The sequence below is a fragment of the Chryseobacterium sp. 7 genome, from assembly GCF_003663845.1.
In the GTDB taxonomy this organism is placed as follows: domain Bacteria; phylum Bacteroidota; class Bacteroidia; order Flavobacteriales; family Weeksellaceae; genus Chryseobacterium.
In genome coordinates, this window is sequence record NZ_RCCA01000001.1 from 3690972 (window position 1) to 3748642 (window position 57671).

At 35.8% G+C, this 57671-nt stretch carries 50 protein-coding genes and 1 tRNA gene (2 of these 51 cut by a window edge); 34 read left to right on the top strand and 17 right to left on the bottom strand.

Translation table 11 applies throughout. The annotated features are described in order from the left end of the window. Nucleotides 1–325 carry the 5' portion of an LLM class flavin-dependent oxidoreductase gene (locus CLU97_RS16935; protein WP_121488975.1) on the bottom strand. 692 nt of this gene lie to the left of the window's left edge, so only the first 325 of its 1017 coding nucleotides appear in the window; it begins with the start codon at nucleotides 323–325; its stop codon lies beyond the left edge, outside the window. A 230-nt stretch (nucleotides 326–555) separates the two neighbouring features. Here CLU97_RS16935 and CLU97_RS16940 point away from each other — a divergent pair, with 230 nt between their 5' ends. The 3 genes from CLU97_RS16940 (at nucleotide 556) to CLU97_RS16950 (ending at nucleotide 2465) form a co-directional block, all read left to right on the top strand. Further along, nucleotides 556–1011: a hypothetical protein gene (locus CLU97_RS16940; protein WP_183084600.1), complete on the top strand. Its 456-nt coding sequence runs from the start codon at nucleotides 556–558 to the stop codon at nucleotides 1009–1011. After that, nucleotides 1012–1449 carry a hypothetical protein gene (locus tag CLU97_RS16945; RefSeq protein ID WP_121488976.1) on the top strand — a complete coding sequence of 146 codons (438 nt, stop codon included), beginning with the start codon at nucleotides 1012–1014 and terminating at the stop codon, nucleotides 1447–1449. A 167-nt stretch (nucleotides 1450–1616) separates the two neighbouring features. Then, a complete protein-coding gene (locus tag CLU97_RS16950) occupies nucleotides 1617–2465 on the top strand; it encodes a M12 family metallopeptidase (protein ID WP_121488977.1) in 849 nt (282 codons plus the stop codon). Between the two features lie 40 nt (nucleotides 2466–2505). Here the strand turns inward: CLU97_RS16950 and CLU97_RS16955 are convergent, their stop codons facing one another. Continuing rightward, nucleotides 2506–4632: a helix-turn-helix domain-containing protein gene (locus tag CLU97_RS16955; RefSeq protein ID WP_121488978.1), complete on the bottom strand. Its 2127-nt coding sequence runs from the start codon at nucleotides 4630–4632 to the stop codon at nucleotides 2506–2508. A gap of 82 nt (nucleotides 4633–4714) precedes the next feature. On the opposite strand from CLU97_RS16955, the gene CLU97_RS16960 reads away from it, so the two are divergent. Continuing rightward, nucleotides 4715–5167, top strand: coding sequence for a hypothetical protein (locus tag CLU97_RS16960; protein ID WP_121488979.1), 453 nt, complete (start codon nucleotides 4715–4717; stop codon nucleotides 5165–5167). 131 nt (nucleotides 5168–5298) lie between these two features. Here CLU97_RS16960 and CLU97_RS16965 read toward each other — a convergent pair whose 3' ends face one another. Beyond that, nucleotides 5299–5835: a gamma carbonic anhydrase family protein gene (locus CLU97_RS16965; protein ID WP_121488980.1), complete on the bottom strand. Its 537-nt coding sequence runs from the start codon at nucleotides 5833–5835 to the stop codon at nucleotides 5299–5301. A gap of 164 nt (nucleotides 5836–5999) precedes the next feature. Here CLU97_RS16965 and CLU97_RS16970 point away from each other — a divergent pair, with 164 nt between their 5' ends. Genes CLU97_RS16970 through hemH form a run of 3 tightly spaced genes read left to right on the top strand, consistent with a single transcriptional unit; the run spans nucleotide 6000 to nucleotide 8460 of the window. Beyond that, complete coding sequence (locus CLU97_RS16970; RefSeq protein WP_121488981.1) at nucleotides 6000–6878, top strand: NifU family protein; 879 nt, start codon at nucleotides 6000–6002, stop codon at nucleotides 6876–6878. Between the two features lie 10 nt (nucleotides 6879–6888). Then, entirely contained in the window at nucleotides 6889–7416 is a 528-nt protein-coding gene (locus CLU97_RS16975) for an NADPH-dependent FMN reductase (RefSeq protein ID WP_121488982.1), read from the top strand. Nucleotides 7417–7431: 15 nt separating this feature from the next. After that, a complete protein-coding gene (gene hemH, locus CLU97_RS16980; protein WP_121488983.1) occupies nucleotides 7432–8460 on the top strand; it encodes a ferrochelatase in 1029 nt (342 codons plus the stop codon). A gap of 79 nt (nucleotides 8461–8539) precedes the next feature. On the opposite strand, the gene CLU97_RS16985 is transcribed toward hemH, so the two are convergent. Both CLU97_RS16985 and CLU97_RS16990 read right to left on the bottom strand, forming a co-directional pair. Then, nucleotides 8540–10498, bottom strand: a complete 1959-nt coding sequence (locus tag CLU97_RS16985; protein ID WP_121488984.1) for a M4 family metallopeptidase — start codon at nucleotides 10496–10498, stop codon at nucleotides 8540–8542. 371 nt (nucleotides 10499–10869) lie between these two features. After that, complete coding sequence (locus CLU97_RS16990; RefSeq protein WP_121488985.1) at nucleotides 10870–12087, bottom strand: type IX secretion system plug protein domain-containing protein; 1218 nt, start codon at nucleotides 12085–12087, stop codon at nucleotides 10870–10872. Nucleotides 12088–12156: 69 nt separating this feature from the next. Between CLU97_RS16990 and CLU97_RS16995 the strand changes: the two genes are divergently transcribed. Then, nucleotides 12157–12795: an MBL fold metallo-hydrolase gene (locus CLU97_RS16995; RefSeq protein WP_121488986.1), complete on the top strand. Its 639-nt coding sequence runs from the start codon at nucleotides 12157–12159 to the stop codon at nucleotides 12793–12795. Between the two features lie 221 nt (nucleotides 12796–13016). Here CLU97_RS16995 and CLU97_RS17000 read toward each other — a convergent pair whose 3' ends face one another. The 3 genes from CLU97_RS17000 to CLU97_RS17010 are packed head-to-tail and all read right to left on the bottom strand — an operon-like array spanning nucleotide 13017 to nucleotide 18198. Then, nucleotides 13017–15461 (bottom strand): TonB-dependent receptor, encoded by a 2445-nt coding sequence (locus tag CLU97_RS17000; protein ID WP_121489777.1) that lies wholly within the window; start codon nucleotides 15459–15461, stop codon nucleotides 13017–13019. Nucleotides 15462–15484: 23 nt separating this feature from the next. Then, nucleotides 15485–16966, bottom strand: a complete 1482-nt coding sequence (locus CLU97_RS17005; RefSeq protein ID WP_121488987.1) for a trehalase family glycosidase — start codon at nucleotides 16964–16966, stop codon at nucleotides 15485–15487. A 2-nt stretch (nucleotides 16967–16968) separates the two neighbouring features. Further along, a complete protein-coding gene (locus tag CLU97_RS17010; protein WP_121488988.1) occupies nucleotides 16969–18198 on the bottom strand; it encodes an MFS transporter in 1230 nt (409 codons plus the stop codon). A gap of 123 nt (nucleotides 18199–18321) precedes the next feature. Between CLU97_RS17010 and CLU97_RS17015 the strand changes: the two genes are divergently transcribed. Then, nucleotides 18322–19227 (top strand): AraC family transcriptional regulator, encoded by a 906-nt coding sequence (locus CLU97_RS17015; protein ID WP_121488989.1) that lies wholly within the window; start codon nucleotides 18322–18324, stop codon nucleotides 19225–19227. Nucleotides 19228–19328: 101 nt separating this feature from the next. On the opposite strand, the gene CLU97_RS17020 is transcribed toward CLU97_RS17015, so the two are convergent. Then, on the bottom strand, nucleotides 19329–19883 hold the full coding sequence (locus CLU97_RS17020) for a thioredoxin family protein (protein ID WP_034694944.1): 555 nt from the start codon (nucleotides 19881–19883) through the stop codon (nucleotides 19329–19331). Between the two features lie 311 nt (nucleotides 19884–20194). Here CLU97_RS17020 and CLU97_RS17025 point away from each other — a divergent pair, with 311 nt between their 5' ends. From CLU97_RS17025 to CLU97_RS17040, 4 genes are all read left to right on the top strand, one after another. Further along, nucleotides 20195–20791: a TetR/AcrR family transcriptional regulator gene (locus tag CLU97_RS17025; RefSeq protein ID WP_089689792.1), complete on the top strand. Its 597-nt coding sequence runs from the start codon at nucleotides 20195–20197 to the stop codon at nucleotides 20789–20791. 364 nt (nucleotides 20792–21155) lie between these two features. After that, nucleotides 21156–22316: an efflux RND transporter periplasmic adaptor subunit gene (locus CLU97_RS17030; RefSeq protein ID WP_121488990.1), complete on the top strand. Its 1161-nt coding sequence runs from the start codon at nucleotides 21156–21158 to the stop codon at nucleotides 22314–22316. 40 nt (nucleotides 22317–22356) lie between these two features. Beyond that, nucleotides 22357–25539, top strand: a complete 3183-nt coding sequence (locus CLU97_RS17035) for an efflux RND transporter permease subunit (protein WP_121488991.1) — start codon at nucleotides 22357–22359, stop codon at nucleotides 25537–25539. Between the two features lie 169 nt (nucleotides 25540–25708). Continuing rightward, on the top strand, nucleotides 25709–27121 hold the full coding sequence (locus tag CLU97_RS17040; protein WP_121488992.1) for an efflux transporter outer membrane subunit: 1413 nt from the start codon (nucleotides 25709–25711) through the stop codon (nucleotides 27119–27121). Nucleotides 27122–27349: 228 nt separating this feature from the next. Here CLU97_RS17040 and miaA read toward each other — a convergent pair whose 3' ends face one another. Then, complete coding sequence (miaA, locus tag CLU97_RS17045; protein ID WP_121488993.1) at nucleotides 27350–28270, bottom strand: tRNA (adenosine(37)-N6)-dimethylallyltransferase MiaA; 921 nt, start codon at nucleotides 28268–28270, stop codon at nucleotides 27350–27352. A 301-nt stretch (nucleotides 28271–28571) separates the two neighbouring features. On the opposite strand from miaA, the gene CLU97_RS17050 reads away from it, so the two are divergent. From CLU97_RS17050 to nadA, 3 genes are all read left to right on the top strand, one after another. Beyond that, nucleotides 28572–29429 (top strand): YicC/YloC family endoribonuclease, encoded by an 858-nt coding sequence (locus CLU97_RS17050; RefSeq protein WP_121488994.1) that lies wholly within the window; start codon nucleotides 28572–28574, stop codon nucleotides 29427–29429. A gap of 67 nt (nucleotides 29430–29496) precedes the next feature. Next, a complete protein-coding gene (gene gmk / locus CLU97_RS17055) occupies nucleotides 29497–30060 on the top strand; it encodes a guanylate kinase (protein ID WP_121489778.1) in 564 nt (187 codons plus the stop codon). Between the two features lie 107 nt (nucleotides 30061–30167). Next, the gene (nadA, locus tag CLU97_RS17060) at nucleotides 30168–31187 is read left to right on the top strand and encodes a quinolinate synthase NadA (RefSeq protein WP_034694934.1); all 1020 of its coding nucleotides are present in this window, start codon (nucleotides 30168–30170) and stop codon (nucleotides 31185–31187) included. Between the two features lie 52 nt (nucleotides 31188–31239). Here the strand turns inward: nadA and CLU97_RS17065 are convergent, their stop codons facing one another. The 4 genes from CLU97_RS17065 to CLU97_RS17080 form a co-directional block, all read right to left on the bottom strand. Continuing rightward, nucleotides 31240–32463 carry an IS4 family transposase gene (locus tag CLU97_RS17065; RefSeq protein ID WP_121486493.1) on the bottom strand — a complete coding sequence of 408 codons (1224 nt, stop codon included), beginning with the start codon at nucleotides 32461–32463 and terminating at the stop codon, nucleotides 31240–31242. Between the two features lie 194 nt (nucleotides 32464–32657). Further along, the gene (locus tag CLU97_RS17070; RefSeq protein WP_121488995.1) at nucleotides 32658–32861 is read right to left on the bottom strand and encodes a bacteriocin-like protein; all 204 of its coding nucleotides are present in this window, start codon (nucleotides 32859–32861) and stop codon (nucleotides 32658–32660) included. A gap of 36 nt (nucleotides 32862–32897) precedes the next feature. Further along, complete coding sequence (locus CLU97_RS17075; RefSeq protein WP_147436506.1) at nucleotides 32898–33095, bottom strand: hypothetical protein; 198 nt, start codon at nucleotides 33093–33095, stop codon at nucleotides 32898–32900. Nucleotides 33096–33347: 252 nt separating this feature from the next. Next, on the bottom strand, nucleotides 33348–33542 hold the full coding sequence (locus CLU97_RS17080) for a bacteriocin-like protein (RefSeq protein ID WP_121488997.1): 195 nt from the start codon (nucleotides 33540–33542) through the stop codon (nucleotides 33348–33350). 334 nt (nucleotides 33543–33876) lie between these two features. Here CLU97_RS17080 and thrA point away from each other — a divergent pair, with 334 nt between their 5' ends. The 9 genes from thrA to CLU97_RS17125 all read left to right on the top strand — a co-directional run bounded on the left by thrA (nucleotide 33877) and on the right by CLU97_RS17125 (nucleotide 43153). Further along, on the top strand, nucleotides 33877–36324 hold the full coding sequence (gene thrA, locus CLU97_RS17085; RefSeq protein ID WP_121488998.1) for a bifunctional aspartate kinase/homoserine dehydrogenase I: 2448 nt from the start codon (nucleotides 33877–33879) through the stop codon (nucleotides 36322–36324). Nucleotides 36325–36334: 10 nt separating this feature from the next. Then, nucleotides 36335–37264 (top strand): homoserine kinase, encoded by a 930-nt coding sequence (locus CLU97_RS17090; protein ID WP_121488999.1) that lies wholly within the window; start codon nucleotides 36335–36337, stop codon nucleotides 37262–37264. A gap of 15 nt (nucleotides 37265–37279) precedes the next feature. After that, nucleotides 37280–38584, top strand: coding sequence for a threonine synthase (gene thrC, locus CLU97_RS17095; RefSeq protein ID WP_121489000.1), 1305 nt, complete (start codon nucleotides 37280–37282; stop codon nucleotides 38582–38584). Between the two features lie 4 nt (nucleotides 38585–38588). Next, nucleotides 38589–38957: a dihydroneopterin aldolase gene (gene folB, locus CLU97_RS17100; RefSeq protein ID WP_121489001.1), complete on the top strand. Its 369-nt coding sequence runs from the start codon at nucleotides 38589–38591 to the stop codon at nucleotides 38955–38957. A gap of 35 nt (nucleotides 38958–38992) precedes the next feature. Beyond that, entirely contained in the window at nucleotides 38993–40357 is a 1365-nt protein-coding gene (locus CLU97_RS17105; protein ID WP_121489002.1) for a DUF4403 family protein, read from the top strand. Nucleotides 40358–40397: 40 nt separating this feature from the next. After that, the gene (locus CLU97_RS17110) at nucleotides 40398–40895 is read left to right on the top strand and encodes an RDD family protein (RefSeq protein WP_121489003.1); all 498 of its coding nucleotides are present in this window, start codon (nucleotides 40398–40400) and stop codon (nucleotides 40893–40895) included. Between the two features lie 58 nt (nucleotides 40896–40953). After that, a tRNA-Cys gene (locus CLU97_RS17115) sits at nucleotides 40954–41024 on the top strand. A gap of 110 nt (nucleotides 41025–41134) precedes the next feature. Beyond that, the gene (locus tag CLU97_RS17120; RefSeq protein ID WP_121489004.1) at nucleotides 41135–41404 is read left to right on the top strand and encodes a hypothetical protein; all 270 of its coding nucleotides are present in this window, start codon (nucleotides 41135–41137) and stop codon (nucleotides 41402–41404) included. A 915-nt stretch (nucleotides 41405–42319) separates the two neighbouring features. Beyond that, the gene (locus CLU97_RS17125; RefSeq protein ID WP_121489005.1) at nucleotides 42320–43153 is read left to right on the top strand and encodes a glycosyltransferase family 2 protein; all 834 of its coding nucleotides are present in this window, start codon (nucleotides 42320–42322) and stop codon (nucleotides 43151–43153) included. Between the two features lie 466 nt (nucleotides 43154–43619). On the opposite strand, the gene CLU97_RS17135 is transcribed toward CLU97_RS17125, so the two are convergent. Further along, nucleotides 43620–44060 carry a hypothetical protein gene (locus tag CLU97_RS17135; RefSeq protein ID WP_121489007.1) on the bottom strand — a complete coding sequence of 147 codons (441 nt, stop codon included), beginning with the start codon at nucleotides 44058–44060 and terminating at the stop codon, nucleotides 43620–43622. Nucleotides 44061–44304: 244 nt separating this feature from the next. On the opposite strand from CLU97_RS17135, the gene CLU97_RS17140 reads away from it, so the two are divergent. From CLU97_RS17140 to CLU97_RS17175, 8 genes are all read left to right on the top strand, one after another. Continuing rightward, nucleotides 44305–44859 (top strand): YMGG-like glycine zipper-containing protein, encoded by a 555-nt coding sequence (locus CLU97_RS17140; RefSeq protein WP_121489008.1) that lies wholly within the window; start codon nucleotides 44305–44307, stop codon nucleotides 44857–44859. 119 nt (nucleotides 44860–44978) lie between these two features. Then, nucleotides 44979–46550 (top strand): LIC_10190 family membrane protein, encoded by a 1572-nt coding sequence (locus CLU97_RS17145; RefSeq protein WP_228437766.1) that lies wholly within the window; start codon nucleotides 44979–44981, stop codon nucleotides 46548–46550. A gap of 50 nt (nucleotides 46551–46600) precedes the next feature. Then, complete coding sequence (aroC, locus tag CLU97_RS17150; RefSeq protein WP_121489009.1) at nucleotides 46601–47671, top strand: chorismate synthase; 1071 nt, start codon at nucleotides 46601–46603, stop codon at nucleotides 47669–47671. A 17-nt stretch (nucleotides 47672–47688) separates the two neighbouring features. Further along, nucleotides 47689–48252, top strand: coding sequence for a thioredoxin family protein (locus CLU97_RS17155; RefSeq protein WP_121489010.1), 564 nt, complete (start codon nucleotides 47689–47691; stop codon nucleotides 48250–48252). A 9-nt stretch (nucleotides 48253–48261) separates the two neighbouring features. Beyond that, entirely contained in the window at nucleotides 48262–48801 is a 540-nt protein-coding gene (locus CLU97_RS17160; protein WP_121489011.1) for a TlpA family protein disulfide reductase, read from the top strand. Between the two features lie 83 nt (nucleotides 48802–48884). Continuing rightward, on the top strand, nucleotides 48885–49226 hold the full coding sequence (locus CLU97_RS17165; RefSeq protein WP_121489012.1) for a YkvA family protein: 342 nt from the start codon (nucleotides 48885–48887) through the stop codon (nucleotides 49224–49226). A gap of 121 nt (nucleotides 49227–49347) precedes the next feature. Beyond that, complete coding sequence (gene pyrF / locus CLU97_RS17170) at nucleotides 49348–50727, top strand: orotidine-5'-phosphate decarboxylase (RefSeq protein WP_121489013.1); 1380 nt, start codon at nucleotides 49348–49350, stop codon at nucleotides 50725–50727. Between the two features lie 54 nt (nucleotides 50728–50781). After that, a complete protein-coding gene (locus CLU97_RS17175; protein WP_228437768.1) occupies nucleotides 50782–53604 on the top strand; it encodes an aminopeptidase in 2823 nt (940 codons plus the stop codon). Between the two features lie 61 nt (nucleotides 53605–53665). Here the strand turns inward: CLU97_RS17175 and CLU97_RS17180 are convergent, their stop codons facing one another. Beyond that, entirely contained in the window at nucleotides 53666–54478 is an 813-nt protein-coding gene (locus tag CLU97_RS17180) for a T9SS type A sorting domain-containing protein (protein WP_228437770.1), read from the bottom strand. A 158-nt stretch (nucleotides 54479–54636) separates the two neighbouring features. Continuing rightward, a complete protein-coding gene (locus tag CLU97_RS17185; protein ID WP_121489015.1) occupies nucleotides 54637–55545 on the bottom strand; it encodes a T9SS type A sorting domain-containing protein in 909 nt (302 codons plus the stop codon). 152 nt (nucleotides 55546–55697) lie between these two features. Between CLU97_RS17185 and CLU97_RS17190 the strand changes: the two genes are divergently transcribed. Then, nucleotides 55698–57671 carry the 5' portion of a hypothetical protein gene (locus CLU97_RS17190; protein WP_121489016.1) on the top strand. The gene runs 1254 nt beyond the window's last position, so only the first 1974 of its 3228 coding nucleotides appear in the window; the start codon lies at nucleotides 55698–55700; its stop codon lies beyond the right edge, outside the window.

A 57671-nucleotide genomic window follows, 5' to 3' on the forward strand; every position in this document is an offset into this window, starting at 1 on the left:
CTAATCCAAGATCAATTCTTCCCGGGAAAAGAGATTCTAAAGTTCCGAACTGTTCTGCAATAACCAGAGAGCTGTGGTTGGGAAGCATAATTCCTCCTGAACCTACTCTGATTTTTTTTGTTCCATTGGCGATGAAACCAATTAAAACAGAAGTTGCTGAGCTTGCAATACTCTCCATATTATGGTGTTCCGCCAGCCAGAATCTTTTATAGTCTAAATTTTCAGCATGATTAGCTAATGATAAGCTGTCCTGAAAAGTATCATGAATGCTTTTACCTTGCTTTACCGGTGCAAGATCTAAAACAGAAATTTCAAAATTTTTCATATTGAGATCGTTAATTTTTCCAAAAGTGATAGCGTATCACCTCTGGCAATTTCATAATTCTAAATCGGTTCTTAAAACCAAACAAATTTAAAACATAAAAATTGCATTAGTTACTTTTTGTAATTAATAAAAACAATTGATCAGTTCAGGGAAAAACTATTGGAATAAAATTTTTGTTTACTTGATTTTACTTATAAGATTTTGGGTAAATTGCAGTTTCATTCAAGAACATGAAAACAAAAATAATGTATATCGAAAACAAATCCTTCGGCCATCACGGTTCCGCATGGATTGGTTTTGTAGAATTTTCAAAATCCGGGCAAACGATTTATTTTGACGATAAGGCACTTAAAAAGCTAAAAAAACCAGGAATCAATGCAAATCATTTTGATATAGAAACAGGAGAAGAATACTGGGTATCCGGTATTAAGAAAAATGGTCATAACAGGCATCAATTTGGTGGTGGAAAAATTATGATTGATAGAAATTCAATAGATGAATATTTGAAACTGGTAGACTTTAACAATCTTGATGAAAAGTATTTTGAAATTGTTGAATTTTCCAGAACAGATAAAAATAGACTTAAGGAAATAGAAAATACCGAAACTGAATTCAGAGACAGAAGTTATCGGGCTACTTTCTATGACAATAATAAAAGAAAATTAATTTTCGATATTAAAATTTAAATGAAAAATATTTATCTACTTCTTTTCTCATTCTTTTTAATGAGCTGCTCTTTCAATCAATCCTATAAAGACAGAGAATCTGACAAAATAGATGGTGAAAAAATTCCAATAAAATTTTATTGGGAATTACGTTATGGCAAAAACCCTGATGATATTTATAAGTTGTTTGGCGACAAATTTTTTGAGGTAACCGATAAAGAAAAACTTGTGAAACTTATTAATACAGTCAATGAGATTGGGCCTGTTGAAGAATACAATCTTGCAAAATGGGAAACAATGATAGTGAAGGGAAGCAATGCCCGAAGTCAATATTTCTTTATGTACAATGTAAAAAGAAGTACTAAGAAAACAGAAGAATCTTTTACTTTAGAAAAGAATAAAGAAGGAGATATAAAAATAGTAGGTTACAGAGTTAATCAGGATTTATTAAACGAATAAAAAGAAAAAGGGTTTTGAATATTTTCAGAACTCTTTTTTATTTTACATGTTTTTGTTTAAGTGGTTTTTAAAACAAACAATACGAATAAATATATTTCAATGTAAATAATTCAATAAAAAGAGAAATATTTATTATATTCGTATACCAAATCTTTAAAAACTTTAATATGAACAAAAAATCAAACAGTCTGTTCTATCGGCAGATCCTGACAGGAAGAACTGTCTTTATGAGTTTTCTTATCGCTGCAACATTATTTTCATGTAGTAAAAACAATGAAGAAATTAGCTCTGAAGCACAAACCAATGCCTTCAATGCAGACAATCTTAAGAAAGGGAAATTAGGAGGTCAGGACATTATCTATGAAAGAAAAAATGGAATGAACTTTTTCGAGGGAGATATGGTTCTTTCTGACAAGCAATTATCCGAAGGTAATGAAGTCAATAAAGGTGGTGCAAGCTATTCAAGATGGCCAAGCGGTAAAATTTATTATACCATTGCCAGTAATATGGGTTCTATCAACGTTAATAAAATCAATTCCGCTATCAGCGAGTATAACAGCAAAACCAATACTCAATGGATCTACCGTACTAATCAGTCTAATTATGTAGAATTTATTTTCGGAAGTTCATCCGGATCGGATGGCTGGGCTCATATCGGGTATCAGGGCGGAAAACAAACTGTTTCTTTGGACCAGTATATTTCTGTAGGCTCGGTAATTCATGAAATGGGACATACCGTGGGACTTTACCATGAACACACCCGTAAAGACAGAGATCAATATGTAAAAATTCTGTGGAACAATATCCAAAGCGGGCAGTCTTATAATTTTAATATCTATAGTTCCGGAACAGATATAGGGCCATTCAATATCAATTCGGTGATGATGTATTGGCCGACATCTTATTCTAAAAACGGACAACCAACAATTACAAGAGCTGACAACAGCAGTTTCACGTATAACAGAACCGGATTTACAACCGGAGATATCAATACTATTAATGCTATGTATCCTTAATTTAAAGAACTTTTGTGACAATCAAAAAAGGGAAGAATTCTTATGAATTCCTCCCTTTTTTATAATTATAATGGTTAATTAAAATCCTGATTTCGTTAAATTCAAAATGATTTGGCAGCGCATTCTTCCACTCGGTCAATGTTTCGTGTGGATTTTTATAGAACTCTTCTTCAAAAGCCTTGATCTTATCTGAAGTAATAACTCTGGCAATATCCAGCAATCCCTGTTCGGCAAATTTGGCAAGATGACCAATCACTGTTTCTTTCACCAACCCTCTTTCTAAGGCAATTTCTCCAATAGTTTTTCCCTGCTCAAATAATTGGAAGGTTAGAACCTGTGACGGGACTTTAGCAATTTTCAGATTGATTTCCTTATCATTCTTTTCTTCTAAAAGTTTCGTTTCAAGAAGATGAATGTCTCTCAGGCTGTTCAGGTACTCTTCAATATCTTCCAGCCAGCTTTTAAATTCTTCGTTATATTGTTTTAAGCCTTTCGCTCCTTTTATTTCGGCATAAAAATCTTTCAAAGGATCGAAAATTTTATTTCTGATTTCTGTAAAAAAGAAATTAACCGCTCCTTTTGATTTGCTTTCAATCTCCGTCCATTCTTCTTTCTGTTCAATAAAATTATTAACCTTCTGAAAAATGACACGTTCCAGTTTTTCAAATATTTTTCCAAGATTTACGGCTTCATGCTTCAGTTGAAGATAAAGCTGCTTGGTTTTAACATGGTCAATATTCTTCGTTACAATAGAAAGGTTGTTCCACTCCTCTACTTCTTTTAAAAACCATGTACAATCCAGGGTACGAAGTACTTTTCTGATACTGTAATCATATTTTTCCTGATTCAGAATCGCTTCAACGTGGTCATTAGCAATGGTGTCCGTATGGAAATGCAGAATCCTGTTATCTTTGAAAATAACTTCAGGAGTAATTTTTGATTTTAAAACAATTCCTTCCAACGTTCTGCAACGGGATAAAGCCACATATACCTGACCGGCAGTAAAACTTTTTCCGGCATCAATAATCACTTTATCAAACGTTAATCCCTGGCTTTTATGAATAGTAACTGCCCAGGCCAGTTTGATCGGAAACTGTTCAAAACTTCCCAACACTTCTTCTTTAATATTCTTATCAGTATCAAGGAAATATTTCTTCTGTTCCCAGGTTTCTCTTTTTACAACAATTTCCCTCTCGCTTTCGTCCAGTATCACACGGATTTCATTTTCGTCCAATCCGATGATCTCGCCCAGCTTTCCGTTGAAATATTTCTTTTCCCCGGAAATATCATTTCGGATAAACATGATCTGAGCTCCGATTTTCAATTCTAAAAACTGTTCATTTGGAAACTGATTTTCTTTAAAATCTCCTACAAGCTTAGCTTCATATGTTTGAGGATCTACTTTGATTTCTGCCAGTTTTTCCTGATTGATCTCATCCGCCATTTTATTGTGAGAGCACAGGTATACGTAAGATTCTTTCCCCATATCAAAATCAGGATCATACCTTTCATTGAGATGATTAAAATCTATATTGGCTACATCTCCGTCACGGATCGCATTCAGAATTTCCAAAAACGCCTCATCAGATTGTCTGTAGACTTTTGTAAGCTCAATAGTAACAATGGGAACTTCTTTAATAGCATGACTGTCAAAAAAGAAAGGTGAATTGTAGTACATTTTCAGAATATGCTCATCCCTCACTACCGGAGGAAGCTGAAACAAATCCCCGATGAACAGCATCTGAACTCCCCCGAACCTCTGATTATTCCTTCTGATAAAGCGTAAAGAAAAATCCATCATATCCAGAACATCCGCTCTCAGCATCGAAACCTCATCAATGATAATGATCTCTACTTCCCGCAGAAGCTTCAGTTTGTCTTTACGGTATTTGAAATGGGGCATCAGATCGGCAATATTATTAGCCAAACTGGTATCTATCCTTTCTGTAGTAGGGAGAAAGGTTCTCAGCGGCAAACCAAACATTGAGTGGATGGTTACCCCTCCTGCATTAATCGCGGCAATTCCCGTAGGTGCTATTACGATATGCTTTTTCTTTGTCCGTCTTACAAAATCATTAAGAAATGTCGTTTTTCCTGTTCCCGCTTTTCCGGTTAAAAAAACGCTTCTGTTCGTATATTCTATTAAGTCAAAAAAATGATTGTTCATCGTTGTCAAAAATACGGAAATGAATTTGAATTTCTTACCTTGGCATAAGTTTTGAAAAATTAATAAAAAGAAAAACTTTATTGTGAAAAAATTATTCTTTCATGTCCCGGTAATAGTATTATCTACTACGTTAACTTTAGTTTCCTGTAATACATCGAAGAATGCTAATACGAATCTTCCTGTTGATATCGCCAACAGACCTGTTGACGAAGACAGTCAAAAATACGAACAGGCACAGCTGGACGGGCTGAAAGCCTCTATCCAATCTGAAGTATCGGGAGAAAAATGTACAGATGTCAGTGAATGGGCATTTGCTCCTATGGGGGAAAAACCTTGCGGAGGACCTCAACAATATATTGCTTATCCAAAGAAAATAGAAACCGCTTTCTTACAGAGAGTGAATGATTATACGGATAAAGTAAGGGCTTTTAATGAAAAATATAATATTGTGTCCGACTGCGTCCCGATTACACCACCTGCATCTCTAAAATGTATCCACGGAAAGGTAAGGCTGATAACGCCGGATCCTAACTAACAATAAAGCAAAGGTTCTATATCAAATCGAAAAAAGCTCTGTCTACGGACGGAGCTTTTATATTTATTTTGACAGGTCAATAGTGAATTTTGCTTCGCAGCGAATTGATTATTCACTATTCACTTGACAGCCTAAAATTGATGATCTTTCACATTCTCTTTATACCATGATGAGTATTTCACATAGTTGTCTGCAATTCTGTTCACTTCTCCTTCCAATAACTGTGCATTGATGTCTTTGATCTTTCTTGCAGGAACTCCACCCCACACTTCTCCGGATTTGATATGAGTACCCTGCGTAACTACAGAACCCGCTCCTACAATAGAATTTTCTTCTACTAAACAATCATCCATCACAATAGCGCCCATCCCTATCAGGACATTATCTTTAATAGTACATCCGTGTACAATGGCATTATGCCCGATAGACACATTATTTCCAATATTCAGTGGATGCTTCTTGTAAGTACAATGCAGCATTGCATTATCCTGAACATTGACCTTATCTCCCATTTTAATGTAATGTACATCTCCTCTGATGACTGCATTATACCAAACGCTGCAGTCTTTTCCCATGGTAACATCTCCAATAATGGTAGCCGTTTCTGCTAAAAAGGTGTTTTCTCCAATTTGTGGTGCTTTTCCTAAGAGTTCTTTTATAAGTGCCATAAGTATTAATTTGAAAATTTGAAAAATATGCCGGTTTGAAAATTAAAATATACTATCTTTTTATGTATATAAGTTCTAAATTACAGTGATAGCAAAAATCTAACTCTCAATTTTCAGCTTCTGACTTCTAATGCGTATTTTTGTATCTCAAATTTAACGAAAAAATGCGTACCGTACTTATAGAACCTACCGAAAACCCGAAAGTAATGAAATTTGTTACAGATTACAATCTCATTCCGGGGTCTTTAGAGTTGGACAGAAATTCAGATATATCAGAAATTCCTTTAGCTCAGGAACTTTTCAATTATCCGTTTGTGGAGAGAATTTTCATTACAGCTAATTTTGTGGCTGTAGCAAAACAGGATACCATAGAATGGGAACATGTAGCTGAAAGTCTGAAAAATGTAATTGAGGACGAATTATTGGCTAACCCAAGAATTTATCTTCAGAAGAAAAAAGAAATGTATCAGATCTATGCTGAAATGACTCCGAATCCTAATGTAATGAAATTTGTTTCGAGTAAATTACTTATGGATGGATTTGTGGAAGTAAAATCAAGAGATACTGCTGATGGAGTTCCTTTGGCGGAGGCTATCTTTAAAGAATTTGATTTTGCAACGGAGGTTTTCATTTCTGATAATTTTGTGGCAGTTACAAGAAATAATTCTGTAGAGTGGCACCAGGTAATGATGGCTGTTCGCGGTCTTATTGCTGAATATCTTCAAAACGGAGGCGAAATTGCCAATGTAGAGCCTCAAAAGCATGAAAACCCTGTTGAAAAGATTATCAACAGAGATTATACGGAAGATGAGCAGAAAATTTCTGACATTTTAAATGAATACGTAGCTCCTGCAGTAGAAAATGATGGTGGGAAGATTTCTTTAATGGAATATGATCAGGAGAATAAAACAGCAAAAATGCTTTTACAGGGAGCTTGCTCAGGCTGTCCAAGCTCTACGGCTACTTTGAAAAACGGAATTGAAAATATTTTAAAGCAATTCGTTCCTGATTTAGTAGAAAGAGTAGAAGCTGTAAACGGATAATATAGCTGAGATGCCTTACGGAAAGAAAATTGTAGTGATCATTGGAAGTGCATCGGAAAATTCCGGCAACCTGAGACTAATGGAACAGGTCATTGAAAGTATGGACAATGTAGATTTCCAGGTATACAAAGATCTTTCTGTTCTTCCTCATTTTGATACTGCATTAACGGATGAAAATACTCCTTTAGAGGTCTTGAAGCTGAGAGAAGCTATTGAAAATTCATCCGGAGTTATATTTTCTACTCCCGAATATATTTTCAGCATCCCGGGCAGATTAAAAAATATGCTGGAATGGTGTGTTTCTACTACAATCTTTTCTGAAAAACCTGTAGCTGTGATTACGGCTTCAGCCAGTGGAGAAAAAGGCCATGAAGAGTTGTTATTGATTTTAAAAACTCTGGGTGTGACAGCAGATGATAAACATCAGGCATTAATAAAGGGAATAAAAGGCAAATTTGACAGCAATGGCTTACTGGAAAGTAATACCTTTGCTAAAGTATCAAAATTAGTAACAGATTTTACAACTTCTGTTTCATAATTAAAATTTAGAATATTGAATAAGAAAGGAATTTTACTGGTCAACCTCGGATCACCGAGATCAACTGCTGTAAACGACGTAAAGGAATATCTTGATGAATTTTTGATGGATGAGAGGGTGATTGATTACCGTTGGATCTTCCGTGCCCTTCTTGTACAGGGAATTATCCTGAAAACAAGACCTGCAAAATCTGCTGAAGCCTATAAAACGGTTTGGACAGATCAGGGTTCTCCATTAATTGTTATCACGGAACAAATTCAGAAAAAACTTCAGAAAGTAGTAGATGTTCCGGTGGAAATCGGGATGAGGTATGCGCAGCCAAGCATTGAAGCCGGAATTCAAAAGCTCGTAGATCAGGGAGTCACGGAAATTGTGCTTTTCCCTTTATATCCTCAATATGCTATGAGTACTACGGAAACGGTGATTGAAAAAGCCGAAGAAGTAAGAAAAAAGAGGTTCCCAACGATCAAAATCAATTATATTCAGCCTTTTTACCACAGAGATATTTATATCAACTGTCTGGCAGAAAGTATTAAAGAAAAACTTCCGGAAAATTTTGATGCCCTGCAGTTTTCTTATCATGGAGTGCCGGAAAGGCATATTTATAAAACAGATCCTACAAAGACCTGTAATCTTAATGACTGCTGTTCCAGAGAAGATAATCCGAGTCATCAGTTCTGCTACCGTCATCAGTGTTACAAAACAACACAGCTTGTGATTGAAAAGCTAAATTTACCTAAAGAGAAAACTATTGTTTCTTTCCAGTCAAGATTAGGAAAAGACAAATGGATTGAGCCTTATACCGATGAAACCCTTGAAACAATTGGTAAAAAAGGAATAAAAAATCTGGCAATTGTTTGTCCAGCGTTCGTTTCTGACTGTTTGGAAACTCTGGAAGAAATTTCTGTTGAGGGTAAAGAGCAATTCATGCATGGCGGAGGTGAAAACTTCCATTATATTCCATGTCTGAATGACGAAGACCGATGGATTGATGTTGTAAAAATACTTTGTGAAGAAAAACTGAATGATTTCTATCTGGTATAATTCACCTGAATCAAAATAAACAAAAGGCCACAAGAATTCACTTGTGGCCTTTTCGTTGAATATATTAAAGATTTGGTGTCTACTTTTTAATAAGGTTTCCGGCTTTCTGTCCGTTTACCGTTACCACATATACTCCTGGAAGTAAGTTGGAAGGCAATTGGATATTCAGCTTATTGGTACCTTCTGTAATCTCTACTTTTTCAGAAAGCTCTTTCTTACCTGTCAGACTTACCAGCTCTACAATTCCTTTTCCGGCTTTACCTTCGAAGTTTATGTTGAATCTGTCTGTTGCCGGATTCGGGCTGATGGTATAGTTTGAAACATTTGAAGTAGCTGCTACAAGTCCTGCAGGAGAAGTTCCACCTCCTACACCTACGGCATTCCATGCATTCTTAACCTGAGTTACTTCATTGCTGGTTGCTCCATACAAATCAGTCGCTGCCTGAATAGAATAGGTTCTTGTGTTTGCATAAGTGGATGAAGACGTAAGATAAGTAGTCAGTGTTCTGTAAGCAATAGCTCCCGCTTTATCTAATCCGATCCCTGAAACATTATAAGCAAAACCATTGTCATTAGTACCTGTACCTCCTGTTACCAATAAATAATACCAGAAATTCAGTACTCCGGAATTGGTATGCACTCCACAATAGTCATTGGTAGTTTGTCCCGGAACTGCACATCCTGTAGTAGTGGCATCTTTCCAATAAGTACCTTTATAAGTATCCGGTTGGCGGTACGCATTAGGATTAGACATATCTCTGATCACATAGCTAAAATCTTCTCCTAGTGTCCAGCTTGCCTGTGTAGGTCTTGCCCAACGTTCTATAGTGTTCCCGAAAATATCAGAAAAACCTTCGTTCAATGCTCCCGGTTCTCTCTGGTATACGAGGTTAGCTGTTTTAGATGTTAATCCATGGGTAATTTCGTGGCCGCAGACATCTATTGCAGTCAAAGGTTTTCCTCCGTTTGTAGTAGAGCTTCCGTCACCATAAAGCATTCTTGAACCATCCCAATACGCATTGAATACATTGTTTCCATAATGCACATAGGACTTGATGGCAAAGTTATTATTGTCAATACTCTTTCTTCCGTATTTCGAATAATAATAGTCCAGAGTCATTTCCGCACCCCAGTGAGCATCTGTTGCATATTGATCTTTATTTGTATTCACATTGTTCCATACATTATCAGTATCTGTAAAATCTACCGCAGAGGAAAAATTGGTGGTTTTCTTAAGATTATAGGTTTCTACGGCAGTTCCTGCATTTCTTCCTGTTTCTCTCAGTCTGTAGCTTCCGTTATAAGAATCGGTTACTATATTTCTGCTTCCACTGTAAACCGTTGTAGCCGTACCCGGCGCATTTACTTCATGAATAATGGCATCCACACCTAATACTTTTCCACTTTTAGCATCTACAAAAACATATTGTCTGCTTAATGGCTTTTCAGCGTAAATATCAAATTTATAGGCTAATGTTAAATCATTCAATTTTTCATCCGTCGGATCTGAATAATATACCAGTTCGCCTTTAGGAACAAAGCTTGCATTAGGATCATTAGAATCTTTCTTTAAAAAGTCTTCTTCTTCTTTGTTCTCCCATCTGTAGGTTTCTGCTCCTACGAATGATAAAGCATTCTGAAGTGCAATTTTTTCAGAAATATTGGCTTTCTTCTCAGCACTTTTCGGAACATTAAGAACCCATTTTCCTGACTGTCCTACAATTTTTCCTTCTTTTGTCTGTACGGCCATCATCCCGTATTCTACCGGAATACCATTTACAGTCTGTTGAAATCTGTGTGTTTCAAAACCTAAGGCATCCTTTTCAAGTCCCAACTTGAGCCCTTGACCCGTAGTAAGTCTTTCTGTTGCTTCATCAAATAATACAGGACTTCCCTGGAAAGCCGGTGCATTTTTGTCGAATCTTAAAAAGTCTGCGTGTAGCCCGCTTTTACTGGGATTTAATTTAGAAGGTGTGTTTTGTGCAAAAACAAAAGAGCAGGCGGCAACACTTGCCACTAAGATAAATTTCGTTTTCATAATAATATTTGGTTGGTTGATTGTGTTGACGAATTTATAAACTTTTCACAATAAAACAACACAAACAATGATTAAAATTCAATAGATATTATAAATCAATAAACAAAACACAATGATGATTTTAAAACAAAGAAAAATATTTAACTATAATTTTTCAATAAAACAATTTTTATATTAAAATATTTAATTAAAATCAAAATTTTGTGAATTATTATTTTTCACCATGCAGTGCATTATAATCGAAAACTTAATATTAATCTGAAATTTTATAGAATAATATTCTCAATATTGACAAAAAAATTAGGACCATCTTAAAAGAAAGTCCTAATTGTATGTGTATATTTTGATGTAAAACGATATCAAATCATGAATTAGCGTTTATTAGCAACAGGCGTTCTGAACTCACCATAGCCCATTAACCCATCATAGTTTCTTCCGAAAGGTGCATAATAAATAAATGCCTGATAAAGATTTTCCGTTTGCCAGAAATTACCATTCACTTCTCCAAAGTTCAGCCCGTTTCCATCTTTTGTCACCAAAACATAGTTATAAAAACCTTGTTTCAGGAATATTTTAGCAACATACTGTTTAGTAGCAGCATCATACTGCATCTGATTTTCTTTGCTTGGTAAAAAATTATTAAACCCTCCCAAAACATAAATCTCTTTATCTACAGGATCAGATTCCAGATAGAAATGCACCCATGAGTAGTCTGCTTCTCTTTCTGCATCCCTTTCTCTGCCTAAATCATTTCTTCTGTAATACCATGCTCCATTCACATCTGGCTGATATTGATAATTTAAAGGAAACGCCCATACAGGATGAAGATACGTCTGGTTCGCATCATCTTTTATTTCCACAGCACGTACCATATCGGCCGCCATATTCATATTTTTATTATCAAAATAATAAAACTCATTATCTCCCGGAAATACAAGATTCATTTGCTGGAAAACCACCTGATTCCCTAAGAAAGAGCTTGGTTTAAGATTAGAAATAACCATATTCGGGTTGTTATTCTGCATCACATTCATAGTGATAGAATTCACATTGGAAGAAATATCTCCTCCTTTCGGGGAAACATTCACTTCTACCCTTTGGTTGAGGTTCGGCTTTTTGGCATCAGCGAATCTTGAAATATTTAAATCCACAGAAGTAACATCTTCTACCAGATAAAATCTTTTTTTGAAAAGAGGTTTATCTGCAGAGTCTTTATAAACAATCAGTTCATAATTTCCTGAAACTTTAAGCTGGATTTTATCATTCGGGAATACCAGTTTATAGTGGGTATACGCTTGCAAAGTATTGAAAGAATACTGAAACTGGTCCAGCAGTGCATTCATACTTCCGGTAGCAAATTCTGTAAAAAACAGATTATCTTCATTCCAGTTTCTGTCATAATGCTTGAATGTGTATCTGTAGATCTGACTGCCGTTTGTGAGATCATCAAAGCCCAAAACCAACTGTTCCCCTATTCTGATTACCGGAGTTTCGTCATTGGTCTGAGGATTGAACAGCTGAATACTTTGGATATTTTGTCCAAAAACCAGTCCGCCCAAAAAAAGTAAGAGTATTCGCAAAGTTTTCATTACGACGAAGATAACGAAAAATAGCCATTTTCTTAATAATATCGTATTTTTGAATAAAAATATTCAGATATGCTTCAGATTCAAGGTTTCGTATTCAATTTTGCGAGCGAAAATACTTACATCATTTATAACGAAAATAAAAATGCGTGGTTAATTGATCCGGGAAATATGAGCGGACAGGAAACTCAGGCGATCAGCAATTTCATTACAGAAAACGGACTGAAAATTCAGAAAATTCTTTTGACACATGCCCATATTGACCATGTATTCGGACTTCAATGGGCTTTTGATACGTTCAAAGTACCTGTGAATATGCATCAGGAAGATCAGGAAGTGCTGGATATGCTTCAGGCAAGCGGAATCAGATTCGGAATGCAGATAGATCCTGTAAAGGTGGATGTAGAATACATCAAGGAAGGTGATGAGCTGGATCTGGATGGTGAAAAATTTAAAATTTATCACGTTCCGGGACATTCTCCGGGAAGTGTGGTCTATCATAATGACCATCAGAAATTCGTGATTTCTGGAGATGTACTTTTTGAAGGCAGCATCGGAAGAACAGATCTTTACAAAGGAAATTATGATCAGCTGATTGAAGGAATTAAGTCTAAACTTTTCATTTTGGATAATGACACGCAGGTTTTCTCCGGACACGGAAATCCTACAACCATTGGATTTGAAAAACAATATAATCCCTTTTTGAAATAAATAAAATATTTAAAAATATTCATATAAGTAACCATTAAGAAGGATTTAAGCGATAAAGAACAGTTAAGAATTATTCTGATTTTGAAACTTATTTTAATACTTTCAAAGACTTCATTACAAGTCATACTATTTCAAGAAATAAAATGTAAAACAAGTTCAAAAAATATGAACCCACCAGAAAATTCTGGTGGGTTCATTAATAAGAAGAAATAGAGTTTATTTTAGAAATCTAAAGTAATGGATGCTCTTACAGCAGCTCCCATGATAGGTCTTGCCATGATGGTTCCGTCTCCGGTTGGTGAGCCTGCTCTTGGGTCTCCTTCTGTAATACCAATGGTATTAAAGATGTTGGTTCCGTCTACTGCAAAGCGTATTTTTCCTAACTGATAAGAGGTACCTGCCCCGAATTCTGTGAAAGCAGGCAGCGTCTGTACATTTTTCTCATCCTGGAAACGTTTTCCATAGTAATTCATACTTGCATATGCTCTCCAGGCTTTTGTAATATTAACTGCCGGTGAAATATTGAAGAAAAATTTCGGCATTCTTCGTACTACATTTCCTTCAAGAACACTTCCTGCTTCAAGGTTTTTATATTTTGGACTTTGAACGGTTCCGTTGAATGAAACCTCCAAAATATTGTTGAATAAACGGGCATATCCTTCAAATTCAACCCCGTAGTTTTGTGTATTGGCAAATATATTTTCAGATGTTCCGTTAGAGAAGATGTCCGTAAAGGAAAGATTCTTCAATGTAGAATAGAACGGAATCACTGCAATATCAAAAGTACGCGAGTAATATTTATACCCTACTTCCAACTGATTGGTTGTTACTGATTTTAAAGGTTTATCAGGTGCCGGGTTGGAGAAATAGTTATAATAGGCTTCTTCGTTCGGAGATCTGAAACCGTTAGAAAAACGGGCATACACTGCATTTTCTTTGCTGATTTTATAATTAGCCGCTACCGTGAAAGAAACTTTATCAATATTATAATTCCAGTATGTGTATTTGTTTCCTAAAACGCTCATGTTATCATCAGCAGTTGTCGTGTTGAAACCGTGAGTTCCATCCGTTGTTAACCCTGAATTATTTAAGTTGGAAGTGGTTGTATTGGCAAAATTTCCTTTATAATAATCGTGGCTGTAACGAAGACCTCCGTTTACGCTTAAAGCATCTGTAATATTGTAATCTAAGTTTACATAAAGATCATTCAAGCTTCCCTGTGTTTGTGTATCTCTCTGTAAAAATGTCATGTTGGTAACTCCGTTATACGTTTTTGAATATCCATTATCCAAAGGCGTAAGAGAAGTATCTACAAGGTTCAGCAATTCCGGTCTGTCTGTTGCTGTAGCCAGAATATTACTCCAGTTCCAGTATTGATGAGACTTCCAGTTAGATTTATAGAAACCTGCGGTAACATTTCCTTTATCAAATTTATAGTTGAACTGTAAATCATTCACAAAGTTGTTCATCTGCTTGTCAATTGCCCAGAAACCTAATTTTTGAACAAATGCAGGATTTACAATCGCTCCGTTACTTACTAATGAATATTGATAATTAGTCATACCATAATCTCCACCTTCGGACACAGGTTTAGTTGCAAAGTCAGCTGCAGTTTCAGGCAATCCGGCAGGGAAAATCCCTGTATAATTCATATTGATATTAGTATATCTTGTTTTGTTTAAAACACTGAAATTGTTTCCAAGATCATATTTAAACTCCGCACCTAGAACATCTACTTTAGGATGAATACCGTCTTCCAGGTTTCTTTTGAAAAATCCTCCTCCGGCTTGTGGAATATTCAGCTGGCTGATTGCTCTGTAGCTGTATGTTCCATAGTTAGGATCAAAACCTGGGAATTCTTTCAGGTCATTTCCATTTTGAATCAAAGGAATCGGAAGGAAGAATGTATTTCTGTCGTCCAGTTTTTTATAGTATACCTTCACGTACCCTTTATCAAAGACATATTTCAGGTTCATTCTGATCTGGCCTCCGTCATTAGCTTTGAAACCTGTTTTTCTGATTCCGCTGTCTGTTCTGTAGAAACCACCGATGTTGAAGAATAATTTATCCTGAACCAAAGCGCCACCTACATTAAGGTCTGTACGCATCAGTCCATAAGTACTTGTTTCCACTTTTGCCGTTCCTTTGAAATCATTGGATCCTTCTCTGGTAATAAAGTTGATAAGTCCTCCCGGAGAGTTGGTAGCAAAAATGGAACCGGAACCTCCTCTTAAAGCTTCCAGACGGCTTACCGAATTATCTACACGGAAAAAGTTATCTGCATTGGCAAATTGAAGCGCACCATCTTCGAAAACCGGAAGACCGTCTTCCTGTACCTGTACAAATTCATAAGCTCCTGCAGAAGGAATCCCTCTTGCGAAAAGGTTATTTCCTACTTCACCTCCTGAAGTTTCCACGGCAAATCCTGGTACTCTCTGTAATAAAGCAGCGGCACTGATTGGGTTTTGCTTCTGAATTTCTTTAGCACTGAATGTGGAAATTGCAGTACTGGATTCTATTTTTTTCTTAGGGCCGGAATTTCCGGTAATGACAATCTGATCTATAGAAGAAACTTTTGCCGAATCTTTCGGAGTTTCCTGGGCATAAGCATTATTAAAGTATAATGTAGCTGTAGCGGCGATTAAAAAGATCGATTTTTTTTTCATAGCCATATTTTTTATTGTTAGTTTCAGTTTTGTTGTAATTGTAAATACACTCCATTGGTCCAACCGAATCCGTCCTGATTGGGGTATTCCCCGCCGCCTGCTATTGTTTCTGTGTCTAATGCATTGTATTTTTCCATTAGCTTTCCGGTGTTTTTGTAAACTCTTTCTACATTGGAACACCAGTTGTTTTTAATTTTTTCAGCCAGTTCATCAAAGCCGTAGTTTTTCATTGCTTTAAATCCTAACCATTGATAAGGTGCCCACGCATTGGGAAGATCCCATTGCTGCCCTGAGTTTTTAGTTGTCGTGACAAGCCCTCCCTGGTAGAGAAATTTCTCAGCAATGACTTTGGCAACTGCTTCCGCCTGTTTCTGATCTGCAATTCCCAGAAATAAAGGATAAAGAGCAGCAATATGTTCAGACGGTGTGTTTGTGTTTTTTTTAATGTGATAATCTTTGTAATTGCTAGTATTTCCATTCCAGAAATATTTATTGATCATCTGTCTTCGGCTTGCTGCTCTTTCTGAAAAATAATTGTTTTTTTCGCTCAGATTCTGAAGTGCTGAAGATTTAGCCAAAGTCATTTCCAAATGCCACAGAAGGCAGTTCAGATCAACCTGTGCCAAGTTCAGCGTTTCTATTGTCTGTATATTCTGTCCGTCTGCAAACCATCTGCTGGAAAAATCCCAGCCGGATTCGCAGGCACTTCTTATGTTTCTGTAAAATTCGTCTCCTGAAGTGGTCTCATGATCTTCAATATCGATCAGATAACTTTCGGGACGCGGTGCATTTTCTGCATCATAATAACGGTTCAGAATATCTCCGTCTGTAGTCTTAACCACTCTTTTTATACTGGAACCTTTTTCAAGCCATTCCAAACCATTCATCCAGAAAGCATATTCTTTCTCCAGTGTTTCGTGATATTGTGTATAAATTCCTTCGTCATTGGTTGTTTCAAAAAGAAGATCCAGCATTAATGAAAAATAAGGCGGCTGAGATCTGCTTAAGAAATGTGTTCTGCTTGCATTGGGAACAAATCCTACATTCAGGATCAGGTAAGAACAGTTTTCAATAATGTTTTTCATCATTTCTACTCTTCCGGAAACCTGTAATCCAAGCATAATAAAATAACTGTCCCAATAGAAAAATTCATTAAAACGACCTCCCGGAACAATATATGGTTTTGGTAATTTTAAAAGCGTTCCCTTTTCTTCATAGGCTGTACGGGTCAGTTCATCCCATAGCTTTTCAATATGTTCACCTATTGGAAGCTGCTCTTCTCGGTGTACAGAAACTCTTGCTCCTAAAAAATCAAAATGAGCCATCACAAAATCTTTCAGGTTAAAACCTTCGGTATTTTTTGATTGTTCATAATCCTCATTAATCTTTGCAATTGGAAACAGAGGAACTGCATCCGTCATCATTTTCTGATCTTCAAAAATTTCAGATCTCTGTACCGCATCAAACAGACTTTGAATTTCGTTTATGTAAAGCTGATTACTCATTGTTATTTTTTAGGATTAATTTTTAATTTATTCATGAAAACCGCAGAGGTGATCAGCAATGAAAGTGGAATCAGGGAAAGGTAAAATGCCTGCTGCCCACTGAACTCCTGAAACACAAATCCGGTAATGATAGAACCTATAGTTCCTCCGATTGCTGAGAAAACAACGATCAATCCTGACATAGCGCTGTGCAGATATTTCGGGATAGATGCCAGAATTACAGAATTAATGCTCGGATAAATAGGTGCCAGCAAACCTCCCATCAAAGGAAATAGATAGACCACCAAAGGGGCATTCATCCAGTTTGTATTCGTATCAATATGAATATTATGGGTAAGAGGTAAAACCAGCAGTAAGCTGATGGCAAAACCAACTACACAAAAAGAAACTACATAGATCCAGCTAAACTTTTTAGAGAAGAATCCTGATAAAAATCTTCCTAATGCAAAAGCTCCTGCTAAAACGGCTCCTGCTTGGATACTCATGGATGTAGGCACTTTTAAAATTTCTTTATAAAATGTAGGCGTCCATGTTTGAAAGCTTTGTTCCACCAATACAAAAAGGAAAGCACATAATAAAAAGCACAATACTTTTTTATAACTGAAAAGGCTCACACTGTTTCTTAAATCTCCCAGAAGATCCGTTTTCTCACTTTTAGCACCCTGTTCGTTCAGTTTTGAAAAGAACAGGAATAAAAAAGACAAAGTTGAAAGTCCACCCAAAATCCAGTATACATTCAGCCATTCTGTAGATTTCGGATTATGATCATCTATATATAAGCTGAATAAAACATTTCCTGCCAATACTCCAATCATGAAAAATCCTTCCAGAAATCCCATAAAGCTGGAATGTTCCTTATCTGTTTCCGTTACCAGCCCGATAGAAGTAAAAACCGATATTTTGATTAATGCAAATGAAACTCCTACTGTCGCAAATAATAATTTAAAAACCCAGAACTCATTGGTAAACGGCATTACAAAACACATACAGCTTACCAGCAATAAAGCAATCAGCATGGATTTTTTGATTCCTATCTTCGGAAGAAATGAAGCCAGAATGAAAGAACATATGGCAATCGGAAGATCTTTGAAGCCTTCCAAAATGCTGGCCGAAGACTTTGAAATCCCAAAATTCTGCTGTACCTGTAGAATGACTGTTCCTACAGAATTCAGAAGAATTGCGAAGACAAAATAGTTTAAAAATAAAACGGCCTTGATGTTAAGATTTTTCATTCAGGTTATTTCTTGTCGGCTAAGATAGAAGCATTTCTGTTAACGATAATTTAACACAGTAAATCAATATTTGAACCATATTAATATATTTACTATTTTTAGCAATTAAATATGATTAATTAAATGAAAGTTACTTTTGAAAGGGTAATTCCTAATGAAAAGAGTTCATTCCGCACAATTCACAATAACTCCCCTATTTCAGAATTCAAATGGGAATATCATTATCATCCCGAAATTGAACTGGTATGTGTTATTTCCGGGAATGGAACCCGACATGTGGGCTATCATAAAAGCAATTATACAAATGGGGATCTGGTATTAATCGGGTCGAACATTCCTCACTCCGGATTTGGACTGAACTCCATTGATCCGCATGAAGAAATTGTACTTCAGTTCAAAGAAGAAATCCTTCAGTTTCCTCAGCAGGAAGTAGAAGCCAGATCTATTAAAAATCTGTTGGAACTTTCAAAATACGGGATTCATTTTCATCAAAAAGTAAAAAAGGTAATGCTTCCCAAACTAAGACTGATGCTGGAATCAGAAGGGTATAAAAGATATTTACTATTGCTTGAAATTCTTTTTGAACTTTCAAAATGTGAGGATTACGAGCTCTTGAATAAAGAAATCATGCCTTATACCATTATTTCTAAAAATAAAACCCGCCTTGAAAATATTTTCACTTATGTGGAACATCATTATGACAAGGAAATTGATATTGAAGATGTTGCAAAACTGGCCAATCTTACTTTGCCCGCTTTCTGTAATTTCTTTAAAAAGGCGACTCAGATTACGTTTACAGAGTTTGTGAACCGCTACAGAATTAATAAAGCATGTCTGCTGATGGCCCAGGACAGATCTATTTCAGAATGCAGTTATCAGTGCGGTTTTAACAATGTAACGTATTTTAATAGAATGTTTAAAAAATATACAGGAAAGACTCCTTCAGAATTTATCAGGAATTATTCTCATAATAAAGTGAATGTGGATTTGAAGGTTGAAAAGGAAACTAAGTCCAAAGTAAGCTTTTAAACTTACATATGAATCAGCAAGAAACAGAAAAGCCACTCCAAAAAGAGCAGCTTGTATTATAATGAGTAAAAACCAGTAACTAAACAACTAGCAACCAGTAATTATTTCCATTTAATATTGCATCCCATGCTAGGTCTCTGAATTTCTTCCTGAGCTTCTCCAGCCAAAAGATTTTCAAAAGCAATAATCAGATCCTCACCTGTAACATCTTTATTATTTCCCGGTCTTGAATCATCCATCTGACCTCTGTATACAAGATCAAGTTTATCATCAAAGAAATAAAAATCCGGTGTACACGCAGCATCGTAAGCTTTTGCTACCGCCTGGCTTTCATCAAACAAATAAGGGAAGTCGAATCTTCTTTCAATTTGAAATTCGATCATTTTTTCCGGAGAATCTGCCGGATATTTTTCAATATCATTCGCATTGATGGCAATAAATTCAATTCCACGCTCGTTGTAATCTTCATATAATTCATTGATCTTGTCGATTACATGAAGAACAAACGGACAGTGGTTGCACATGAAGATCACCAAAGTACCTTTTTCTCCTTTCAGCTCATCCAAAGACTGAAGTTCATTCGTTTTTGACGGGTTAGGAAGTTCAAAAAACGGCGCTTTTGTTCCTAATGCCAACATATTTGAGGGAGTATTCATATCCTTATTTCTTTACCGGCAAAGATAGATATTTCTTTTCTTAATTAGAAAGATGACATTTCTATTTTTATAGAGTAGGGAGGCTGGAAGCTGGAGGAGGGAAGATTTTTAAGACTCAAAAATAGTTATAGTCAAATTCTATTAATGGTATTTTTTTAATCCAAACCAACTTCCAGCTCCCATTCTTCCAGCTTCCAGCCTAATGATTAACATCACTTATAAACCATCTTTTGAATTTAAATGTATAATATCCTTTGGAAGTTATATTAAAAAGTTTGTAGTTTTGCTAACGCTGTTAGTAAATAAATATCATGGGTCTACATGAACGCCGTCAACGAGAAAAGGAATCCATCCGTGCAAATATTTTGCAGGCTGCTTTTACGTTGGCCAAAACTGAAGGCTGGGCATCACTTTCTATGCGAAAGATAGCAGACGCTATTGAGTATAGTGCCCCGGTGGTGTATGATTATTTTGAAAATAAAGAAGCTATCCTATTTGAAATTTCTTTAGATGGCTTTCACAAGTTACATATAGAATTATTAAAAGCTCAGCAGAAACACAGTACTCCGGAAGAACAGCTTGTTGCCATTGTGGATGCTTACTGGAACTTTGCTTTTAAAAATAAGGAATATTACCAGCTTATGTTTGGTCTTGGAATGCAGTGCTGCGGAAAAGGTCAGATGAAAAAAGAATTCTCATCATTTCAGGAGCTTATCTATGAATGCACTTATGAGATTATTAAGAAAAACGGATCCAATCCGGACAATGCCTGCCATATGTCTCACGCTCTGTTTTCTGCCGTACACGGAATGATCTCTATTATGATGATGCGCACAGCTGATATCCCTTCTACGATGAATAAGACTACATTGGACGAAACTGTTTCGGCTTTTATTAAGTCTTTGTAAATTTTTTTTGAATTAAAAATTAACACCGTTAGGAAACTTAACATCGAATTAATTAAAATTATTCTGTTTTTCCTGATTAAAAACTCAATCATTTATGGAACCATTCTTTGAATTCAGTTGTTAAAATTAGTCATTTTTTGCTTATTAATTAACACTGTTAGTAAAATTAACACACCTTATACTATCATTATACACTTAAATACATTAAAAACAATTTTCAATTATGGAAACAATCGACTTCATTGGACATTAAAAATTCTGTAAATTTTTTTGAACTAATTATTAACACTGTTAGGAAAAAATACAGCATTTATCAAAACACTTTACTTACCTCTAACACTTCATTAAAAAAATTAAACCAACAATGAAATTACCTGGAAAAACAAGGTTTATTGTACTTATTGCAAGTATAATTCTTTTACAGAGCTGCACAAAAGCCGCAGAAGGAACCAATGCCGCACCTCCAGCTCCAGAACTTCCGGTTTATACCGTTATTACATCACCCGCTACTACATATCAGGAATTCCCAACTGCTTTGGAAGGGAAAAACAACGTAGAAATCAGATCTCAGGTAGACGGATATCTGGATAGGATTTATGTAGAAGAAGGTGCTTATGTAAGAGCAGGACAACCGTTATTTAAAATAGATTCAAGAAGCTACGGCGAGCAGATGAATATGGCTCAGGCTAATCTTCAGGCTGCCAATGCCAATATCCAAAAAGCAAGAGTGGAAGTAGACAGAATTCAGCCACTGGTTGCTGCAAAAGTAGTTTCTGATGTACAGCTTAAAACAGCAAAAGCCAATTATGAAGCTGCCGTTGCCGCTGCTTCTCAAGCCAGAGCCTCTGTTGGAAGCGCAAGAATCAATGTAGGATTTACAACGATTACAGCTCCTGTAAGTGGTTATATCGGAAGAATTCCTTACAAAAAAGGAAGTTTGATCTCAAGAACAGATGTAAATCCATTGACATTATTATCTGATATCAGTGAAATCTATGCCTACTTCTCTTTAAGTGAACTTGACTTCATCGCTTTCCAAAACAAATACCCTGGAGCAAGCTTAGAAGAAAAGCTGAAAAATATGCCGATGGTGGATCTTGTAATTGCCGATAACAGTACTTACCCTGAAAAAGGAAGATTAAGCATTGTAGACGGGCAGTTTGATAAAACTACCGGAGCCATCAGTGTACGTGCCGTTTTCCCTAATGCCAACGGAACTTTAAGAACCGGAAACACAGGAAGAGTGCGTATGCCTCAGCTGATCTCGAATGCAGTGGTTATTCCTCAGGAATCAACATTTGAAATTCAGGATAAGACCTATGTATATGTAATGGATAAAGGCAAAAAAGTAATGGGAAGACCTATTAAAATAGCTGGAAAAACAGACAGCTATTACTTTATTTCCGAAGGGCTTGCTCCTGGAGAAAAAATCGTATACACAGGAATTGGAAACTTGAAAGACGGTGCCACCATCAGACCGAGAAATATTTCTTCTGACAGCTTATTAAAAGCGAAACCATTATAGTCCTTTCCGAAAACAGAAGACTTAAAAAAATAAACTTCTTATGTTAAAACAATTTATAGAAAGACCGGTCCTTTCAACGGTCATCTCCATAATACTTTTATTATTGGGAGCTTTGTCTCTCTTTAATTTACCGATTGCCCTCTTTCCGGATATAGCTCCACCAAGCGTTCAGGTAACGGCATTCTATCCTGGAGCTAATGCTGAAGTCGTAGCACGTTCAGTTGCGACTCCTATTGAGGAAGCAGTGAACGGGGTTGAAAATATGACCTATATGACTTCCAACTCTAGTAATGACGGTACTATGACACTTAGCGTGTACTTCAAGCAGGGAGCAGATGCGGATAATGCAGCGGTAAACGTACAGAACCGTGTATCAAAAGCAATGAGCCAGCTGCCTCAGGAAGTAGTACAGGCGGGAATTTCAACCCAGAAGGTTCAGAACAGTATGATCATGTTCATGGGGTTAACCAGTGAAAATGAAAAACAATACGATGAATTATTCCTTCAAAATTACCTGAAGATCAATGTCATTCCACAGATACAACGTATCCCAGGAGTTGCACAGGCTCAGGTATTCGGAACAAGGGATTATTCCATGAGAATCTGGTTGAAACCGGATCGTTTGGCATCAAACAATCTTTCTCCACAGGAAGTGTTAGCAGCCATTAAAGATCATAACCTTGAAGCTGCCCCAGGCCGTCTTGGGCAAGGAAGTAAGGAAACTTACGAATACATCCTCAAATATAAAGGAAAACTAAATAAAAATGAAGACTATGAAAATATCGCTATCAAAGCGAATAGTGACGGTTCTTTCTTAAGATTAAAAGATGTAGCACGAGTAGAGTTCGGATCTTACACCTATACTGCGACCAACAGAGTAGACGGGAAACCGGTTGCCGGATTTGCCATCTTACAAACCGCTGGTTCCAATGCCAACGAAATCCTTACGGAGATTGAAAAGCAGGTGAAAGTAATGGAAACCACTCTTCCAAAAGGAGTGAAGCCTATTATCATGTATAATTCCAAAGACTTTTTGGATGCTTCTATCCATCAGGTTGTGGAAACGCTTGTTATTGCTTTCGTGTTGGTATTTATTGTAGTATTTATCTTCCTTCAGGATTTCAGATCTACATTAATCCCGGCAATTGCCGTACCGGTAGCGATTATCGGAACCTTCTTCTTCCTTCAGCTATTTGGCTTCAGTATCAATATGCTTACTTTATTCGCATTGGTACTCGCCATTGGTATTGTAGTGGATGATGCGATTGTAGTAGTAGAAGCTGTCCATTCCAAAATGGAACAGACAGGAATGCCTGTAGAACACGCTACGATGCACTCAATGAGTGAAATTTCAGGAGCTATTATTTCCATTACATTGGTAATGTGTGCCGTGTTTATTCCGGTCGGGTTCATGCAGGGACCTGCAGGAGTTTTCTACAGACAGTTTGCCTTCACATTAGCGATTGCGATTTTAATCTCAGCAGTGAATGCATTAACATTGAGCCCGGCATTATGTGCAATGTTCTTAAATGATCCTCAGGGAGAACATGGTGAGCACGGTCATAAAAAAGGTTTTGGAGCAAGATTCTTCAATGCTTTCAACGCCAGCTTCAACAGCATGACGAGAAAATATATCTACAGCCTTAAGTTTTTAATTAAAAACAAATGGGTTGCCATAGGAGGTCTTGTTATTATTACAGCAGCAAGTGTATTTTTGATCAAACAGGCTCCGTCAGGATTTATTCCTACTGAAGACCAGGGATTTGTACTATACGCTGTAAATACTCCTCCGGGAAGTTCACTGGAAAGAACACACAGAGCAACGGAACAAATTGATAAAATCATCAATGGGGAAAAAGCAACCAACCACCTTTGGGTAGCAGATGGGATGAACTTTATCAGTAATTCTAACGCTTCTCCGTATTCTGCAGGTTTTATCAAACTTAAAGATTATGACAAACGTGGGGAAATGAAAGATCCGGATGAGATTGCAGCAACATTGACAGGAAAGGTAAGCCAGGTGAAAGATGCTAATGCATTCTTCTTCAATTTCCCTACTGTACAAGGTTTTGGTAACGTTTCAGGATTTGAATTCATGCTTCAGGATAAAACGAACGGTTCTTTCAAACAGTTAGAAACAACTACTCAACAGTTTATTGGAGAGCTGATGAAAAGACCTGAAATTGCTTTTGCCTTTACAACTTATGCAGCAGGAAACCCTCAATATACCATTGATGTGGATACAGATAAAGCCAACCAGCTGGGTGTTTCTGTAACAGAATTGATGCAGACCATGCAGATTTATTTCGGAAGTAGCTTTGTATCGGATTTCAACAGATTCGGAAAATATTACAGAGTAATGGCCCAGGCAGATATTCCGTACCGTACAGATGTTAATTCACTGGAAGGAATTTATGTAAAAAATAAATCAGGAGAAATGGTTCCTGCAAAAACTTTGGTAACGCTGAAAAGATCTTTCGGTCCTGAAACGGTAACAAGAAATAACCTTTTCAATGCAGTAACGATTAACGGAACTCCAAAACCTGGCTACAGTACCGGAGATGCCATCAAAGCGGTAGAAGAAGTTGCCCAACAATCCCTTCCTAGGGGATACGGATATGAGTGGACAGGGATTACCCGTGAAGAAATAAAAACAAGCGGACAAACTACCTTTATTTTCTTCCTAAGTATCTTGTTTGTATACTTCTTACTGGCAGCTCAATATGAAAGCTATATTCTTCCGTTTGCGATTATTCTTACCATTCCTACCGGGATTTTCGGAGTATTTGCATTCACAGGATTAGCAGGAATTGATAACAATATTTATGTTCAGGTGGGATTGATTATGCTTGTAGGACTATTGGCGAAGAATGCCATCCTGATTGTGGAATTTGCCGTACAGAGAAGAAAAGCAGGTAAAACATTAATTGAATCTGCCCTTCAGGCATCAAGATTACGTTTAAGACCCATCTTAATGACCTCTTTTGCCTTTATCGTAGGGATGCTTCCACTGGTATGGACACAGGGTGCTTCCTCAAAAGGAAACCACTCTATCGGTTACAGTACCGTAGGAGGAATGCTTACAGGAGTAATATTCGGGATCTTTATCATTCCGGTAATGTATGTTGTGTTCCAGTATCTGCATGAAAAAATGCCAAGCAGAAAAAAGAAAAGACTTCTGAAAAAACAAATGGAGGAAGAACTTTTAGCTGCTAGTCACTAATAAAAAATGAATTACAAAAACTTAGAGAAAATTTTAAGATCATAGTTTACCTATTTACCTGCCTGGTCTTAATGGTTTAAAAAAGCTAATTATTTTCTCCTACTAAAGACAATTTTTGCCTCTACAAAAACCTCTCTAAGTTTTGGATTCAATTAAAAGTTTAAAAACTATGAAACGAGTAAAAAATATTATTCTAACATTTGTGCTGGCCATCGGCTCTGTTTCGTGTGTGTCTAAACTGGCATACACGGAGCCTGAGCTTCCTCTTCCGGAAAAGTTTCAGTACACCGCCACTGCAGACACTGCCAGTATAGCTAATCTGGAGTGGAAACAGTTTTTCAGCGATCCTATTTTACAGGGACTGATTGAAAAAGGAATTAAAAATAATTATGACCTTCAGATTGCCTTAAAGCAGGTAGCTGCTTCACAGGAAAAACTGAAACAGGCAAAATATATGCAATATCCGGACGTTGGTTTCGGAGTAAGCGGCCAGATTTCAAGACCTTCCAAAAACAGTATGAATGGGCAAAGCTTAAATTTATTTTTAGGTTCAAGCCATGTTGAAGATTATAATGCAGCCTTCAACCTTTCATGGGAAGCTGACATTTGGGGAAAAATCAAAAACCAGCAGGAAGTTTCAAGAATGCAGTATCTTCAGACGTATGAAGGTTCAAAAGCTGTTCAGACTCAAGTGGTAGCAGCTATTGCGCAGGGATATTATAATTTATTGATGCTTGACAGACAATTAGCGATTGCAAAATCCAATCTGGAACTGAGCACCAATACCCTAATGATTACACAAAAAATGTGGGAAAGTGGTGATAATACCTCTTTAGGAGTACAACAGGCATCAGCACAGAAACAGGCAACAGAACTTCTGATTGCCCAACTGGAGCAAAATATCGCTATTCAGGAAAATGCATTGAGTATTCTAACTGGTGAGCTGCCTAATAAAGTAAACAGAACGATTGAAATGTCTGATACTTCATTACCTCAGAATATCTCCGCAGGACTTCCGGCAGCTATGGTAAGCCGCAGACCGGATGTGCGTCAGCAGGAATTGGTTTTATTAGAATCCAATGCCATGGTTGGAATTGCTCAAGCCAATATGTACCCTGCATTAAAGATTACAGCCAACGGAGGAGTAAATTCATTCAAATTTGATAACTGGTTCCAGATTCCGGCTTCGTTATTCGGGTCGGTTTTAGGAGGAATTACCCAGCCTATTTTCCAGAAAAGACAATTGAAAACAGATCTGGAAGTAGCAAAAATTCAAAGAGAGAAAAATGTGTTGGCATTCCGTCAGTCGGTATTGAATGCCGTGGGAGAAATTTCTGATGCTTTGGTTTCCAATGAAAACTTAAAAGTTCAGGAACAGAAAGCCACGGAACAATCTACCACGTTAAAAGACGGAATTAAAAGTGCACAACTTCTTTACAAAGGAGGTTCAGCCAATTACCTGGAAGTGATTACAGCACAGGGAAATTCCCTACAGGCAGAGTTGAATCTGGCTTCCATTAAAAGACAGAGATTAAGCAGCATTGTAGATTTATACAGAGCTTTAGGCGGCGGTTGGAAGTAGTAAATTAAATTATATTTGTTTTAAGATGCGGTTCTTTTCAGAGCCGCATTTTTTATGATTTTATTGATGAAATGAATGATCATTAAACCATTAAGAATATTTAAGTTGCTAAGTTTAATTAAGAAAAATCAAATAGATTTTTAAGACAATACTTCATAAGGCGAAGCTTTCTTAATATTCTTAACACCTTAATAGTTCCTTCATGGTTTAAAATAATTCAGGTAAAATTTATTCCTGAAATTGTTCAGCAATCCAATTCAGCAAATCTCCAAAATCCTTTTCAGAATATCCCAATTGTAAATAATGAATATCATCCGCCTTTCTGTACCATGTCAGCTGACGTTTCGCATATCTTCGGCTGTTCTTTTTAATTTCTGAAACCGCAAAATCAAGATCCCACTCTCCGTCAAAATATTTGAAAAGTTCCGCATATCCTACTGTATTTAAAGCCGTCAGATTCTTGAATTTCTCAAGACCTTTTACCTCATCCGGCAAGCCTTTCTCCATCATAATATCCACTCTCCTATTGATTCTGTCGTACAGTTCTTCCCTTGGAGCTTCTATTCCGATTCTGATCACATTAAAATCTCTGCCATTCTGGGAAACCGAAATATGGTCAGAATATTTTTTATCCGTTTGCCAGATAATATCAATGGCTCTCAATAGCCTGCGGTGATTGTGAATGTCTACCACACTGAAATACTCGGGATCCAATTCCTGTAAAATTTCCTGAAGCTTTTCTATTCCCTCCTGCTCCATAATAGCCTGAAGTTTATCCTGATTTTCAGCATTGGCCTCCGGCAGATCATGTAACCCCTCTATCACCGCTTTTTCATACATCATACTTCCGCCAACAAGAATGACAGTATCATGAGTTGTAAAAAGTTCATTAAGTTTTTGAAGGGCATCTTCTTCGTACTGACCGATAGAATAATATTCTTCAACTGAAAGATTTCCGATAAAATGATGAGGTGCAGCAGACAACTCTTCTTCAGATGGTGCAGCTGTTCCTATTTTCATTTCTTTAAAAAACTGGCGGGAATCACATGAAATAATCTCCGTATTGAAATGCTGAGCCAAATCAATTGCCAATCTCGTTTTACCAATTCCGGTAGGTCCTACAATAGAAATTAAATTTTTCTTTTTCACAGCGCTAATTTACGAAAACGAGCTCATTTGAATTTTTATTTTTAAATACAAAAAAACTACAGATTGTTTTGAACCATTAAGGATATTTAAGTTATTAAGTTTAATTAAGAAAAAAAATCCTATAGATTTTTCTTAAGCATTATGCTAAAAGCGAAGCTCATCTTAATATTCTTAACGCCTTCATTAAAATCTTCATGGTTCAAAATAAATTTAACATTGAGTAATCAGATAGTCTATGTTGGAATTTCATTGTATCACATTATAGACTTAAATGTTTATCTTTGTAGAACAATAAAAAACTATGATTTTATCAATGACCGGATTCGGTAGAGCCGAAGATGTTTTTGAAGGAAAAAAAATTACTATTGATATTAAATCTCTGAACAGCAAGAGCTTTGATTTGAATATTAAAATTCCTTTACGTTATAAAGAAAAAGAATTTGAAATCAGAAAAATTCTTAACGATAGAATTATCCGTGGAAAAGTAGACTGCTACGTTAATATAGAGAATCTTGAAGAGTCCAATGATGTAAAAATTAATAAAAATTTAATTGATTCTTATATCAAAGAACTTAAAAACATAGCTTCAGACGGCCCCAATTTCGAATACCTTAAAATGGCGGTAAGACTTCCTGATGCCATTACATCAAGACCAGACGAATTAACGGAAGGTGAATGGGAAGCTTTGGCTAAAATTGTCAATAATGCGGTGGACAAATTTGAAGAATTCAGAAAAACTGAAGGCAGTAATCTGCATGAAGAATTAAACAGGAATATTCAGAATATCGACAAATACCTTGCAGAAGTAATTCCTTTTGAAGAAGAAAGAATTGTAAGCGTGAAAGAGCGTTATCAGAAATCTTTGAAAGAATTTGAAAACGTGGATGAAACACGTTTCTATCAGGAAATGGCTTATTTTACTGAAAAACTTGATATTTCTGAAGAAAAGGTAAGACTTACCCAGCACTTGAAATATTATAAAGAAGTAATGGATAATGAGTCTTTCAACGGAAAAAAATTGGGCTTCATTTCTCAGGAAATCGGAAGAGAAATCAATACATTAGGGTCTAAAGCCAATCATGCAGATATCCAGAAACTGGTTGTGATGATGAAAGATGACCTTGAAAAAATAAAAGAACAAACGTTAAACGTATTATAATAGTTGACCGTTAGCAGGTGATCGTTTACAACAAATGATCACCTGTCAACTAACAACTGACAACTCTATGGATAAAGTAATTATATTTTCAGCACCATCAGGGAGCGGAAAAACTACATTGGTAAAGCATTCGCTGGAAACATTTCCTGAGCTGGAATTTTCAATCTCATGCACTACGAGGCAGCCAAGAGGAAGTGAAGTTCATGCAGTGGATTATCATTTTCTGACACCGGATGAATTCAGGCAGAAAATTTCTGAAGATGCTTTTGTAGAATATGAAGAAGTATATACTGATAAATATTACGGTACTTTAAAATCTGAAGTAGAAAAAATCTGGAATCAGGGAAAGGTAGTTATTTTTGATGTAGATGTAAAAGGAGGCATCTCGCTAAAAAAATATTTCGGTGATAAAGCGCTGTCTATTTTTATAGAACCACCTTCTATTGAAGAATTGGAACGAAGATTGATTTCCAGAAACACAGATGATGCAGAAACCATAAAAACCCGTGTTGCAAAGGCAGAAGAAGAAATGACCTACGCCAGCGAGTTTGACAAGATCGTGATTAATGAAGATCTTGATGCAGCTAAAATAGAAATAGAAAGTTTAATAAAAAGTTTTATCAGTAATTAATGGCTGGAAGATGGAAGCCGGAGGATGGAAGTAATCAAATACTCTCAAAATCTAACTTCTAATTTCTAACCTCTACTAACTTCTGATAATAAAAAATTGAGGTTGATATGAGTACCGAAACATTAGAAAAAGCTAAATCTGCAATTCCTGTCAGAGGATTTCTGGATATAAAAGATATTGCTATTCCTCAGGGAGAAGAGCTTGTGAAAGCCATTCTTAAACTGAAAGAAGAAAAAAATGCAGTGATTCTTGCCCATTATTACCAGCCGGGAGAAATTCAGGATATTGCTGATTTCCTTGGAGATTCTTTACAGCTGGCAAGACAGGCAAAAGATACCAATGCTGACATGATCGTATTCTGTGGAGTACATTTCATGGCAGAAGCCGCTAAAATCCTAAATCCAACTAAAAAAGTAGTTCTTCCTGATACGATGGCCGGATGCTCTCTGGCAGACGGTTGTTCTGGTGAAGGATTAAGAAAAATGCGTGAGCAGCACCCGAATGCTTTAATTGCCACTTACATCAACTGTAATGCGGAAACAAAAGCAGAAAGTGACATTATTGTAACAAGCTCAAATGCTGAAACCGTTATTGAAGCCCTTCCGAAAGACAGACCAATCATCTTCGCACCGGATAAAAACCTGGGAAGATATCTGTCTAAGAAAACAGGACGTGATATGATCCTTTGGGATGGAAGCTGTGTGGTACACGAAGCATTTTCAATGGAAAGAATTGCCCAGCAACTGGCAGACAATCCGGATGCAAAATTGATTGCACATCCCGAAAGTGAAGAAGCAGTTTTGAAACTGGCTCACTTTATTGGTTCCACTTCTGCTCTGTTGAACTATGTAGAAAAAGATGACTGTCAGAAATTCATCATCGCTACAGAAGAAGGAATTCTTCACGAAATGAGAAAACGTGCTCCTCACAAGGAACTGATTCCTGCATTGGTTTTTGATGAAAGCTGCAACTGTTCAGAATGTTTCTACATGAAACGCAACACCATGGAAAAGCTATATTTATGTATGAAATATGAGCTTCCTGAAATTCTTATCGATGAAGAATTAAGGTTAAAAGCATTGAAGCCTATTGAAGCCATGCTTGATCTTTCAAAAAGTATAAAATAAAAAAAAGCACTGTTTTCACTAGTCATGGTCGGAAGAAATTTCCGACCATTTTTTATGTTTTAAGTTTTGAAGACTTTTGCAGGATCCCCCCCGCAAATATTATTAAAATTGCGGTAATCATATCCCGAAGTTCCATAGCGATGCGTCTTTTAGCTGTTTTATATCCTAAATTGTTTACTTTTTTGTAAATCAAGAGCAGCATAGAAGCAATCATTGTCATGTAGAGCATTACTTCAATTCCGTTTTTATTGAGCGAAACAAGATGGCTTAAATTCAACTCTTGTTTCATAAATCTGAAGAATACCTCAATATCCCACCTTTTACGGTAATAATCCGATATTTCTTTGGCAGAAAGTTCAAATTCGTTGGTTATGAACCAAAGTTCTTTAGCTGTTTTTTCATTTTTGATAACGATCAACCGAAAATATGTTTCTACTTTTTCTTCACGATGATGAATATTTCCCCGTTTGTTTTGGATGGGTTTTCCGGTGTAAAGCTTCACTTTGCTGTCTTTAATAACTCCCCAATCATCCCATTTTATTGGGGTTTCTGTTTTAATAAAAGATTCAATCTCTTCATATTTCCTGTTTTCTTTGGAACGGATAATAAATTTCAGAAGCTTTTCTTCAAAATCTTTCATCGTCCTTGTAGACTGGATCCCTCTGTCTATGATATAAATATTATCATGATGATCTTCTTTTTTCACCTGGTTCAGAACAGCCTGGGCAAGAGCATTATCTTCTGTTGAGTATTTTTGCCCCGTAAAAACATCTACCGCTGATGGCAAAATTCCGTCAAATGAAAAACTGAATTTCACTAATTTTTTTCCACTTTTCTGATCAATTCCTTCTTTAAGCTTGTTACATGTATCAGCTACAATGGTACTGTCAACTCTGATTAAGTTGTATTTTTCGATTTCTGTCTTGGAATAAAGTTCCGAAAATCTTTCGTACATCTGTTCGTAGATTTCTAGGAAATAATTGGAATCAATTTTTGAAAGCCTCTCAGAAATTGAACTCCTTCGAATCTTTTCCTCTTCCCCTAAGCCAAATAACGCTTTGAATCCACTGCTATTAAAAGTATCTTCGAGTGTTCTTTGACTTAATTTTTCATTATCAAATATGCAATACAAAAGCAGGTAGAATATTTTTCTTCCATGCAAAACTTTACTATAATAATCCACTTTTGTACTTGCGGAAAGGTGACTTAAAAGTGCTTCGGGAATAAATTCTAAAACATCTTTAAGTGATATTTTGTGATCTTTAAAAACTGACATAAACAATTGATTATCAGCAATAAAGATACAAAAAATGAAAAAATGAAACAATAAAACAAATTAAATAGTTGATAATCAATTAATTACAATAATAATATTGAATATCTAAAAACAAAAAGTCGGAAGAAAAAATCTTCCGACCATGACTACTGTTTTCACAGTGCTTTTTTTTGTTCTAAAGACAGATATTATCTTTAAGATACTCCTCCGCTCATACATGACATATCAACAATAACACACATTTTACAACGGTCAGGAAGCATCTGAAAAGCTTCACAAGGGGCATCGCCAGGATTATTTCCATAAGTAGTATTTTTAGGACATCCTGTGCATGTGGCTGGGCCTGCTCCCTGCAGTGTTTGAAGTTCTTTTCTGTTTAATTTCTTTAAATTTTTCATAGTAATCTTAATTATTATTTTGATTTTGATTTTTTATTAACCTTCCAGTACCATACAGCTTCCTGGTATGGATGGATCGTATGGAAATAGGTAAAGGCATACTTTGCGCCCTCTGAAATCTGTACATACCGCACACCCTTTTGGTCCGCAGTCAAGATCTACAGCACAGGAGTCTCCCGTTCCTCCAATAATAGCTCTTAAGCTTTCTCTGTTTAATTTTTTTGAATTTTTCATGGTCATTTAATTTGATTAAGGTGTATTGAAATAGTTTTTACTATTAAACCTGCTTAAACTTTTTACATCGAACCCATATTGTAAACCATTAAGTATTTTTTAAGGTGTAGAGTACAGTTAAGATAACATCACTTTGATTTTTTAAACGTAAGACAAAGCTCATCTTAATATTCTAAATCTCTTATTATCTCTTCTTTATGGTTCAAAAAATAAAAGTTTAAACAAGGTATTGATATTTTTTCATTACTTAAATTAGTAAGGGCCAAAACATTCAAAACTTACCAGTACTCTTCCTTTACAGCATTCCGGTAAAGCATAATAATCTGCGCACGATCTTGGTTCACCAGGCCCGTATGGCCCGGCAGGACAATTCTCAAAACAGTTGTTGACATCTCCTCCACTAATTGATTTCAAATTGAAACGGTTTAATTTCTTTAATTTTTTCATGATTATTTCGTTATTAGTTAACATTATAAATGTAACATTTTTAATCAATTACACCAAATACATCTCTAAAAAAGGAAATATATTTTATTATATTAAAAACTTGGCTGTTTCAAAATAATTTGTACATTTGTCCTGTTACAATGAATTTATTAAGAAACATATCTGATATTTCTGCCCTGAAATCACCTATTTCAGGCATATCTTGTGTTTCTACATTCACAACTACAACAACTACCCCATAACGGGGTAAATTTTCACATATTATTTCCGGCACCCCTACTCTTTTTTTTAAAGAGTAACCACTTCTTTTTATCCAACTTCAAAAAAATAATTGATGAAAGTTTTAAAATTCGGCGGAACATCAGTCGCCCATTCTCAGAATATCTTACTGGTGAAAAACATCATAAAAAGTGAATCTTTAAAAAGCAAAGTTGTAGTTATAGTATCAGCTCTACATGGCGTTACTGATCAGTTGATTAAAGCAGCAGAATATGCTTCAGTAAAAGATGAAAGTTATATTCAGATTGTTCAGAATATTGAGGAAAAACATATCAGCCTGGTAAAAGAACTTTTTCCGATCGCAGAACAAAGTTCATGGTTAAGCTTTGTAAAAAAGCATTTCAATGATATTGAGGATCTCTGCAACGGAATTGCTGTCCTTGGCGAATTAACAGACAGAATTAAAGATAAAATTGCCTCTTACGGAGAATTTCTGTCTTCAAATATTATTGCAGCAAAACTAAAGCAGGAGAAACTAGACTGCATATGGATGAACTCTGCCGAGCTGATAAGAACCGACAGCAATTTTACCAATGCAAAAGTAGATTTTGATACCACCGAAAAAAATATCATCCGTTTTCTGGACGAAAATCAGAACCGTATCATTATAGGGCCGGGTTTTATTGCCCATGACGAAAAAAATAATGCAACGACCTTAGGGAGAGGCGGATCAGATTATACGGCTTCGATTATTGCAGGGGCTATTCATGCAGAAGAGCTTCAGATCTGGACAGATGTAAGCGGAATGATGACTGCTGATCCTCGACTGGCTTCCAATGCTAAACCTATTTCGGAAATATCTTATCATGAAGCAATGGAACTGTCTCATTTCGGGGCAAAAGTGCTTTATCCTCCTTCCATTCAGCCCGTGATGGTAAAAAATATAAACCTGATCATCAAAAATACTTTCGATCCGGAAGCACAGGGAACTTTAATTTCCCATCAACTGAAATCCTCTGAAGATGAAAAGCAAATTGCCGTGGGAATTTCAAACATGAACAATATTGCTCTGCTTACCTTAGAAGGAAGCGGCATGGTAGGAATTCCGGGTATTTCAGCAAAATTATTCCAGTGTTTAAGCCAGGAAAAAATAAATATAATCCTTATTACACAGGGATCTTCAGAACATTCCATCACAATTGCTATTGAAGAAAAAGAAGCTTTGAGGGCAGAAAATGCAATCAATTCTACCTTTGCTGATGATATCAACCTGGAAAGAGTGTATGCTGTAAAAATAGAAACAGGCCTTTCTATTGTTGCGATTGTTGGAGAAAATATGAAAAGCAGAAGCGGGGTGAGTGCAAAAATGTTTGGGTGCCTTGGAAATAACGGAATCAATATAAGAGCGATTGCGCAGGGGTCTTCAGAAAGAAATATCAGTATTGTTATTTCAGCAAAGGACAGTAAAAAAGCAGTGAACGTCCTTCACGAAGAATTTTTTGAATCCGAAATTAAACAAATCCACCTCTATATCAGTGGAACAGGAAATGTAGGTTCAAAACTGATCCAGCAGATTTATGATCAAAATGAATATTTAAAGGAAAACTTTTTGATCAATCTGAGAATTGCAGGAATTTCAAACAGCCGTCATATGCTGTTTTCAGATCAGGGAATATCAAAGGAAAACTATCTTAACTGGAACCAGCAGGGTGAAAAAGCCTCTGCCAGAGAATTTGCTGATGAAATTATCCGCAGAAACCTTAGGAATTCTGTTTTCGTTGATGTAACTGCAAGTCCTGACATTCCTGAAGTGTATGAAAGCTTATTAAAAAGAAGTGTGAACATTGTGGCCTGTAATAAAATTGCAGCTTCTTCAGATTTTAAAAAATATAAAACCTTAAAAAATACAGCAAGAAACCACAGCTGCAAATTTTATTTTGAAACCAATGTGGGCGCAGGGCTTCCTGTCATAGGAACCATCAACGACCTCATCAAAAGCGGAGATCAAATACAATCTATCAAGGCTGTATTAAGTGGAACACTGAATTTTGTTTTTAATAATTATGAGGGCAGCAGAATATTCTCTGAAGTAGTGGCACAGGCTCAGAAAGAGGGGTATACAGAACCGGATCCGAGACTTGACCTGTCCGGAACAGATGTGGCAAGAAAAATTTTAATTCTGGCAAGAGAAGCCGGATATCCACTTCAATTTGAGGAAATTGAAAACATCGGTTTTCTTCCGGAAGAATGTATGCAAGGAAGTGTTGATAACTTTTATGAGAAACTTACAGTGTATGAAGAGCATTTTAAAAACTTATTGAATAAGGCAAAAGCCGAAGGAAAAATTTTAAAATATGTGGCAGAATTTGAAGATGGAAAAGCCAAAGTAGGTCTGCAGCATATTGCTCCGGAAAGTGACCTGTTTCACCTTTACGGTAAAGACAATATTGTCATTTTTAAAACCCTGAGATATTCTGAACAGCCATTAGTCGTAAAAGGAGCAGGTGCCGGGGCTGATGTAACAGCAAGTGGAGTTTTTGCAGATATTATCCGTTCCATCTAAAAATATATTTATGAAAAAAGTAAAATTAAAAGTACCCGCCACTGTTGCCAATTTGGTTTGTGGATTTGATATTCTGGGAATGGCAGTACATGATCCTTATGATGAAATGGAATTTCGGTTACTGGAAACCCCTGAAATCATTATAAAACATACTGACGCTTTCGGACTCCCAGAAGAACCTTCCAAAAATGTTGCGGGAGTTGTCTTGCTAAAAATTCAGGAATATTTTAACCTGAAAAAAGGCTTTGAAGTCATTATCCATAAACATATAAAACCAGGAAGCGGGCTCGGCTCCAGTGCAGCAAGTGCCGCCGGAGCCGCCTTGGGAGCCAATCTTTTATTAGGAAACAAACTTTCCAAAGAGGAAATGGTTCATTTTGCCATGTTTGGAGAAGAGCTGGCTTCAGGAGTGCGTCATGCAGACAATATCGCTCCCTGCATCTATGGTGGAATTACTTTGGTAAAATCTACCAATCCTATTGATATTATTCCTTTAAATAGTCCTGATCTATTTGTCGCAGCTGTACATCCGCAGGTGGAAGTCAAAACTTCAGATGCAAGGCAAATTTTAAAGAAAAATATATCTTTAAAAAATGCTGTTGAACAATGGGGAAATATAGCAGGACTTGTGGCAGGAATTCAGAAAAATGATTTCTTATTAATTGGGAGAAGCCTTAACGATGTCATTATAGAACCTGTCCGAAGTATTCTGATTCCGAAATTTGACGAAATCAAAGCAAAAAGTCTTCAATTAGGTGCTTTGGGAGGAGGGATTTCCGGTTCAGGACCTTCAATTTTTATGCTTTCTGAGCAAAAAGAAACTGCAGAAAAAATTGCCCAGATGATGAAATCTATCTATGATGAAATTGACATAGAAAGTTTCGTCTACGTCTCAAAAATAAATCCGGGAGGAATTCAAATCGTTGAAGAAGAAATTTAACAATAAAAAACAGAAATGAAATACTATAATCTAAAAGACCATTCGGAAAAAATTGAATTCAAAGAGGCCACTATAAAAGGTCAGGGAAAAGAAAAAGGATTGTTTTTCCCTGAAAACATTCCTCAGTTTGATAAAGAATTTATTCAAAATCTTCACCAGTATTCTAATGGAGAAATTGCGTACAGATGCATGAAAGATTTTGCAGGAGATGAAATTCCTCCAGAAATCTTAAAAGAAATTGTGGCAGAAACCGTCAGTTTTGAAATTCCTTTGGTCAAAATCAATGAACAGATATCTATATTGGAATTATTTCATGGCCCTACCTTAGCTTTTAAAGATATTGGTGCAAGATTTATGAGCCGTTGCCTGTCTTATTTCATGAAAGATCAAAAGAAAAAAATCACTGTTCTTGTCGCCACTTCAGGAGATACAGGAGGAGCTGTTGCCCATGGATTTTATAAAATCCCGCAGATTAATGTAGTTATTTTATATCCAAAAAACAGGGTAAGCCCGGTTCAGGAAAAACAGCTGACTGCATTAGGAGAAAATATTTCAGCATTGGAAGTCAACGGGAGTTTTGATGACTGTCAGCGTCTTGTAAAGCAGGCTTTTTCGGATGAGGAAATCAACAGCCAGTTATTTTTGACTTCTGCTAATTCTATTAATGTTGCGAGATGGCTTCCGCAACAGATTTATTATTTAATAGCCTTAAAACAATGGATTCAACAGTATAAAGAACAACCTGTAATCTGCGTACCAAGCGGAAATTTCGGAAATATCTGTGCCGGGCTGCTGGCTCATTTCAGAGGATTGCCTGCCAGTCATTTTATTGCTGCATGTAATGCCAATCATGTCATTCCGGATTATTTTACAACTCAAAACTACCAGCCGCAAAAAGCTGTTGCTACTCTATCCAATGCCATGGATGTAGGAGATCCCAGTAATTTTGTAAGAATATTGGAACTTTTCGGGCATCAGTTTGAAACATTAAAAAATAAAATTTCAGCTTATTCTATTGATGATGACCAAACGATGAGCACCATCACGGAAGTTTATGAGAAATACGGATATATTCTGGAACCTCACAGCGCTGTAGCATTTGCTGCCATAGAGAAATATCTGAAAGAAAATCCTGAACAAAAAGGATTTATTCTGGGTACCGCACATCCGGTAAAATTCCCTGATGCGGTGGAAAAAACGATTCATACCCAGATTGAAATTCCGGAATCATTGAATGAACTTATGAAGAAGGAGAAAAAAACTGTAGAAATAAATTCAGATTTTGAAGAATTAAAACGATTTTTGCTTCATAAAATCTGAAGCAATGAGCAAAATATATCTTGAAGATGTAAGAATATATGCATACCATGGTGTACTTCCCGAAGAAAACATCATCGGAACCTATTATATTCTGAATGCAGAACTTCATACCGATCTGTGGAAAGCTGCCCTATCAGACGATTTGCATGACACTATAAGCTATGCAGACATCAATGATATTCTCCACAAGGAAATGAAAATAAAGTCCAAATTACTGGAACATGTGGCTGGAAGAATCATCACCAAAATTCACGACAGCTTTCCACAGGTCGATTATATTAAATTAAAAATAACGAAAACAGCTCCACCCATGCAGGGAGAAATGAGAGGTGCCAGCATTGAGCTTGAAAAGAGCTTTAAACCGGAAAATTAAAATGCTTATTTTCGTTTCATTAAAAAACATACAAATTGAAATTCGTTAAAATATTATTTTTAGCAATAGGGATCAGTACTTTTGGCCAGACCGGTGTTGATAATCAGCTGGCAGCTTATAACTTCCCTAAGATCAAATCCAGCATTACGATGCCAGTGACGATTCCTCTTTCCGAACTAAGTAATATGATCAATGCTTCTGTGAAAGATCTGGTTTATCAGGATGATTCTTATACGGATAACAACAATGATCAGTTCAAAGTAAAAGTTTGGAAGACAAGACCCATCCGACTTGTAGGAGGAACCAGCCAGAATTTACTGATTGAAGTTCCCTTAAAAATATGGGCAGAAAAAGGAATCGGTACTTTGGGGGTTTACACGTATCAGAATACCACTTTTGAAACAGTAATGTCTTTCAATACCACCGTTACTTTTAAAAATAACTGGACCATTACTACCAATACCCAGCCCAACGGTTTCAGATGGGTAACCAAACCGGTGCTTGATTATGGAAGGATACAGGTTCCTATCACTTCCATTGTTGAAAAAAGTTTAAAAGAGCAACAGGAAAAATTCTGTAAAACAATTGACCAGCAAATGGCTACGCAACTGAACTTCCAGCAATATGCCTTAATGGCGTGGAATACTTTTTTGCAGCCATTTAATATTTCGGAAGAATATAATACTTGGCTGAAAGTAAGCCCTGTGGCAGTTAATATCACTCCTTTGAAATTTTATGGAAACCAGATCAGTGCTACGCTTGGTGTGGATATTTACTCTGAAACTTTTACTGGAAATAAACCCGCAGCTTCTTCACCCGTCACCAGTGTTGCTAATTTTAACTCCACTCCTGCTGTTGCAGACAAATTTATTTTACAGACAACAGCCAATATTCCCTTTACAGAAGCGAGTAATATGGCAAGAAAAACTTTCCTGAACAAGGAGTTTGATGTTCGTGATTCTAAGGTAAAAGTAACAGACATCCGAGTATACGGGTTGGATAACAGAGTAGTTATTGAAGCTCAAACCGATGGCTATATAAAAGGAACTTCCATTATTTCAGGAATTCCGGTATATGATGAAACAAAAAGGAAAATTGTTCTATCTGAAACGAAATTTAAACTGAAAACTACCAATATTCTTCAAAAAACAGCTTCACTCCTGTTCCAGGGAAAAATTGTAAAAATGATTGAAGAGGAATATGGCATTCCGACTCAGGAACTGGAAGAAGCCTCAAGAAAAAGTATTGAAGAGGCCTTTAACAAAGAATATTATAAAGGATTAAAGATGAACGGAAAAGTTTTTAATCTTAAACCAAGTAAAATTCTGCTCAGCAATACAGGAATCACAGCCGTTATTGACACCAATGCTTCATTAAAATTATTGGTCAACGGATTTTAAAACTTCAAATAAAAACTAAACTAAAAACTAATAACCAATTATGAAAAGAATTCTAAATGTTGTTGAATATAACAAAGCCTCATCAGGGATCAGACTTGCTAATAATTTTCTGGATCTTATAGTTCTATATATTGTTAATTATATCCTCTCTTCTGTTTCTAATCTTCTTTATGAGGCCACTTCAATTGAGTTTTTCTACTTCTATAGTAATGGAAATTTATTATGGCAAATCCTGATTGGAAATTTCAATTATTGCCTTTATTATTTTTTGATGGAAAACTATTTAGATGGAAGAACCGTTGCAAAGTATATTACAGGAACCAAAGTAATCAGTACAGACGGTACGAAACCAACTACTCAACAAATTGTTTACAGAACTCTATCCAGAATTGTTCCTTTTGACGGCCTATCATTTCTTGGGGTAAACGGATGGCATGACACATGGAGTGATACAAGAGTAATTAACATCAAAAATTATCAGGCTGAAATTCAAGCAAAAAGCGAAATAGAGGATCTTGGGAAGAAAGAAATTGCTTAAAAACTTTTGTTCATAAAGAAATTTTACTATATTTGCACACCTCAAAAATGGTAAAAATGGTACTTTGGCCGAGCGGCTAGGCAGTGGTCTGCAACACCATCTACAGCGGTTCGAATCCGCTAGGTACCTCAGAAAAAACCTCTAAGTTATTTAGAGGTTTTTTTGTGCTTATTTTTATAAGATTATCATCCATATATTTTTATATTTATCAAAAAACAATAATATTAAAACCAATACCGATGATACAGTTTACCCTGGAAGAAAAAAGCATGATACTGGCAGCCATAAAGCATGAGAAAGAATTACAAGACAGAATGGATGAGGAAGAAATAGATTATGTGGAGGAAATAGAAGAAGAAATGCAAAGAGAAAATATTTTTATTTCAAGAAGGAATATAGACTCTCTTATCATTTATCTGGGGCACCTGCTTGACAAAACAGACCAGTACAACACCGCTGAAGTTCTGACTTTAGAAAGCAAATTAGACGATTTATCAAATTTACCTTAATACCTATCTCTGCCATTCGGTGGGGATTTTTTATGATAAGCCAAAAAAAATCCTCGGAAATTCCGAGGATAAAAACTAATAACCATGAAAACTCAAATTAAACATGAGTTATATTTCTATATTGAAAAATCGTGCCAAGAATAACAAATTTGATAAAAAAACTAATTTATTCCTGCAAAATCACATTTGTCATTTTAGCATTTTAAACCTATTTTATTGATGTTTTAAAAATAGCCTCATAATTATTTATAATTAATTCAGACAAATACAACATCACCATCAAAGTATTGGAAAAAAAATAATTTACATTTTAATACAATAAAATTAATATTCATGAAATAAATCTTTTCCCAATGTCTATTTGAAACATCAAAAAAAATAAATCCGTACTCAACTGACACTTTATCCTCTATTCAAATCAATCAGATTAATTCAAACAATATCATATTCCTATTTTTTAATATTGAAAATTTTATAAAGTATATCATCTGCCACAGAAAGACCAATAAAAAAAGCCCCCTGGAACGGAGGCCTCAAAAAACACAAATGATGAAAAAAAATTTTATTTCAGAGATAAAAATTACTTTATCTATTAATTCTATCACCAAAGATATACCAGTCTTACTTTTTATTTTATGAGTATAATCATAAAATTATTATTTCTTTTACATTGAGCATTTCCCTAGTGACAGACTATATTTCTCAAAAAAGGACAATAAAGAATACTTAACGACTCATCAACCGCTGGGTCAATTTCAAACATTTCACAATTTTCACACTCATAAATGGTATTTTAAGAAAAATACACACTCATAACATTTAAAATATATTAAAAAAATATTAAATACGCCATGATTCATGTTAAGTTTTTAATCTGCATTATTTTATAATTTTACATTATTAATTCAAAAGAACGTGATAAAATTTTCTATACTTATAGCCCACTATAATAATGGAAAGTATTTTAAAGAATGCTATCATTCATTAATTAACCAAACCTATAAAAACTGGGAGGTAATTATTATTGATGATGCTTCTACAGATAATTCAGTAGAGATGATACAGTCTCTGATTACCAACGACTCCCGTTTCAAACTTTATCAAAACAACATTAATCAGAGTTGTGGGTTTACAAAAGCAGCCTGCATACAATATGCCCAAGGAGATTTGTGTGCTTATCTGGATCCGGATGACGCTATTTATCCTCAAGCTCTTGAAAAAATCGTTCATGAATTTATACACAAAAATGATCTGGTAGCTGTTTATTCCCAAATGAGACTTTGTGATGAAAACCTTACTCCCGAAAGCACATATGCCGGTACCAAACAGATTTACAACGACCGTTATTTTTTCAATTGTCCTATTCAGGTTGCTCATTTCTTTACATTCAAAAGGGAAACATATTTAAGGACCAAAGGAATCAATCCTAACCTGAAAAATGCAGTGGATCAGGATCTTTACTTAAAAATATTAGAACAGGGAGAAGTGAAATACCTCAAAGAACCTTTATATTTATACAGAATTCACCCCCATGGAATTTCCCAGGATACATCAAAACAAAGTGCAAAAGAATCGTTTGCCAGGGTAATTCATGAGACTATGAAGAGACGGGGGCTTAAAGTAATTAACAATAAAACTGTTCCTGAAATTTTCACCAATTCACAGGAAATCTTTGAACTTCTTAATTATCAGAACAATCGAATAGAACGCTTAATCAGCAAAATAAAAGTCACTTTAGACAATATATAAGAACAAAAGACTTCTCGAAATGAGGAGCCTTTTTGATAAAATATGGAATGGAATGTTTTTATCAAATATACCATCTCCTATACAATTTTTATATGAGCAGAATCATAAACTTGAGATTAAAAACAAAAATAAATGCAAAAGGCCCCCTAACGGAGGCCTAAAAAACACAAATGATGAAAAAAATCTATTTAGAAAAATCCAAACAGAATATGTTAGAATCATTCAGCATACCCTTTTTTACTATATTTCTTCAAGAGAAAAATATAAGATAAGACCGGAACTGGAGAATGAATACTTTCAATAAGAGTCAAACTGCATCCTGAAGATTAAATTAACCATGATTTTAGACTATTATAATAATCCTATAAAATTCCAAACAATGTCATCAGGAATTATGGGTTTTCTAAAGAAAAATCTTCATTTCTGGAAGGGTAAATTTATCTAAATATTTTTGCGCTCACAAACACTACTCCTCCCAAACAATTGGAATATACACCGTGATATATCCGTCAGAGTCTACCTGAGCGTCTGAAACTGTAGCAACTACCGTTCCAAAACCTACCCAACCACCCTGTCCCTGCATGGCAGAAAAGGTATAAGTTCCTGCCGGAAGACCATCATAATATTGTGGAACCGACTGGAATCCACCGCCATAATAAGTATCATACACTTCTCCTGTAGTCATGTTTTCAGCAATAAAACTTCCTACATCGTAATTTCCTGAAAGAATTTTTGTACCACTTTTAGAAAGAAGTCCATAACGGATTTTGTAAGTCTGCGCCTTTGGAGCCTTATCAGACACTTCTGAACAAATCTTATTGCCTTCTACTATTTCTCCGGAGGAAAACGACGTTGCAACAGTCAGCAATCCAATCAATGCTGAGACTGTAAAAATTGATTTTTTCATATTAAAAGTAATTTGGTAGTTCAAAAGTAATCAACTTATATGAATTCAATAAAAACTATCAGTGAATTAAAATTTACAAATACCCTTGAAACACCTTACCAGCAATATAAAGCAATACATTATTAAAAATCATATTGGTTGTTTAATAATAATTTTAACACTCATTAACTAAAATTTGGCTTCATAATTGAAAATAAAATTAAAATCAAAGCCGTTTTGGCTTTATCGTATTAAAATTTGAATTATGAGAAAGATAGTATTAGCAGGTTTTTTATCCGTCTTGTTAATGACGGCCTGCAAGAAAGATGACAGCGTTGCAGAAAAGTCACTGGAAGCACAAAAGCTTGAATTTCAGGCCAGACAACTTGAAATAGAAAAACAAAAACTGGCTATTGAAAAGGAAAAAATGGTCTATGAAGCTCAGAAAAAAGCAGACAGCATATCCGAAAGCAAAAAAGCAAAAATTGCTGCTGAAAATAATTCAAGACCACAAGTAATCAGAGAAACAAGAACAGTATATAGAGACAGAAGCTCAAATTCCAATTCAGGAGGAAGCAGCAATGGAAGTTATGCCAACAACGGAAGTGGTACTTCACAGGGAACTACCCAGAAAAAAGGATGGAGTAAGGCTGCCAAAGGAACCGTCATCGGCACTGTAGGTGGAGCTGCTGCCGGAGCCCTGATTGCTAAGAAAAACAGAGGATTAGGAGCTGTAATTGGCGGTGTTGTAGGAGGAGCTACAGGATATACCATCGGTAGATCACAGGATAGAAAAGACGGAAGGGTACAACCCCGTTAATAAATATTTTTAAGGATAAAATATAAAGATTGCTTACTTTTAAGCAATCTTTTTTTATGGTATTAATTCTGTTTTCTTCCATTTTTATCATTCCAATCCTGATGGGCTGGGGAAAAATCATGGAAAATATATGGGGCCCTTTATTTCAGGGAATCTCAGGAAAAATCTTATCAGGAATCATGGGAATAAGCCTGATATGGACATTTATTTCTTTTTTCATTCCTTTAAATATCAATATAGAACTCCCTTCCATCCTGTTGGGATTATTCTTTTTCTTTAAAAATAAACTCTATCAGGAGTTCTGTCTGCTTTCAAAAAAAGACTATGCATTATTAGGGGTAAGCTCACTTACTATTCTATTCTCTGGTTCTTTTTATCCTTATATATTAGATCATTTCGGATATTATATTCCTACATTGAAATGGCTTACAGAATATGGACTGGTAAAAGGAATTTCAAATATAGACCTCACGCTGGGGCAAATGTCGCTATGGCATATTTTTCAGGCAGGATTTTCTAATTTCTCCGATCCGTTTTTGAGAATCAATTCCATACTGCTCATCATCTACAGCATTTATATCATTGAAAGAAAAAGCTGGATCCAGCTTTGTTTTCTTCCTATATTATTACTGTTTTCACAGTCGCCAAGCCCGGATCTGCCTGTTATTATTTTTTCTCTAATTATTTTAAATGAAGCCATAGCAGGAAACAGAAATACCAAACTCCTTTTTGCATTTTCGGTATTTGTTTTTGCGATAAAACCTACTATGATATGGCTGCCTGCACTAACATTCTTAAGTTCGGTATTTATTTTTAAGAACAGCTTCAGACCTTTATTTTTAGGAATTATCATTCTCTTACTTTTCTTTGTGAAAAACATCTGGGTATTCGGTTATCCTGTTTTTCCCGTAGCTATAGGCGATTTTGGAGCATCCTGGAAACCTAATCCGGAAGTGCTAAAAACCTCATCACAATTTGCGATCATGAAAACCTATGATATGCAGTATACGTATGAGGAAATTCAGAAATTTTCAACAGGAGATTATATCAAAAACTGGTTTTCTCTGGAAGGGATCAAATCCAAAATCAATATTCTTTTTGTGCTGAGCTTACTTATTTTCTCAGCCTTTGCCTGGATAAAAAAGAAAAAACTGATCACACTGATCTGCATCTCAATATTGATAAAAAGTATATTAATCCTCGCTTTTTCTGCTCAATACAGGTTTTTTATAGATGTATTTTTTGTGATATTTTTCGTGCTGTTGTATGAATATTTCAATCAGAAGAAATCTATTATAGTCTTTTCAGCGCTCAGCTTATTTTTTATCTCAATATTATCCTTTCCTGAATTTATTCAAAGATATATTCCAAGTTTCAGAGTAGGAAGTTTTATGGCAGGATTTGAAAAGAAACAGCTTTATCAGCCTTCAACCTACGAATATCATCAGTTTGATCCATATAAAGTCGGAAATTTTAATTTCAATGTTTCCCATAACTATCCTTATAGTTTTGATACTCCCATTCCAGCTATTAGTTCAAGCTATATTTTTGATGATGCAAAAGCAGGTATTTTCCCTCAGCTTTTAGACAAAAATGATCTCAAAAAAGGTTTTATCTGGAAAAAAATGACTCCGGAAGAAAAAAAGGAAGCTCAAAAAGTTATCAATAATATCAAAAACACTGATAAATAGAACAAATCCAGAAACTTTATTATCTGAAGAAAAAAAGGTAATTTTGTAATATGTTCAACACATTAGGTAATCTTCTTAGTCTTACAACATTTGGAGAAAGTCACGGAGTGGCTTATGGCGGTATCATCAATAATTTTCCGGCAGGTTTAACGGTAGATCTCGATCAGGTTCAGTACGAACTGAACCGAAGAAAACCCGGCCAGTCAGCAATTGTTACACAAAGAAAAGAAAGTGACACAGTAAAGTTTCTTTCCGGAATCTTTGATGGAAAAACAACAGGCACCCCAATTGGTTTTATCATTGAAAACGAAAATCAGAAATCGAAAGATTATGATCATATAGCAGGCGCATATCGTCCAAGTCATGCTGATTTTACCTATGACCAGAAATTTGGCTTCAGGGATCACCGTGGCGGTGGAAAATCTTCTGCAAGAGAAACAATGAACTGGGTAGTAGCAGGTGCACTTGCCAAACAACTTTTACCCAACATTGAGATCAACGCTTACGTATCTTCCGTAGGTGATATTTTCTGCGAAAAACCTTATCAGGCTCTAGATTTTTCTCAAACCGAAAGCAATGACGTTCGTTGTCCAGATGCTGAAACAGCAGAAAAGATGATTGCAAGAATCAAAGAGATCAAAAAAGAAGGTAATACAATCGGCGGAACCATCACTTGCGTGATTAAAAATGTTCCTGTTGGAATCGGTGAACCTATTTTTTCAAAACTTCAGGCCGAACTGGCAAAAGCAATGCTGAATATCAATGCCTGTAAAGGTTTTGAATATGGAAGTGGTTTCTGTGGTGCCAAAATGACAGGAAAAGAGCACAATGATGCTTTCAATACAGATTTTACTACAAAATCTAATCTTTCAGGAGGAATTCAGGGAGGAATATCTAATGGAATGGATATCTATTTCCGTGTAGCCTTCAAACCTGTGGCCACAATATTGAGACCTCAGGACAGTATTGATAAAGACGGAAATCCTGTCATCGTAGAAGGAAAAGGCCGTCACGATCCTTGTGTAGTTCCAAGAGCCGTTCCTGTAGTGGAAAGTCTAGCTGCATTTGTATTGGCAGACCTGTTTTTGATCAACAAAACAAGAAACATCAATAATTTTTAACATAAATATTTTTGGTAATGAAAAATTACTGGGATAAAGGGATTTCCTTTGAAGAGTATCTTCAGATTGCAAAAGAAAGATTAGAAAATCCTGCCAACCAACAGGAACTTGACTATAAACAATATTACGAGCTTGGTCTTCAGAGAATGGACAGAACGGTAAAAAAATACGTTCCGGATGAAGATCAGCTGAAAGAACTTGCTGCCAAAAACTTTGACGGAAAGATTTTAATTATTTCCGAAGCATGGTGCGGAGATGCCAGCGCAACGGTACCTGCTCTTTTCAGGTTTTTTGAAAGACATAATGAAGTAAGAGTTTTCCTGAGAGACAGTGATAAAAGCTTAATCAATCAGTTTCTGACGAATGGTACGGAATCTATTCCTAAAGTAATTATCCTTGACAAAGACCTGAATGTAAAAAACTCATGGGGCCCGCGTCCAAAGTACGGATATGAGCTCCTGATGAAATATAAAGCCGATCCTGAAACCTATTCAAAAGATATGTTCTATAATGATCTGCAGATATATTATGCTAAAAACAGAGGAAAAGATGCTGTTCAGGAAATTTTAGATCTTCTATAAAAAAGAGACATGAAAAAAAGTATCATTTATATTGTAATCGTAGCAATCATTGGTATTGTTGCATTTGTACCCGGGATAAGAAATTTCCTTAAGGATACATTCTTTCCGGTAGCTACCATTGAAAATGCTGTTCACATCAGCGAAGAAGATTATGATATAGAACTTAAAGGAATTAATGCGCCAAGCACCAATCTTAAAAACTTTAAGGACAAAGGGGTGTTCCTTAATTTCTGGGGAACATGGTGCCCTCCTTGCAGAAAAGAATGGCCTTCCATCCAGAAACTGTATGATTCAAGAAAAGATCATGTAGATTTTGTGCTGATTGCTATGAATGACAAGGAAGAGGATGTAAGAAAGTTTTTGAAAGAAAACAACTATACCGTACCAGTATATATTGCACAAAGCCCTATTTCTGAGAAAATACTTCCTAAGGTTTTCCCTACTACTTTCCTTTTGGATAAGCATGGAAGAATCCTTATTAAAGAGGATGCTACAAAAGACTGGAACACAGAGACTGTGCATCAGTTCATTGACAATATTATCAAATAATATTTTAACTAAATTTTATAATTTATTGGTACAGGATTTGCGAATTTTATAACGTTGAAAAATTTATTAAATCCTAACACAAAATGAAATATTCAAAATTACATATTGCAAAAGAGGCCATCAATCATAAGGGCTTTATCAAAAAGATCCCTGATATTTTCAGAATGGTTAATATGTGGAGAAAAGGAGTTTATCCAATGAAGTCCATAGACATTATTCTTCCTTTGCTGGGAATTTTATATGTACTCTCTCCTATTGACCTGCTTCCTGAATTTGTAATACCGGTATTGGGAGTAATGGATGACCTGGCAGTTCTGTCAATTACTATTCCTAAGCTCATCAAAGAGGTAGACAAGTTTTTATTATGGGAAGCCGAACAAAAATACAGTGGAGCCCAAATCATTGAGGCTGAAATCGTAAAATAACAGTTTATTATATTTTTCACACCATCCTGGTCAATCCGGGATGGTTTTTTATTTACAAATGACTGATAAATTTTTGAGCCTTATTTCAATTCCTTAAATTTGCAACATCTAATAAAAAATAATGGAAAGTAAAAAAGAATTCTTCTTAGAGTGCTATAAGCTAGGCATCATCAAATTCGGAAGGTTTACTCTGAAAAGCGGCATTGAAAGTCCTTTTTATGTAGACCTGAGACCTTTGGCTTCAGATCCTAAAATTTTAAAGAATCTAGCTAATTATTTATTGGAAATGCTTCCTTTAGATAATTTTGATTTAATCTGTGGAGTTCCTTATGCTGCCCTTCCTATGGCGACTGCAATGTCTCTGGAAAGCTATATTCCATTAATTATTAAAAGAAAAGAAGCCAAAAGCTACGGTACCAAAAAACTGATTGAAGGAATTTACCAGAAAGGACAAAACTGTCTTTTGGTAGAGGATGTAATCACTTCAGGAAAATCTTTGCTGGAAACTATTCCTGAAATAGAACAGGAAGATCTTAAAGTTTCTGACATTGTAGTGGTACTGGACAGAGAGCAGGGAGGAAAACAGCTTTTAGAAAGCAAAGGATATAGAGTACACACTCTTTTCAATATTTCAGAAGTTTGCGATATTCTTCAGGAAACCGGAGAATTGTCTGATGAAGAGGTTAAAAGAATTCAGGATTTCCTTCAGGGGAACCATATTCAGTTTGAAGAAGAAACCAGATCTTCTTATGAGCAAAAGCTAGAAACTACCCAACATTCTGTTTCAAAAAAATTACTGGAAACAGCTTTAGCAAAAAAATCAAATCTTATTGCTTCCGCTGATGTTACAACCACTCAGGAGCTTTTGGAACTTGCTGAAAAAGTAGGCCCGCACGTTATTGCTTTAAAAACGCATATCGATATTATTTCTGATTTTGATTACGAAAAAACAATCACTCCTTTAAAAGCAATTGCCGCAAAGCATCAGTTTTTATTGATGGAGGACAGAAAATTTGCAGACATCGGAAATACACAGGAACTTCAGTTCACAAGCGGGGTTTTCAAAATTACAGATTGGGCAGATTTTGTTACTTCTCAGGTAATCGGAGGTTTTGAATCATTAGATTGTTTCAAAAATGTAGGCGTTGTAGCCATCGTTGGAATGTCTTCCAAAGGAGCCCTTACTACAGCCAGCTACCGTGAAGAAGCTTTAAAAGTGGCTCTATCTCACCCGAATGTTATTGGTGGCGTATCTCAGAATAAAATTCCTGAAGACCTTTTATTATTCACTCCAGGGGTAAATCTTGCAGATTCAGGAGATGGAAAAGGACAGCAGTATAATACACCGGAGCATGTTTTCAAAACACTGCACACCGATTTTATTATTGTAGGAAGAGGAATCTACAAATCCAATGATCCTGAAGCATCTGCCATCACGTATAAGACAGAAGGATGGAATGCCTATATTAATTCTTTGGATAAAAAAGCAATTCAAGGTTAAAATCCTACTCAAGTATCTACAAAATAAGTTATATTTGGGCTTTATCACGAATATTTGAAAAAGCTCAGCATTTGCCTTATTTTGTTCTGGGGAGTCGCACAGGTCTCTGCACAGAAAGACAGTATTTATATTGAAGCAAAACTGTCTCCTGACAAGAAGAACCTTGAGATTAATCAGGAAATTGTATATTACAATCATTCTGAAAAAGATCTGCAGACCGTTAAGCTCCTGAATTGGGTTTCCGCATACAACAGACGCGGAACCTCTTTGGTCTACAGAAAACTGGAAGACCGGAATACGGATTTGCACTTTGCAAAAAGTGATCAGTTGGGGAAGCTTCTTGAGCTGAATATTAAAAATTCAGAAAATGAAGCCATCCCTGTCAATACACTTTCGGATGAAAATATTTTTATTCCTCTGAAAAGTGTACTGAGACCTGGCGAAAGCGTTACATTACAGTTGCAATACAGGATGCAGCTCCCCGATAAAAATTTTACGGGATACGGAACATCCGCTCAAAATACTGTACTAAAATATTTCTTTATTGTTCCGGATCATTTTGATCCGGACAATATTTCCAAAAGAAACTATCATGATATTGAGGAGTCTGTAAGTTTTAATACTTTCTGGACGGTCAATTTTGATATTCCTGTCAATACTTTTGTTGAAGGTAATCTTCCACAGATTCAGATGAATTCATTTAAAGGATATCTGGATTCGGATCCTGAGTTTCTGATTTCTCCCATTGGTTACCCTTCTATAAAAACCAACATTGAAGGAGAGGAAACCGAAATTAAGTTCGGGTATAATCTGACTCCGGAGGAAAAGCAAAACCTTGAGTTTTACCTTCCCTTACAATTAAAATTTCTTAGAGAAAGACTAGGCTTTCTTCCTAAAAGTCTTTTTATTTCAGATAAATTCAGAGCGAAAGAAGACTTTTTCGGAAATAATGATATTACTTTCTGGAAATTCAGATTCCAGCTATTTACCAATGCAGAAAAAACGGATCTGGATTATTTCGGAATCATTACCAAAAAGATTCTTGATGAAACTGTTATTGCCGATAAAGAAAAAGATCATTGGTTCAAAAATGGGTTAAAATCTTACCTGGAAATCCAATATCTTAAAAAATTCTATGCCGACACCAAACTTTTAGGAACACTTCCTGAGACTAAAATCTTCGGGGTTAAGCCTTTAAAATTATTCCACGCCTCCAAAGTAAAACTTCTGGACCGTTATGGGCTTTCCTATCAATATATTATGCTTCAAAACCTGGATCAGAAAATTGATGAACATTTCCCTGTTCTAAGTAATTTCAATGACATGGCTGTAAGCAGTTTTGAAACCGGAAGTCTTTTCAATTATTCAGCAGATAAAATGGGATATGAGAGTTTTAATGATATTGTAAAAGATTATGTTTCCAAGAATTCCGGAAAAAGAATACATCCAGAAGATTTTCTGACCTCACTTTCTGAAAAGGATAAATCAACAACTTATCTTTCAAACTTTTTCAAACAGAAAAACAGGGTTGATTTCAAATTAAAAAACATCCGAAAAGAAAACGATTCACTCCAAATAAACATTGTAAAAAATACGGATACATCTATTCCTGTAAAATTGGAAACAGAGACCAGAGAAGGAGAAAAGAAATCTTATTGGATAGATACTGAAGAAAACGAACGAATGAGCAGTCTGACGCTTCCTGCCTCAGATAATATTTATAAAATCACCTTAAACAGCGGTTATATTTTCCCTGAATCTAATTACAGGGATAATTTTCTCTATGCAAAAGGATTGTTTTCCAATGCAAAAAAAATTAAGCTTAAATTAATAAAAGACATTCCAAATCCGGAGTATAACGAAATTTATATCAGCCCAAGAGTACGTTTCAACAATACGTATGATAAATTCCTTTTGGGTGTCAACTTAAAAAACCAATCTTTTTTTGATCAGAAATTCCTGTATTCAGTTACCCCTACTTACAGTACCGGAACAGGGAAGTTAACAGGTTCAGGAGCGGTCTCCTACTCTATTCTGCCTGCAGAAAGTATTATCCGAAGCTTAACCTTTGGATTGTCCGGTTCATATTTTCATTATGATTATGATCTGGCTTACAGAAAGACGTCAATCTCTACTTCCATTAATTTCAGAAAAAATCCAAGAAGTACAGTAAGCAGAGGAATTGGGATTTCCTATAATTATTTTGAAAGAGATCTGAGCCCTAAAATGATCGCCAGTAACGACTACAGCAAGTATAATCTATGGAGCATCGGGTATGGTTATAGTGACAGCCAGATGATCCACGAAAAAAGCTTTAGTCTGAGCACTCAGGGAATGGAAGATTTTAATAAAATAACAGCGGAAGGTTTCTACAGATGGGAATTTGCTCCAAAACAAAAACTCAGCCTACGTTTATTTGCCGGATATTTTTTAAGAAACAATACCCGAAATAACCTTTTCGATTATGGTATTTCAAGGGTTTCCAACTATTCATTCTCTTATACACTTTTAGGAGAAAGTGCCAGCAGCGGTCTTCTTTCGCAGCAGTTTATCTTAGCTGACGGTGGTTTTAAATCATTTTTACCAGGAACCGTAAACCAATGGATCACCTCTGCGAATGTAGATTCAAGCATCTGGAAAATATTTCATGTGTATGCAGATGCCGGGGTGTACAAAAATAAAAATCTTCCTGCCAAATTCATATGGGACACTGGAGTTAAGGTAAGAATTATCCCGGATTTTCTTGAAGTTTATTTCCCGATACAGTCTTCTTTAGGCTTCGAACCTTCATTTAAAGATTATGGGAAACGGATCAGGTATACCTTAATTCTCAATCTCGGAACGATTATTAACGCAGCGAGAAGAGGCTGGTATTAAGATGACAGATAACAAAAATAAAAGGACAGCTGATAAATAAGCTGTCCTTTTTTATTAAAAACTAATCTTTTATAATTTTCTGAGATATCGGAATATTGTTAATAGTTCCCGTTACAATATAAGTACCTCTGGGAAGTTCTGCAATATCAAGGCTTGAAGCCAGTTTTGTAGGAGATTTTTTAACAATCTGTCTGAAGGTATCATAAACCTTCACATCTTTCACCTCAGTTCCGAAGACAATTTTGCTGTCCTTAATAAAAGGATTTTGTACAAATCCTGATTTCACACTTCCTTCAAGGGAAAAATCTGCCATATTATCACCATTGCTTACAAGTGTTCTTTTAATAGCAGTTGTTGTAGTGGGAGAAGGAGCGGGCCCATCACCTTTAAACTGGTCTGCATTAGATCCATATCCTACAAAATCCAGTACATTGGATGCAGAAGGCCCTGTAACCTGTACGATATTTCCCGCTAAGGCTATTTTTCCTGAAACGCTGGAAATTTTTAGTCCTGAAGATTTGTTGGGCGTTCCGTCAAAATTATTGATTGTAGTAGCAATAAAGTTCGGTGTGGGTAAATCTTCGGTACCGTCTTCAATAGCAGACTCCTGAATTAAATAAGTTTCATCAGGTCCTAAAGTAAGATCCGGCAGTGTATGATATTCTGTAAAAGCACCTATTGCAGGAGCATATTGTATACTTGCTCCCGTCAAAGAAACCAGATTGGTTCCAATATTTTTCAGTACAATATAATTATTTTTCAGTACAGCACCAGAGCTGGCATTACCGCCATAAATCTCATTGATCACAATTTGGGCGTTCGAAAAGGCCGTTAATAATACAAGCCCTGCAAGAGTAAAGATTTTTTTCATCATAAAAATTTTTAGCAATGGATTTGAAATAAAAATATCAAAAACAATACCACCAAATTAAGAAATTAAATAGATAAAAAAACCTAAAAATCAGCAAATAATCACATAAAGAAACAGCCGCTTCAATAAAGCGGCTGTTTGTATTTTTAGTTTAAAAGAAATTAGTCTTTAAGAACTTTTTGAGAAACCGGCTGGTTGTTTACTGTACCTGTTACGATATAGTTTCCTTTTGCCAGTTCAGCAACATTTACTGTACCGTTTTCTTTTACAGAAGCTTCTTTTACAATCTGTCCGAACATGTTGAAAACTTTTACATCTTTCACGTCAGATCCGAAAATGATCTCGTTATTTTTAACGAAAGAATTCTTCACGAAACTTCCTGCTTTTTTGTTTTTAGTGTCAGTAACAGCTAGAGTTCCTGCAGAAGGAGTTAATGAAAAATCATCTACCGCGTACATCCCGTCGTTACCTAATGCATTATCATCTGTAAATTTAATCCAGAAAGTTGCTCCATTAGCAATATTCAAACCTGAGATCACACTATTTTTACTAGCACTGTTAGCTGGTAAATTTCCATCTACCTGTACACTTGAAGTAGTAGTTATTAAAATTTCATTAAGATCTAATGCTGTAACCGGAGTCCATGTACCCGTTGTTAAGCTTGTTGCATCAGTACTGTATGAAAAAGCTACAACTTCATTTGTTGTATTACTGCTTCCTGTTCTCCACTGCTCTGCTAGATAGCTGATCGTTAAAGATGTTATTGCAGATCCTGTATTATTAGTAAAAGATGCCCCAAAAACAGGAATTAAAGAGTTGGAAGCTAAAGTACCCAATGCTCTATCAGTAGCTCCTGTAGTTCCTACATTGTAAATAGCTCCTGAATTTGAAGATCCGTTAGAAACAAGAACAGTAGGTGCTGTAGATACCCAAGCTGTAGGTAAAGTTGTTCCTGTAGGTCCCATTCCGTCAAAATTTTCTGTGTATGCTGTTCCTGAAGCTGTTAAGCTAATTTGACCAAATGCTAATGTTGATGCTAAAACAATAGCTAACGAATAAAGTTTTTTCATGATTTAATTTTCTGTTGTTAATAATTTTCTTACATCACAAAACTACATTTATTTTTTTAGGTGGTACAATAAACAGGTTAAGTTTTTGTTAATTATAGTTAAGCCCTTAATGTTAACATTTTTTAATTATTTTTACGAATTATTTTTAAAAGTTGCGGAATTTTACTCTTGTATTCATTTTTTTCTTCTTAGGCATATTTTCAGGAAATGCTCAGGTATTCTCGTGGAAAAATCCCAACATCCCTGAAGACAGTATAAAAAGAGACAGTATTCTTGCCGCAAGACTTGAACAGGATATTTTTGCAAAAGATACACTTGACTTCATAAGAACACACAACAAAATTGTTATTGATGAAGCTGTACTGGCAAAAAATGATAAAAAAAGATTTCTAGGTGAGCTTAATTCAAAAGGTTCCATTATCCGTGGGATAACTTTTGGAAATAATCAGGGGCAGTCCGTACAAAGTTCTATGGATCTCCAGATCTCAGGAAGATTATCCAAAGATGTTACCATTTTAGCCAGTATTTCAGACCACAATCTTCCTATTCAGGCTGATGGTTACACACAGACCTTGGAAGAGTTTGACAAGATTTATATGCAGCTTAACATCAAGGAAAAGTCTATTCTCAGAGCCGGGCATCTTGATCTTGTAGAGGCTAAAAATTATTTTGCCAAATACCAGAGACGAAGTATGGGACTTCAGTTCCAGACAGAATTTGGGAAGGAAAATAAGACATTTTTAGATATTTCGGCCGGGGTTGCACGAAGTGAGTTTCACAGAATTCGTTTTCAGGGGGTTGAGGGTAACCAGGGACCTTACCGGCTTACGGGTAAAAATGGTGAACAATTTATTACCCTTATCTCAGGTTCCGAACAGGTTTTCATTGATGGTATCTTGATGAAACGTGGAGAAAACCAGGATTATATTATCAATTACAATACGGGTGAGGTTACTTTTACCAGCTTCCGCCCTATTTTCCAACAGAATTTCATCACAATTTCTTATAACTACGCCAACAGAAATTATTCAAGATATTTATTTACCGGAAAAGTTGAACATCAGAGAGAAAAATTTAAAGTAGGGCTAAACTGGTTCATGGAAAATGATAACAAAAATGCTCCTCTTTCTCTAAATCTTTCTAAAGAGGATGAACAGATCCTTGCAGAAGCCGGAAACAACCCTGATTTGATGTATGCACCATCAGGAGTAGTAACCGAATATGATGTAAATAAAATTTTATATAAATTAAATACTGCCGGGAATTTCTATGAATTTTCTACAGATTCCAGTTTAACGCTTTATCAGGTTTCGTTTACTTATTTCGGGGCTAATCTGGGAGATTATAAAATAGCTCAGACTACCAATAACGGGCGTGTTTTCGAATATGTAGGGCCTAATGCCGGAGACTACAGAGCCGTAAGAAAACTTCCTTCCCCACAGAAATCTCAGGTATTCTCTTTAAACACTGAATATTTATTGAATGAAGGAAAAATAGGGGCAGATATTTCCCTTAGTAATTATGATGTCAATTTATTTTCATCTAAAGATTCTAATCAGAATATGGGCTATGCGTGGCGTATTTTCGGGAATAAAAGTTTTACAAAAAATACATGGAAAGGAACGCCTAGTTTCGAATATCAATATATAGACAGGCAGTTTCATATCCTGGATCGTATCAATGATGTAGAATTCTCCAGAGATTTCAACCTTGCACAGGAATTTAATCAGAGAACTCAGAACAGGTTTATTTTCAGTTTCCTGAATAAATGGAACAATAAATCTACCCTAAACTACCGTGTTAATTACCTGAATGAGCAGGATTCTTACAAAGGACTTAAAAACGATCTTGATTTTGGCTGGATTACCGGAAAATTCTTTACCAAAGGAAATTTATCCTTATTGAATACCAATGCTACTCTTCAGGACACCAAGTTCATCCGTGGAGGAGTTTCAACGGAATTTACCGGTAAAAAAGGAAGCTGGGCAATTGGTGGCAGCATGGAGCACAATGAGAAAAAGTACAATGATACTCAGTTGATGGATGTCACCAGTTTCAGCTGGAAAGAAATCTTCCTGCAAAAGAAAATAGGTGACAGTACAAGGACAAAACTATTGGCAAAGGTA

What these genes read in the sequence shown, in the direction of transcription:
- CLU97_RS17185 (WP_121489015.1), bottom strand. Translation starts at nt 55,545, where the DNA reads ATGAAAAAACTTTATTCGTTAGCTATTGTTTTAGCATCAACATTAGCA.
- CLU97_RS17110 (WP_121489003.1), top strand. Translation starts at nt 40,398, where the DNA reads ATGAAAAGAATTCTAAATGTTGTTGAATATAACAAAGCCTCATCAGGG.
- CLU97_RS17145 (WP_228437766.1), top strand. Translation starts at nt 44,979, where the DNA reads ATGGAAAATATATGGGGCCCTTTATTTCAGGGAATCTCAGGAAAAATC.
- CLU97_RS16990 (WP_121488985.1), bottom strand. Translation starts at nt 12,087, where the DNA reads ATGAAAACTTTGCGAATACTCTTACTTTTTTTGGGCGGACTGGTTTTT.
- CLU97_RS17010 (WP_121488988.1), bottom strand. Translation starts at nt 18,198, where the DNA reads ATGAAAAATCTTAACATCAAGGCCGTTTTATTTTTAAACTATTTTGTC.
- CLU97_RS16965 (WP_121488980.1), bottom strand. Translation starts at nt 5,835, where the DNA reads ATGGCACTTATAAAAGAACTCTTAGGAAAAGCACCACAAATTGGAGAA.
- CLU97_RS16940 (WP_183084600.1), top strand. Translation starts at nt 556, where the DNA reads ATGAAAACAAAAATAATGTATATCGAAAACAAATCCTTCGGCCATCAC.
- CLU97_RS17065 (WP_121486493.1), bottom strand. Translation starts at nt 32,463, where the DNA reads ATGTCAGTTTTTAAAGATCACAAAATATCACTTAAAGATGTTTTAGAA.
- nadA (WP_034694934.1), top strand. Translation starts at nt 30,168, where the DNA reads ATGAGTACCGAAACATTAGAAAAAGCTAAATCTGCAATTCCTGTCAGA.
- CLU97_RS17005 (WP_121488987.1), bottom strand. Translation starts at nt 16,966, where the DNA reads ATGAGTAATCAGCTTTACATAAACGAAATTCAAAGTCTGTTTGATGCG.
- CLU97_RS17080 (WP_121488997.1), bottom strand. Translation starts at nt 33,542, where the DNA reads ATGAAAAAATTAAAGAAATTAAACCGTTTCAATTTGAAATCAATTAGT.
- CLU97_RS16970 (WP_121488981.1), top strand. Translation starts at nt 6,000, where the DNA reads ATGCGTACCGTACTTATAGAACCTACCGAAAACCCGAAAGTAATGAAA.
- CLU97_RS17025 (WP_089689792.1), top strand. Translation starts at nt 20,195, where the DNA reads ATGGGTCTACATGAACGCCGTCAACGAGAAAAGGAATCCATCCGTGCA.
- folB (WP_121489001.1), top strand. Translation starts at nt 38,589, where the DNA reads ATGAGCAAAATATATCTTGAAGATGTAAGAATATATGCATACCATGGT.
- CLU97_RS17165 (WP_121489012.1), top strand. Translation starts at nt 48,885, where the DNA reads ATGAAATATTCAAAATTACATATTGCAAAAGAGGCCATCAATCATAAG.
- CLU97_RS17040 (WP_121488992.1), top strand. Translation starts at nt 25,709, where the DNA reads ATGAAACGAGTAAAAAATATTATTCTAACATTTGTGCTGGCCATCGGC.
- aroC (WP_121489009.1), top strand. Translation starts at nt 46,601, where the DNA reads ATGTTCAACACATTAGGTAATCTTCTTAGTCTTACAACATTTGGAGAA.
- CLU97_RS17180 (WP_228437770.1), bottom strand. Translation starts at nt 54,478, where the DNA reads ATGATGAAAAAAATCTTTACTCTTGCAGGGCTTGTATTATTAACGGCC.
- CLU97_RS17035 (WP_121488991.1), top strand. Translation starts at nt 22,357, where the DNA reads ATGTTAAAACAATTTATAGAAAGACCGGTCCTTTCAACGGTCATCTCC.
- CLU97_RS17015 (WP_121488989.1), top strand. Translation starts at nt 18,322, where the DNA reads ATGAAAGTTACTTTTGAAAGGGTAATTCCTAATGAAAAGAGTTCATTC.
- CLU97_RS16975 (WP_121488982.1), top strand. Translation starts at nt 6,889, where the DNA reads ATGCCTTACGGAAAGAAAATTGTAGTGATCATTGGAAGTGCATCGGAA.
- CLU97_RS16945 (WP_121488976.1), top strand. Translation starts at nt 1,012, where the DNA reads ATGAAAAATATTTATCTACTTCTTTTCTCATTCTTTTTAATGAGCTGC.
- CLU97_RS16995 (WP_121488986.1), top strand. Translation starts at nt 12,157, where the DNA reads ATGCTTCAGATTCAAGGTTTCGTATTCAATTTTGCGAGCGAAAATACT.
- CLU97_RS17140 (WP_121489008.1), top strand. Translation starts at nt 44,305, where the DNA reads ATGAGAAAGATAGTATTAGCAGGTTTTTTATCCGTCTTGTTAATGACG.
- CLU97_RS16985 (WP_121488984.1), bottom strand. Translation starts at nt 10,498, where the DNA reads ATGAAAACGAAATTTATCTTAGTGGCAAGTGTTGCCGCCTGCTCTTTT.
- CLU97_RS17030 (WP_121488990.1), top strand. Translation starts at nt 21,156, where the DNA reads ATGAAATTACCTGGAAAAACAAGGTTTATTGTACTTATTGCAAGTATA.
- CLU97_RS16950 (WP_121488977.1), top strand. Translation starts at nt 1,617, where the DNA reads ATGAACAAAAAATCAAACAGTCTGTTCTATCGGCAGATCCTGACAGGA.
- CLU97_RS16955 (WP_121488978.1), bottom strand. Translation starts at nt 4,632, where the DNA reads ATGAACAATCATTTTTTTGACTTAATAGAATATACGAACAGAAGCGTT.
- CLU97_RS17090 (WP_121488999.1), top strand. Translation starts at nt 36,335, where the DNA reads ATGAAAAAAGTAAAATTAAAAGTACCCGCCACTGTTGCCAATTTGGTT.
- thrC (WP_121489000.1), top strand. Translation starts at nt 37,280, where the DNA reads ATGAAATACTATAATCTAAAAGACCATTCGGAAAAAATTGAATTCAAA.
- CLU97_RS17155 (WP_121489010.1), top strand. Translation starts at nt 47,689, where the DNA reads ATGAAAAATTACTGGGATAAAGGGATTTCCTTTGAAGAGTATCTTCAG.
- CLU97_RS17020 (WP_034694944.1), bottom strand. Translation starts at nt 19,883, where the DNA reads ATGAATACTCCCTCAAATATGTTGGCATTAGGAACAAAAGCGCCGTTT.
- CLU97_RS17160 (WP_121489011.1), top strand. Translation starts at nt 48,262, where the DNA reads ATGAAAAAAAGTATCATTTATATTGTAATCGTAGCAATCATTGGTATT.
- CLU97_RS17120 (WP_121489004.1), top strand. Translation starts at nt 41,135, where the DNA reads ATGATACAGTTTACCCTGGAAGAAAAAAGCATGATACTGGCAGCCATA.
- gmk (WP_121489778.1), top strand. Translation starts at nt 29,497, where the DNA reads ATGGATAAAGTAATTATATTTTCAGCACCATCAGGGAGCGGAAAAACT.
- CLU97_RS17000 (WP_121489777.1), bottom strand. Translation starts at nt 15,461, where the DNA reads ATGAAAAAAAAATCGATCTTTTTAATCGCCGCTACAGCTACATTATAC.
- thrA (WP_121488998.1), top strand. Translation starts at nt 33,877, where the DNA reads ATGAAAGTTTTAAAATTCGGCGGAACATCAGTCGCCCATTCTCAGAAT.
- CLU97_RS17050 (WP_121488994.1), top strand. Translation starts at nt 28,572, where the DNA reads ATGATTTTATCAATGACCGGATTCGGTAGAGCCGAAGATGTTTTTGAA.
- CLU97_RS17135 (WP_121489007.1), bottom strand. Translation starts at nt 44,060, where the DNA reads ATGAAAAAATCAATTTTTACAGTCTCAGCATTGATTGGATTGCTGACT.
- CLU97_RS17075 (WP_147436506.1), bottom strand. Translation starts at nt 33,095, where the DNA reads ATGAAAAATTCAAAAAAATTAAACAGAGAAAGCTTAAGAGCTATTATT.
- CLU97_RS17070 (WP_121488995.1), bottom strand. Translation starts at nt 32,861, where the DNA reads ATGAAAAATTTAAAGAAATTAAACAGAAAAGAACTTCAAACACTGCAG.
- pyrF (WP_121489013.1), top strand. Translation starts at nt 49,348, where the DNA reads ATGGAAAGTAAAAAAGAATTCTTCTTAGAGTGCTATAAGCTAGGCATC.